Consider the following 57,671-nt stretch of genomic DNA (forward strand, 5'->3'; position numbering starts at 1 on the left):
TAGGCTTTAACTCTAAAACCGTTATTACGGGAGATATTACACAAATTGACTTACCCCGTCATCAAAAGTCAGGTCTTAAACATGCTATCGAAGTATTAAACCAAGTCGAAGATATCAGCTTCAACTTTTTTTATAGCGAGGATGTGGTTAGACATCCAGTGGTTGCAAAAATTGTCAGTGCTTACGACAAGTGGGAACAAGACGAACAACAACGTAAAGCGGAAAAACGCTTAAATGACATAAACGGATCTCAGGAGTAACACGTTATACAACAGCAAAATTGGCGAAATCGATCAAAAATTCGAGATCACAGCGCGGAAACTAATCTATTTTTACGTAGAACATTGATAGCTTTTGCTATTGTTTTCGCGATGGTAGCAGTTTTGCTCGTTACACTTGCTCACCTGCAAATATTCAGTTTTGGTTATTACAATACAAAATCGGATAACAACCGTATCGAAATTATTTCTATTCCCCCTAATAGAGGGATTATCTATGATCGTAACGGAACACAACTAGCAATAAATAATACGATTTATCAGTTAAATATCATTCCCGATAAAATTAGCAATCTTGACGAACAGTTAAACCAGCTAAAAATACTGGTTGATCTGACTGATGAAGATATTGAAAACTTCCAAAAAGAGCGACGTAACTATAAAGCCCATCGCTCAGTACCGTTAAAAGATAATCTAACCGAGGATGAAATTGCAAAGTTCGTCGTTAATCAACACCTTTTCCCTTTTATTAATATAACGGGTAACCGACATCGTTATTACCCTTATGGTAGCGCTCTAACTCATGTTTTAGGTTATGTTTCGAAAATTAACACTCAAGATAAAGTGCACTTAGAAGAAGAAGATAGACTCAGCGATTATGTCGGAACACTCAATATTGGCAAAATAGGTATCGAACGATTTTATGAAGATCTGTTACATGGCACACCTGGCTATGAAGAAGTTGAAGTCAATAACCGAGGTAAAATAGTTCGTCAGTTAAATCATAACCCCCCGCTGGCTGGTGAAGATATCTACTTAACTATTGATCTAAATTTACAGCTTTATATAGAAAAACTACTTAATGGTAGGAAAGCAGCTGTAGTTGCGATCGATCCAAATAACGGTGAGATTTTGGCATTAGTTTCAAGTCCAAGTTACGATCCAAACTTGTTTGTTGGTGGCATTTCATCGGCAAAATACAAGGCACTACTCGAAGATTCGGACAAACCATTATTTAATCGAGCCATGTTAGGAACCTATCCACCGGCATCAACTGTTAAGCCATTTATTGCAATATCAGCACTAAGTGAAGGCATTATTACACCAAAAACAATAGTCCAAGACCCAGGCTATTGGCAACTACCAGGAACAGAAAAGCGCTTTCGTGATTGGTTACGATGGGGGCATGGTAAAGTTGATGTCACAAAAGCGCTTGAGGAGTCTGTCGATACTTATTTCTATCAAGTCGCTTATGATTTAGGGATTGACCGACTCTATTTTTGGATGAGTAAATTTGGCTACGGTGAACGAACGGGTATTGATATATCTACAAATGAAGAAAGTCGCGGGATAATGCCTAATCGGGAATGGAAGAAGCTCCGTCACAAGCAATCTTGGTTACCAGGCGATACTATTCCCGTCGGAATAGGTCAAGGTTACTGGACAGTAACGCCACTACAAATGGCAAAAGCATTAACAATTATGGTTAATAATGGCAGGATTTATACGCCTCATTTATTAAAACAAAAACGAAGCAATATGCCTGACAATGATCCACTATCTTTAACGCCTGAATATATCGTTGAAGACTCTAATTTAGAAACACTTGTCGACAGTAAATACTGGCAAATTGCTAAGGATGGGATGTATCGTGTTATGTTTGGCAGCAGAGGAACCGCGAGAAAAATTTATGCTGGCTCGCCTTATAAAGCAGCAGGGAAATCAGGCACCGCACAAGTATATGGGTTAAAATCAGATGAAGTCTATAATGCAAACAATATTGCAGAACACCTACGTGACCACGCTTTATTCATTGCTTTTGCACCTTATGATAAACCAACAATTGCCCTAGCAATTGTATTAGAAAATGGTGGTAGTGGGAGCTCCAATGGAGGTGCAATGGCTAAACATATTCTAGATTACTATCTACTAGGCGATGAAACTACAAAAATCGAAGAATCAACTTTAGATATGAATCAGGGAGACTGATGATGCAGAGTAAAAAAAAGTCAATTTGGACACGATTACACGTTGACCCTCTGTTTTTGTTTTTTACGTTATTGTTACTTGTTTATAGCGTCTGTATTATTTGGAGTGCTAGCGGACAAGATATCGCGATGACCGAACGGAAAGTGATCCAAATACTGCTAGGGATTGCTACAATGCTCATTCTTGCTCAATTTCCGCCTCGGCTTTATGAAAAATGGGCTCCTTATTTTTATATTATATGTATTATCTTTTTGGTTGTTGTTGATGCCTTCGGCGATTCAAGTAAAGGAGCCCAGCGCTGGCTAAACCTTGGATTTATGCGCTTTCAACCCTCTGAACTGGCTAAAATAGCCGTTCCTCTTATGGTAGCAAAATTTATTAACCAAGAAGGGTGTCCTCCATCACTTAAAACAACCTTACAAACATTAGCAATTATTGCGGTTCCAACCTTACTCGTCGCAATGCAGCCCGATTTAGGTACCGCTATTTTAGTTGCAATGTCAGGTATTTTTATTATTTTTTTAGCGGGTATTAGTTGGAAATTTATTATAGCGGCAACCTTATCAATTGGCGCTTTCATTCCAATTATGTGGTATTTTCTAATGCATGACTATCAACGCGAACGAGTGCTAACATTATTTAATCCAGAGCGAGATCCTTTAGGTAAAGGCTATCATATTTTACAGTCAAAAACAGCTATCGGTTCGGGCGGACTATGGGGCAAAGGTTGGCTTAAGGGAACACAATCTCAATTAGAGTTTATTCCTGAGCGTCATACAGATTTTATTTTTTCAGTGATTGCAGAAGAGTTTGGCTTTGTTGGTGCGATTGTATTACTCGTCCTATTTTTGTGCCTTATTGCTAGAGGGCTCGTCATTGCTTCTCAATCACAAAGTACTTTTGGCCGTGTTCTAATTGGTGGACTAATATTAGTACTGTTTATTTATGTCTTTATTAATATCGGTATGGTTAGTGGCATCTTGCCTGTTGTTGGTGTACCATTACCGTTAATTAGCTATGGAGGCTCTTCCTTAGTTGTACTTATGGCGGGTTTTGGCATTATGATGTCAATCCACACTCATCGCAATATGTTATCTAAAAACATATAGTTTGCTTTATTTATAAATAATCAGGTTTGTTATAATGAAAAAACAGTTATCTTTAAAATTAAAATATTCACTAATTTTACTCGCGTTATCGGTAGGCGCAGCAAATGCCGATATTAATTTCCCTATACCTGATGCGCCAACGCTTGATGCTGAAGCGTATATCTTAATTGATGCCAATTCGGGCGAAATTTTAGCACAACATAATGCAGACACAAGACGAGACCCAGCAAGTTTAACTAAAATGATGACCAGCTATGTGATCGGTGAAGCTATAAAATCAAACCGAATCACTGAAAATGATATTGTCACTGTGAGTAAAGAAGCTTGGGCAACGGGTAATCCCGTTTTAAAAGGCTCATCACTGATGTTTTTAAAACCTGGCGACAAAGTATCAGTCGCAGAGCTAAATAAAGGGATCATCATTCAATCTGGTAATGATGCTTGTATTGCAATGGCTGAACATGTTGCAGGTAGCCAAGAGTCGTTTGTAAGTTTAATGAATAACTACACAGAGCAACTCGGACTAACTAATTCTCATTTTGAAACTGTACATGGCCTAGATGCACCAGGGCAATACACAACGGCAAGAGATATGGCATTTTTGGGTAGAGCACTTATTAAAAACTTACCCGAAGAATATGCTATTTATAAGCAAAAAGAGTTTACGTTTAATAATATCAAACAAAATAATCGAAATGGCTTGTTATGGGATACATCTCTAAACGTTGATGGTATAAAAACCGGTCATACTAATGCGGCAGGTTATAACTTAGTTGGCTCCGCAGTTGAAGGGAATACACGTCTAATTTCTGCCGTTTTAGGTGGTCGAACGTTTAAAGGCAGGGAAGAAGAGAGTAAAAAATTACTAACTTGGGGATTTAGATTCTTTGAAACTGCAACACCATTAAAAGCCAATATACCACTTGTTACGCAAACTATCTGGTATGGCGATAATAATACTATTCAGCTTGGTGCTTTAGATGATATCAATATTACTGTACCGCGTGGGCAAGCTGCAAATCTAAAAATAGCACATAAATTTAATGATGTTTACTTGAGCGCACCAATAGCAAAAGGTGTTGAAGTTGGTAAAATGCAGTTCGTGCTAGATGATAAAATAATAGCAGAAAGACCGCTAGTTACATTACAAAAAGTTGAGGAAACGGGCTTCTTTGGTAGTATTTGGGACTATATTAAACTTAAATTTTACCAATGGTTTTAATGGCTAGTCATAAAATAACCATATCTTGAATCAGACGGCTCTCACTCCGTCTGATTTTTACTCGCTTGATAAAATAATTATTGTCTCCATATAGCAAGTATATATATTTGAAAATTTAAAGAGAAAATTATGCAACCAACTAAGCTAAATGAACTATTGGAATTTCCTTGCTCTTTTACTTACAAAGTAATGGGCGAAGCCAAACCTGAATTAGTTGATAAAATTATAACCGTCATTCAGCATCATGCTCCAGGTGATTATACGCCATCAATTAAGCCAAGTAGCAAAGGAAATTATCATTCGGTTTCGGTTACTATCAATGCAACTCACATAGAGCAAGTTGAAAGCTTATATCGAGATCTAGGCGATATTGATATTGTTAGAATGGTATTATAAAACTATTCATAAGATAAAAAGGAAGGCCAATGTCTTCCTTTTTTCGTTAAAAATGTATTTTACCCGGTGATTATGGTATAAAATCAGTCTTGCAATGACCTTGAGAATACCTACAATATTATTTATTATATGCATCATGATGAACACCAACGGCGGCTCGTCCTGACGGATCATTTAAGTTTTTAAATGACTCATCCCATTCGATGGCTTTTGCGGTTGAACAAGCAACGGATGGCCCTCCCGGTACGCTTTGTGCAGCAGTGTCCAATGGGAAAAGCTCATCAAACATTTCACGATACATGTACGCTTCCTTAGTTGAAGGGGTGTTATAAGGGAAACGGGATTTAGCATTTTGTAATTGCGGGTCAGTGACTTTGTTATCTGCGACTTGTTTTAAGGTATCGATCCAGCTGTAACCCACACCATCAGAGAATTGTTCTTTTTGGCGCCAAACAACCGAAGCAGGAAGATAAGCTGCAAAAGCCTCGCGAACAATCTGCTTTTCCATTTTACCATTAAGTCCACACATTTTATCTTTTGGATTAATACGCATCGCAATATCTAAGAATTTTTTATCTAAGAATGGAACTCGAGCTTCAACTCCCCAAGCTGACATCGCTTTGTTTGCTCTGGCACAATCATACAGATGAAGCGCGGCAAGCTTACGTACGGTTTCTTCATGAAACTCTTTAGCATTAGGTGCTTTATGAAAATAGAGATAACCGCCAAATATCTCATCAGCTCCTTCACCTGAAAGTACCATTTTAATCCCCATCGCTTTAATTTTACGCGCCATTAAGTACATCGGTGTCGAAGCACGGATCGTTGTGACATCATAAGTTTCAATAAAGTAGATAACATCACGAATCGCATCAATTCCCTCTTGAATAGTAAAATTGATTTCATGATGAACGGTACCTAAATGATCCGCTACAGCACGAGCAGCGGCCAGATCGGGTGCGTCTTTTAAGCCAACTGCAAATGAATGTAATTGTGGCCACCATGCTGTGGACTTCTCATGATCTTCAACTCGTCGAGCTGCAAATTTCTTGGTAATTGCCGATATAACTGAAGAATCAAGACCTCCTGATAATAAAACACCATAAGGCACATCTGACATTAAATGGCTTTTAACTGATTCCTCAAGCCCCTCGCGTAGCAAATTTATATCAGTTAAATTATCTTTAACATTGTCATACTCCATCCAGCCTCGTTGGTAATAAGCTTTAATCTTATCTTCAGTGCTAGATAAATAACTTCCTGGCGGAAAGGCTTCTATCGTTTTACAAACCGGAACAAGCGCTTTCATTTCCGAGGCAAAATATAATGTACCATTCTCATCGTGACCGCTATACAATGGAATAATACCAATATGATCACGGCCAATAAAATAGCTATTATTATTGATATCATAAAGAATAAAGGCGAACATGCCTTGCAGTTCATCTAAACAATCCGTACCCTTTTCTTGATAGAGCGCCAAAATCACTTCACAGTCAGATCCTGTTTGAAATTCGTAACGATTTTTATATTGGTTGCGAATTTCTTGGTGGTTATAGATCTCACCATTCACGGCTAAAACTAATGTTTTATCTTTATTATAAAGGGGCTGTGCACCCGTATTAACATCGACAATAGACAGACGCTCATGCACAAGAATTGCTTTATCAGAAGCAAAAATACCAGACCAATCAGGACCACGATGGCGCATTAAACTTGATAGTTCTAACGCTTTGGCCCTTAGTTGTTCGGGGTTTGATTTAATATCAAGAATACCAAGGATCGAACACATGAAGTTTCTCCAATAAATATTATTTAAGCAACACTGTTATATTTCTAATATCTAGATTATGCAAAATGCATACCAAAAATATAGTACAAAAAATTTAAGATCCTTTGATGCACATTTCTGTTCGATTAACGTAAGGAATATATTCTACGGGAATGATATTGTCTATTTTAATAATATGTATGATATAAATTATAAAAAATCAGCGATAACGCTGATTTTTTAATTAATGCACCAAATTAATGCAGTTCGCACATAAAAGAGATCTGCTTGCCTTGCTATTGATCTACTCTAGTCTTTATATAGTCAAGTGCTTGCTCAATCCGAGCTAGCGCTCGTGTTTTCCCAACCGCGTGAATCGTCGCATCAACTGATGGAGATTGCCCTATTCCAGTTACTGCGACGCGAAGTGGCATGCCGACTTTTCCCATACCAACAGCAAGTTCATCGGCTACCGCTTGAATTACTTGATGAATAGTATCTATTTGCCAATCAAAATCGGCAAGAGCACTTAATTTTTGCAGCGCTAATTCTAGCGGTTCTTTAGCAACTAAACGCAAATGTTTTTTCGCTGCATCGGCATCAAACTCAGCGAAATCTTGATAACAGTAGGCACAAGATTCAGCCATTTCTTTTAATGTCTTACTACGCTCCGCATATAATTTAACAATCGTTATTAAATCTGGGCCATTGCTGAGGTCATAACCTTGTTTATTCATATGCCATGATAAATGCTGGGCAACATAGTCAGCATCTAAATGATTAATATAATGATGATTTAACCACAGTAATTTTTCAGTATTAAATGCACTTGCCGAGCGACTTACCGCATCAAGCGTAAAAAGCTCTACCATTTCAGGTCTGGAAAATATTTCCTGATCACCATGAGACCAGCCTAAGCGCACTAAATAATTTAATAAAGCGTCCGGTAAATATCCATCGTTACGATACTGCATAACACCTACGGCACCGTGACGTTTAGATAATTTTTGTCCATCATCACCTAAGATCATCGACACGTGACCATATTGCGGTAAAGGCGCTCCCAACGCTTTTAAGATATTAATCTGACGAGGTGTATTATTGATATGGTCTTCTCCCCGAATAACATGAGTAATTTCCATATCCCAATCATCAACTACAACACAAAAATTATAGGTCGGCGAGCCATCAGTACGGCGAATGATTAAATCATCTAGCTCTTTATTCGCAATCTCAATCTGACCACGAATCAAATCGTTAAATATGACAACACCATCAATCGGGTTAGCAAAACGTACAACGTGTGGCTCATTTTCAGTACGCGATTTTTGTACATTATCACATCGGCAATGACCGTCGTAACGAGCCTTTTCGCCGTTAGCTATTTGCCCTTCTCGCAGTTTTTCAAGCCGTTCTTTAGAGCAGTAACAGCGGTAAGCCGTACCTTTAACCAGCATCTGATCTATCACTTGATTATAGCGGTCAAAACGTTTTGTTTGATAATACGGACCTTCATCCCAAGACAGATCTAACCAGTTCATCCCTGCCATGATGGCATCAATAGCTTCCGGAGTAGAGCGCTCTAAATCAGTATCTTCAATACGTAAAACAAACGTTCCTTGTACATGACGGGCATATAGCCAAGAGTAAAGCGCAGTGCGAGCTCCTCCAACATGTAAATAACCGGTTGGACTTGGCGCAAAACGAGTTTTAATTTTCATAAAATGATTCCTACAGCATAATATCATACCGATTATTTTAGCATGCTAAAGATATTGAGCAATTAAAGTCTATAAACAAAATAGGGAAATGCATATCGCAATTCCCCTATTTAAAAAAGGTATAATTGAATTAATATTCAGCTTTTAATGATTGCAAATGTGGCTTAAGTTCAAACTGCTTTATGGCATAAGAACATACAGGAATGACTTTACGTCCTTCCTCCTTCATGAGTTCAATCACTAAATCAAATAAGCGATCAGCAATCCCTTGACCTCGATAATTAATGTTAACATAAGTATGATCGATCGATGCTTTATCGTTACCAATTCGAGTATAAGTGATTTCACCAATATCCTCCCCCCCATCAGGATTGGGAACATAAAAGCGGTTTTCATCTTCTAAAAATTGCATACTAGCCTCCCTGTAATTAACTAAAGTTCAGGCATTACTTAGTTAATTGTTAAAATAAACGCTTAGCTGTATTATAAAGGTCGAGATCAAACGGGCGCTTCATATTATTCAGTGCATCCATAATATCATGGTGAACCAATTTGCCATTTTGAATACCAATACTACGACCACCTTGCCCTTGAATTAACAATTCCACGGCATAAGCCCCCATTCTTGAACCTAATATACGATCGTAAGGAACAGGAGAGCCACCACGTTGAACATGGCCTAATACTGTAGCCCTTGTTTCATGATGAACGGCAGCCTCAATATCTTTCGCTAATGCATTAACATCTAGCATATGCTCAGCTACAGCAACAATTGCGTGTTTTTTCCCTTTAGCAAAACCTTGTTTAATTTCTTGAATTAAGTCTTCCTTAGTATAAGGAACCTCTGGAATAATCATGAACTCACATCCACCCGCAACGGCAGCATTAAGGGTTAAATCGCCACAACCTCGCCCCATAATTTCGATGACAGAAATACGGTGATGCGAAGAACAAGTATCTCGTAAACGGTCAATGGCTTCAACAGCGGTTTGTAATGCCGTAAAATAGCCAATCGTATAATCAGTACCTCGAATATCGTTATCAATCGTGCCAGGTAGACCGATACAAGGGAATCCTTCCTCACTTAAACGCATCGCGCCCATATAAGAACCATCTCCCCCAATAACGACTAAGGCATCAATACCATTGGCTTTCAAATTTTCAATTGCTTTTGCACGGGTCTCTTTTTCTTTAAAAGCAGGAAAACGGGCTGAGCCTAAAAATGTACCACCTCGAGTAATAATGTCAGATACACTATAACGGTGAAGTTGATCAATTCGGTTCTCATATAGGCCTAAATAACCATCTGCGATACCATATATTTCGAGACCTTCGGTCAATGCTGTCCTCACTACACCACGAATAGCAGCATTCATACCTGGCGCATCCCCGCCACTCGTTAAGACACCGATTTTTTTTATCATACAAAATAACCTCAATTATTAGATTTTTTACTATTATAGAGACTTAACTTCTTGTCCTCAATAGGCGAAAAATGCCAATCACTTAAAACCGTTCTCTCAATTTAGATTTTTCTTTTGCCACAACTGAGATAGGATCTTGATGAATAATGACTTCTGCAGGATGATATTTCTGTGAAATAAGTTTCTCAATTTTATCAGCGATTGCATGAGCTTCGAACAAAGGCATATTATCATCAAGCTCTACATGCAATTGTACAAATGTCATTGGCCCTGATCGGCGAGTTTTTAGATCATGTATTCCATGAACCTCAGAAAAAGACGAGGCAATATCTAAAATATTTGCATTATCTACCTCAGGTAGCGCCTTATCTAATAAATCTTGAACCGCACTAAAAGCAATTTTTACGGCGCTAAATAGAATATAACAGCTAATTAGCAAAGCAAAAATAGCATCAGCATAAATAACACCACACCAGCTTAAGATTAAAGCGATAACAACCGCACCATTCATTAACAGATCGGATGAATAATGTAACATGTCAGCTTTCACAGCTTGACTATCGGTAAGTTTAATAACATGTCGTTGATATAGCACAAGACCCAGTGTCAAAAAAACGGATACTGACGAAATAATAATTCCCAATAAAGGATAATCAATTTGAGCCGGCCGACTTAATAATTTCACACTATTTAATAATAAAAAAGCGACCGACCCAATAATAAAGGCACTTTGCGCTAAAGCAGCTAATGATTCGGCTTTACCATGCCCAAAACGATGATTATCATCCGCAGGCCTTAATGAATAGCGGATTAAAATAAAATTGATACCGGAGGCGAGTAAATCCATAGAAGAATCAAATAATGATGCTAATAAGCTTATCGAACCGGTCATCCACCAAGCAAATAACTTGATTGTAATTAAGATTAAGGCGAAAATAACAGCTAAATAGGTCGCTTTCTTAACTAGTTTTTCATAAGAATAGCTCATATTTTCTCGCTTAACATGATAAAAAACACAGCGTTGATATTAACATAATTCATTTATTTTATTGAGTAATATATAATTTTATTTTCTAACGCAATGCTTTGTATATATAATACCGATAGCAGAAATTAATAAAAATAAAAAATTATCTAGCAAGGGACAAGGATGAATAAAAAATTACTATTAGTTGATGATGATCTTGAAATAACGGCATTACTAAAGGAACTTTTAGAATTAGAATGCTTTACTGTTGAATTAGCCCACAATGGTGCCGATGCACTGGCAAAGTTTAATAATACCTTCGATCTAATATTGCTTGACATTATGATGCCAGATATTAACGGACTAACCGTTCTCACTCAGCTTAGAACCAAATATACCGTACCTATAATTTTACTTACAGCAAAAGATAACGAATTAGATAAAATTATTGGCCTTGAGTTAGGTGCTGATGATTATATTATTAAACCGTTTAATGATAGAGAGCTCATCGCCAGGATTAGAGCAACGTTAAGGCGAAAATACTGGGATATATCACCAACACAAGAAGATGGCAAAACGCCAACGGAATATAGCATTGATGGTTTAAAAGTAAATGTACGTCAACAGTCAGCCTATTTTGAGCATAGATATATAGATCTCACTGGTACAGAATTTCAAATTTTACTAAAGCTACTAGAAAAACCAGGTACAATAATCTCTCGTGATACATTGAGTGAATCCGTACTAGGGAAAGAATTTTTACCTTTTGCTCGCTCGATTGATGTTCATGTCTCTAATTTGCGCAAAAAATTACCTTTACGTAATGCTAAATTACCTTGGATTAAAACACTTCGCTCAAAAGGGTATCTATTTGTTATAGATAATGAGTCAACGTGACTACCCGTTATCAGGTAGAGACTGAACAATGTGGATCTTTGATAAATTAACCTTAAGAATATTTGCAATATTCATTATCACTTTAGCTTTTTTTCTGGCAGTTATTCTAACAATACCTGATTTTGATGCCAGAAATTTAACCTACTTATCAGAAAAGGAAAAATGTTCTGGTGTAGAGTTAGCCAAATCAATTGAGCACGATCTGGCCAAAGTTCCTAAAAGTAGCTTTCGCTGGTGGATGCGCTTTATGGTTGTGATGGATAATTTACAGCCTCAAGGTCAGTTTCTTTATATTGTCACACCAAGTGATCAAATAATTACATCAGATACCAATAATATAGATCTTATTCGTAACTTTAGCGAATTAACAAATAAAGCAGATAATCCAGCGAAAAAAATCTATGGCAGTTATGATGTTATCGGACCGTTTCCGATTAAATACAGTAATGAAGCTTATTACTTGTATATCATGAGAATTTGTAGCGATCCACAATCGCCATTTTTAAACCTTATCTTTGATTATCCCTTTTTATTATTAACTGTCACGATGTTAGCCAGCTCACCATTTTTATTATGGCTAGCATGGAGCCTAGCAAAACCAGCAAGACGCTTAAAAAAAGCGGCTGAACAAGTCGCCAGAGGGAATTTTACTCAATGGCCTGAGCTTGAAAAATTTGGCTCATCTGAGTTTAAAGCAACAGGAGCCAGTTTTAATCATATGTTACGAGAGCTTAAACGCATGCAAGAGATACAACAGCGTTTATTATCAGATATCTCTCATGAGCTAAGAACACCGCTAACTCGCTTACAGCTTGCCGTCGCTTTATCAAAAAGAAAATATGGCGAAACCAAAGAAACTGAGCGCATCGAACTTGAAGGGCAAAAACTCGACATTATGATTGGCGAATTACTTTTATTAGCCAGGCAGCAACAAGCGAACAATGAAAGCCAAATTCCGTGTCAAATTAATAAACTATGTAAACATTTACTTGATAATGCAACGTTTGAAGCAGAACAATTACATAAATCATTTAAACTAATATCTAAACTCCCGGAGCAATCGATTCTATGTTATCCACAAGCATTTTGTAGCGCGCTAGAAAATGTAATTCGTAATGCTTTCCGTTACTGTTGCTATCTTGTCGAAGTTAATTTTCAAATCATAAATAATCAACTAATTATCAGCATTGACGATGATGGGCTTGGGGTGGCTGAAGATGAGTTGAATCAGATTTTTAGACCCTTTTATCGGACGAGTGAAGCGAGAGATCGCGAATCAGGTGGAACGGGTTTAGGACTAGCGATTGTCGCAAATGCGATTAAACAACATAGCGGTAAAGTGTATGCTGAAAAAAGCCACCTTGGCGGACTAAGAATTGTGATAAAATTACCACTTTATAATAAGCAATAAGAGAAATTAGCGTGTTAAACGTTGTACTTTTTGAACCAGAAATTCCAGCAAATACTGGCAATATTATTCGATTATGTGCTAATGCAGGATTTAAATTACACATTATTGAACCAATGGGATTTTTTTGGGATGACAAAAAACTTAGACGAGCAGGTCTTGATTATCACGAATTTGTTAAAACTAAACGCTATCATAATTTTAGCGAATTTTTAGCCAATAATCAGCTGATATTAGCCCAAACGGACCGCCTATACGCAATGACAACTAAAGGTTCAAAGCCGCATAGTGAGGTTAACTATCAAGTAAACGACTACTTACTATTTGGCCCAGAAACCAGAGGACTACCTGCTGAAATACTTGATCCCCTACCGCCAAAACAACGCATTCGCATTCCAATGCTCACCAATAGTCGTAGTATGAATTTATCTAATTCAGTCGCCGTCGCAATTTATGAGTCTTGGCGGCAACTCAATTATCAAGGCGCGAATCTTTAAAAATAAAAAACCGCACGGCTACGGTTTTTTAAACTCAAATTCAGACTTACTTGACGCGCGATACGTATTCACCAGAGCGAGTGTCAACTTTTAGGACTTCACCAATTTGAATAAATAATGGTACACGAACAACTGCTCCGGTTGAGAGTGTTGCGGGTTTGCCACCGGTACCAGCGGTATCACCTTTTAAACCAGGATCGGTTTCAACGACTTCTAACTCAACAAAATTGGGTGGGGTCACTGCGATTGGTTGACCATTCCATAATGTTAAAATACATTCAGCTTGTTCTACTAGCCATTTAGCATTATCACCAACAGCTTTACTATCCGCAGATAACTGCTCGAAGCTAGAGTTATTCATAAAATGCCAAAATTCACCATCGGTATATAAATAAGTTAAATTCATATCCATTACATCGGCAGCATCGACACTTTCACCTGATTTAAAGGTTTTGTCCATTGTCTTACCAGATAGTAATTTTTTAATTTTCACTCGGTTAATCGCTTGGCCTTTGCCTGGTTTATAAAATTCATTTTCAACGATTACGCAAGGCTCTCCATCTTGCATTATTTTAAGACCGGCTTTAAACTCACTAGTACTATAAGATGCCATACAAGCTCCAAAAAATTCTGAATATAAAAAAATGATCCGTATTATACAACAAAATTACTCGCAGCCAAATAAAGAAGAATGGATTTATGATCTTGCTCAAGTGGTAACGAACTTAAATGATTTATTTAGTTACTTGTCTCTTGATCTCCCAGCCACTTCACCGCTGACATTAGCAGCAAAAAAACAATTTCCACTACGCGTACCTAAAAGCTTTATCGACAGAATGGAAAAAGGTAATTTAGCTGACCCTCTTTTGCGTCAGATCTTGTGTGATGAAAAAGAGATGGATATCGTTGATGGCTACAACGTAGATCCATTAGGTGAACAAAATAATCCCCTTCCTGGCTTGCTACATAAATACCATAATCGGGTTTTATTAATCACTAAAACTAACTGCGCAATTAATTGCCGTTACTGCTTTCGGCGCCATTTCCCCTATTCAGATAACCAAGGCAATAAAACAAATTTAAACCAAGCGTTAGATTATATTAGGGATCACCCTGAGCTGAATGAAGTTATTTTATCAGGAGGCGATCCTTTAATGGCAAAGGATCACGAATTAGCATGGCTAATCAATAAGCTGGAAAGTATTCCTCACATTGAGCGATTACGTATTCACAGTCGTTTAGTTGTTATGATCCCCAATAGAGTGACCGACCGATTGTGTGAACTGTTTGAGCAAAGTCGCTTAAATATCATTTTGGTGACTCACATTAACCATCAAAATGAAATTGATCAATCAGTGATCAAGGCGATGCACAAGCTTAAGAGTAAGAATGTTACATTATTCAACCAAAGTGTGCTATTAAAAGGAATTAACGATAATGCCGATACCCTTGCGAATTTGAGTAACAAATTATTTACCGCGGGCATATTACCGTATTATTTACACGTTTTAGATAAGGTACAAGGCGCCGCACATTTTTTTGTTGATGATAAAACGGCTCAATCAATAATGAGAAAGCTTGCAACACAAGTTTCGGGATACTTGGTACCAAAGCTAGCACGCGAAATCAGTGGTGAGAAAAATAAACGATTGCTACCCTATTAAGTGGCATTTATTCATTAATTTTTCAACATCCCACCACAATCCGCCTCTATCAATGACTTTCGATATTAAATTATATCCTGTCATCTTCAAATAAATACACGCGGATACAATTAAATGTAAATCACCCCTTAATCGACGGTTAAATTACGGGTATTCAAATCATACGGTGTTAACTGATAAACATAGTAGTTAAGCCAATTGCTAAATAATAAATAAGCATGACTGCGCCATGTGGCATGAGTAGGCTGTAAAGGATTATCATCAGGAAAATAATTTTGTGGAATATCGGGAGCCAATCCTCCATTTAAGTCACGAAAATACTCATTAGCAAGTGTAAATGAGTCATACTCTGGGTGACCGGTCACAAAAGCCATTCGTTTATCTTTAGTTGCCATTAAATAAGCTCCGGCAATTTTTGACTCAGCTAAAATAACAAGATCCGTTTTGGCTCGAATAATCTCGCTTGGAAAGTCGGCATAACGCGAATGAGGCGCTAAAAAAGAGTCATCAAATCCGCGCGTCAAAATTGCCTTAGGGTCAGTAATGCAGTGCTGATAAACACCAGATAATTTTTGATTACGCGTCAGTTTTGGTAAATCATACAAAATCTTTAACGCAGCTTGCACTGCCCAACAGACAAATAATGTCGATGTAACATGCTCTTTTGCCCATTGGATAATTTCAACTAACTGCGACCAATATACCACATCATCAAATTGAATTTTACCTAGAGGGGCGCCAGTAATGATTAGCCCATCAAAATTTTGTGCTTTGATATTTTCAAAATCACAATAGAAACTATCTAGGTGCTCTATTGGCGTATTTTTTGATTCTCGTTGATCGATACGTAATAACTGAATGTCGACTTGAAGTGCGGAGTTAGATAATAATCTTAGAAACTGATTTTCAGTTTCTATTTTTTTCGGCATTAGGTTTAAAAACAACACTTTTAGAGGTCGAATTTCCTGACTATTAGCTCGGCTAGAGGACATTATGAATACATTTTCATTACGTAATACATCAACAGCAGGCAATGTGTCAGGAATACAAATAGGCATAATAAACTCCTAAGATAATCACTTTATCCACTTATACGTTTAGACGTCTAGAAATCTAAATATACTTTTTTTTAAATAATTTGTCGAGCGATTAATTATGTACTAGCAGGGTTACACGGCAAAAAGAAACATAACAAACTGAGCTTGAATAACTAGTAATTTTTATCTTATTTAAATTCAAATAGTAAGTACAAAAATAAAAAAGACAGCTTCTGATTATAATTTCTAACAAGAAAAAGAGATGGTATTAAAAACAAATTAAAAACAGAAAAGTATTAAGCGTCCCACAATCAATATAACTATTTCTCAGTTCCCTAACGGTATCTATTAGAATGCACGTAGCATTATGTCAATAATGTTACAACTATTTGTTTTATAGAAAAGTTTTTTAATTATAAGAGGTTTTTATGCCTAAACAAAAAAGTTATATTCGTTTTCATGTAGCAATACTAATGCTATTCGCCACGGTAATTAATTATCTAGATAGAACCGTAATGTCAGCCGCAGCACCGATGATTGAAAAGGATTTACATATTTCGCCCGAAGCGATGGGATGGATTATGTCCGCATTTTTTCTAAGTTACGCCTGCTGTCAAATCCCAGCAGGTTTTCTTGCCGATAAATTTGGTCAACGTAAAACATTAGCAGGCTCTGTTACTTGGTGGTCACTTGCTACTGCAGCGACCGCACTCGCAACATCTCCTGCTGGTTTTATCTTCGCGCGTATTTTTATGGGGGTTGGCGAAGCAGCAGCTTATCCATGCAATGGTGGAGTTACGGCAAAATGGTTTCCTGATCGTGAAAGAGGGCGAGTTACTGCATTATTCGATAGTGGTTCGCGCTTTGGGACTGCATTTGCGATGCCATTAGTAGTATGTATTATTTCTCAATGGGGATGGCATGCCGCATTCTTTATCTGTGGTGGATTAGGACTACTTTGGGTGTTGTGGTGGTTGATTGTTTATCATGACCCGGAAAAACATCCTAATATTAGCGCTGCTGAACTTAAATATATTCGTGATGGGCAAGTTAAAAAAGAGGGAATTGATAATATTCAACCGATGAAATGGTATGAATTACTCAAATACCGTAATGTTATCGCAATGTGTATTGGTTTTTTTATGCTTAATTATGCCGTCTATTTCTTTATTACTTGGTTCCCAACCTACTTAATGAAAGAACGAGGGCTTAGTTTGACGGAAATGGGCTTTGTTGCCATGCTTCCACCGTTATGTGGTGTGATCGGGCAATGGATTGGCGGCTGGTTACTCGATTTTGTATATATTAAAACCAATAATCTTAATATTGCTCGAAAAATTAACCTTGTCGGAGGAATGCTTGTAGCGACACTCATTACATTTGCTGGATTGGTTGATTCATTGTCAGTGATGATGGTGTTACTATGTGCCTCTTACGTAGGGTTAGCTTTTGCAGGCTCGGCTATTTGGTGTTTACCTGGTGATATCGCACCAAGGAATATGACATCAGTGCTTGGCGGTATTCAAAATTCTGTTGCAAACTGTGGTGGAATATTAGGGCCAATTGTAACGGGCTATATTGTCGGGGCAACACATTCCTTTATGTATGCGTTGATGGTATCAGGCTCGGCATGTTTGATCGGCGCATTAGTTTACCTATTTATGTTAAAAGATATTAAACCAATTACACCAAATTGAAATAATAAAAAACGTGTAATTTAGCCCGATGAGCCGTGTGATTAAAGCACGGTTCATTTTTTATAATATCAACTATTATGTTCTAATAGGTAACACATAAGACATCTCGCTAAATTTTATATCGGAAATTAATTTATGAGTCGTAGCCAAACATTACGCCACAATACCATTAATCAATTTATTGATTGTATAAATAACCATATTATTGCATTTCCACTCCCTTCAATCTCTATTCTAGCGGATATGTTTAATGTCAGCAGGACGACTATTCGAGCTATCTTAAACTATTTGTTAGAAATTGGTGTATTAGCAAATCAAGACAATCAGTACCAATTAATTCGCAAACCAACTGAAAAAGATAAAATTAACGTTATTTTTGAAAAGCGAGTGGTACAAGATGAAAAATTTGAACAGTACTTTTATAGCTTAATTAATAGCCATAAACTATTACCTGGTGATCAATTTAGTGAAATCGAATTAGCTAAAAAAGCAAATGTTAGTCCAATTGTGGTTAGGGAGTTTTTATTACGTTTCTTACATTACGGTTTAATCAATAATTACCAAAAAGGAAAGTGGCAACTAATCGTTTTCGATCAAGATTATGCTGAAAAACTCTATGAATTTCGTAGTATTTTGGAGATATTTGCGCTACGTTCATTTATGGCACAACCAGACCATCATATCAATTGGACCAAAGCTAAAGAATTACTCCAAAGCCATAAAAGCCTACAACAAAATATCAATAATGATTATACTTTATTTTCAAGCCTTGATCGTGAATTTCATCAACTGATCCTTTCTTCTCGCGATAATCCATTTTTTGTACAATCTTTTGACTTAATTTCGGTTATTTTTCATTTTCATTATCAGTGGGATAATAGTGACCTGAAAGAGCGTAATAGTGTCGCAGTGAGTGAACACATTGCCGTACTTGCCGCAATTTTGCAAAAAAATGAAACTAAAGCCATTGCGGCATTATGTAAGCACCTGAATACAGCCAAAACATCGATGCATGAATCAATTAGTCGAGCGTTAATGATAAAAAACAGATAAAAAACAGAAAAGTTAAATATCCAACACGAAATAAACAAGTAATTCAAAATCGCTAAATTGACTCAGATATAGTGCTCTTTACATGCTTAACTTACAAAAAAAAGAGAAAACGTATCATGAATAAACTACTTAATCGTCAAAATTTTCCTGGTCCGGCTTATCCTGAGAAAGTACTACAATTCGGTGAGGGTAATTTCTTAAGAGCCTTTATTGATTGGATTATTGATAACCTTAATGAAAAAACCGACTTCAATAGCGGAATCACCATTATTCGTCCTATTGATACTCATCAACCAACATTAAATGGGCAAGATGGTTTATATACCACGGTAATTCGCGGCATTAATGAACAAGGTGTCGCGGTTGCTGAGCCTAAAATCATTTATTCTGTTAATCGTGAGATTTCTGTCTATCAAGAATTTAACGAGTATTTAAAGTGTGCAGAAAACCCAGATCTCGAGTTTATCTTTTCAAATACCACTGAAGCTGGCATTACCTTTAGTGATCAAGATAAACTATCTGCTACCCCACCCGCCACATTCCCAGCAAAATTAACAGTCTTGCTTTACCACCGTTTTAAACACTTTAATGGCCAAAAAGAAAAAGGCTTGATTATTATTCCTTGTGAATTAATCGATTATAACGGCGAAAAATTAAAAGAGTATGTCATTAAATATGCCGAATTATGGCGTTTAGATGCAGATTTTGTAAGTTGGTTAAATGATGCCAATACATTCTGTTCAACACTTGTTGACCGTATTGTTACCGGCTACCCAAAAGATGAAGCGGCTAAACTTGAACAAGAACTTGGCTATCAAGATAAATTCCTCGATACAGCAGAATATTTTTACTTGTTTGTTATTCAAGGACCAAATTGGATTAAAGATAAACTTAAACTCAATGAAGTAAATATGAATATCTTGGTCGCTGATGATATTAAGCCTTATAAAGAACGTAAAGTGGGTATCTTAAATGGCGCGCATACCGCGATGGTGCCCGTTGCCTATCTTGCCGGAATTCGCACTGTAGGCGAAGCGATGGCAAACGCTAAAGTTGAAAACTTTATCAAAAATTTATTAAATAAAGAAGTGATCCCAACATTATCATTAGATAAAGATGAGCTAAATCAATTTGCTAGCGACGTATTAAATCGCTTCAAAAATCCGTTTATTAAACACGAATTAATCGCAATCTCATTGAATTCATTAACTAAGTTTAAAACACGTTTGCTGCCTCAATTAGTGACATATAGTCAAAAATTTAATCAACCACCCAAATACATTGCTTTCGCATTATCAGCTTTAATTGCTTTTTACCATGGTGAATATCAAGGTAATAAAATTCCTTTAACGGATGATAAACATCTATTAGATCGTTTTGAAGCATGGCAATACTTGTATAAACGTGATGTTAAACAACTCGTCTCAAATGTATTAGGAATGGCAGATCACTGGGAACAAGATCTGAATGCCATTCCAGAACTTACCGATCTCGTTACTAAAAATCTTCAAGCGATTTTAGCTAATGATATCGAAAGCGTTATTCCACAGGATTAATTATTTAGGAGCAAAAAATTATGTCTAATATGAAGTATGTTGTGATCCCTGAACCAGGAAAAGTTGAAATCAAAGAGATGGAAAAACCGCTGTTACAAAAAGGCGAAGCGATTTTAAAAGTGCTATACGGTGGTATTTGTGGTTCAGATATGGGGACTTATAAAGGGACCTTCCTTTATGCTAGCTATCCACGAATTCCGGGTCATGAATTTTCTGCAGAAGTAGTCGAAGTCGGCGAAAATGAGCTCGGCATCAAAAAAGGTATGGTGGTCACCGCCAATCCTTATTTCAATTGTGGCAAGTGTTATTCATGCCGTCGCGGCTTTGTTAACTGCTGTACCAGCAACCAAACACTTGGTGCGCAACGCGATGGTATTTTTCGCCAATATTACAGCATGCCCGTTGAGCGTATTTATGATGGTAAAGGGTTAGATGCATTAACGCTTTCTATGATAGAGCCATTTTGCATCAGCTACCATTCCGTGCAACGTACAAGCGTCAAAGCAGGTGATAAAGTGTTAGTCGTCGGGGCTGGCCCTATTGGCTTATTTGCCGTAATGGCAGCTAAGCTAAAAGGTGCAGAAGTTTATGTGAGCGATATGATGCACAACCGCTTAGATAAAGCATTAGAAATTGGTGCGTCGGGTGTAATTCGAACAGATAAAGAAGACTTCGCTCAGCGCGTAAAAGACATTACCAATGGTGATGGTTTTGATGTCTGTATTGAATGTGTTGGTTTACCACAAACCTTCCAAAACTGTATTGATGCAGCAGCATTTAGAGGCCGTATTGGATTAGTGGGGGTGGGCAAGCAAAAGCTTGATTTTGCCTTTACTCAAATTCAAACCAAAGAGCTCGATATTTTTGGCTCCCGTAATGCGCTCAAAGCAGATTTCATTGAGCTAATTGATTTAGTAAAAACCGGTAAATGTGATGTTAAAAGTATCATTACCGATGTTTATCAATTAAATGATGCTGAAAAAGCATTTAAAGAGATGGCAACCGATCCCGCGAGTCGATTAAAATCAGTTATTAAAATTGGTTAATCAATGCATAGAGGCAACAGCTTACACCGTTGCCTTTAATGATAAAAATTGGGGCAATAACGCATGAAAAATATCATCAAAATAAACGAAAACGATAATGTCATTATCGCACTCGAAAATATTAACAAAGGTGATACTTTAGTAATTGGTAATATCAACATCAATGTTACCGAGGATATTCCTTCTGGGCACAAGATTGCGATTAAACCAATCGAGCAAAATCAAGATATCATTAAATATGGTTTTCCTATCGGTCATGCCACCGCAGCAATACAGATAGGTCAGCATGTACATATCCATAACGTAAAAACTAATTTAGGCGAACTGAGCGAGTATCAATATCAGCCGACGTCGATTAGAGTGGATAGCCAGTTTTTAGACCGCGGTATTCAGATATATCGTAGAGAAAATGGCGATGTTGGCATTCGCAATGAACTATGGATCGTACCTACTGTCGGCTGCGTGAACGGTATCGCCCAGCAAATAAGTAAAAAATTTATCAGCCAATTAGCAAAACAAGGCGATGATTTTGACAACATTTATGTGCTGACTCATCCTTATGGTTGCTCCCAATTAGGCCAAGACCATCAAAATACCCGCACCATTTTACAAGATATGGTGAAACATCCTAATGCAGGTGGCGTTCTAGTTATCGGGCTTGGCTGCGAAAATAATCAGCTTAATGCATTTCGTGACACACTCGGTGATTATAATCATGACCGCGTTAGTTTTATGACGTTACAAGATGAAACTGATGAGATTAATACAGGCTTAATTCATCTTAATCAGCTCTATCAACAAATGAAAAACGACCTACGCGTACCTGGTAAACTTAGTGAACTAAAATTTGGTTTAGAGTGTGGTGGCTCGGATGGGCTCTCTGGCATTACGGCTAACCCACTATTAGGGCAATTTTCCGATTATGTCATTAGCCATGGTGGCACTAGCGTATTAACCGAAGTGCCCGAAATGTTCGGTGCAGAGACGATTTTAATGTCTCATTGTATTGATAAGTCGACCTTCGATAAAACCGTTACGATGGTTAATGAATTTAAGCGTTATTTTATGGAACATAATCAACCTATTTATGAAAACCCATCGCCAGGTAATAAAGCGGGCGGAATTACAACTCTGGAGGATAAATCGCTTGGCTGCACACAAAAAGCGGGAAATAGCCAAGTTGTTGATGTGCTGGCATACGGTCAGCGTTTAACCAAACCAGGGCTCAATTTACTGTCAGCTCCAGGCAATGATGCCGTTGCGACGAGTGCCTTAATTGCCGCTGGTTGCCATATGGTTTTATTCTCAACGGGACGAGGTACACCTTATGGTGGCTTTGTACCTACGGTAAAACTCGCAACCAATACGACACTCGCCCAGAAAAAGCCAACTTGGATCGATTTTAATGCTGGGCAATTAGTAAATGGTGTTTGTATGCACGAGCTATTAAAGCAATTTATCGATCTTATTGTCGATATTGCCAATGGCAAACCGAGTTGTAATGAAAGAAATGAGTTTAAAGAACTAGCTATTTTTAAGAATGGTGTAACCGAATAACATTACTTTGATTATAGCGATTAAACGGGGACGCAGTAGTCCCCTATTTTTTATACGCAAAAAATAAGCGACAGCCAATCTAGCGACATACTAGACATAGTAACTTACCATTAGTTAATGGTTCATTACCGACGATAGTGGTGTCAGCGCACCCACCATCAATTAGTGTCAATAAATAGCAGAGAGATTTAAAAATAATTTAGGCAGTGGTCAGCATTAATAACATGCTCTAAATCGTAAATAAAGCCACTAAATCTTGAAAACAATTTGTTAATTGGCATCTTGATAAAAGATTAGCTAGATATAGTTAAAATCTTATAATATCATAGCGAACCTATAACACATTCTTTTTTATAAAGAATATGTTACTTAATTAGCAAAGTAGGTCATAAACTAATTCCTTCCATGTACGGGTGATTGGTAGAACCTTTATGAGTATAGCTAGGTTCTAGTACCAACTGTGTTGACAACCTTTACCGGCAAGGAGTTATTTAAAAGTAATATGTGGTTTTTAAGATTTAAGCAGACCGTCTGTTTTTTGTTACTTGCTTGGTTTGCGTCTATTATAATTCAGTTATTAGGTCGTGCGTTTCTTTTATTTATTTTCGCTCATGAGCAAATAGCTAATGTAGCAAAGCAGGATATTGCTAATCTATTTTTAATGGGTTTAAAGTATGATATTCGTGTTGCTAGTATCGCTTTTGGCACGTTATTACTGTTTTCTTTATTTATCGCATTTTCACAGAAACTGTTTGCTTTTTGGTTAAAATATTTAGTTATTTTCTCAACAGTACTCGTCTTAATTATATCCACTGTTACGTTGGTTAATATTAGTTATTTTAAAACTTATGGCCGACATATCGATGTATTTATCTTCGGATTAATTGATGATGATACTATCGCTATTTTGCAAACAATTTGGCAAGATTATCCGGTCATTACTGGAGCCGTTTTATTACTTATCGTATATTTGATATTTTTCTATTTTAATAAACGTTGGCTATCTTTTGTTTTAAGAAAAGTAACCAAAAAAGTTAGCGTTTGGTTTGAAATCCCAACCTTATTTATTGTGTTATTAATAACTTTTATCGGGAGCCGTGGTTCTCTAGATACATTTCCGTTAAGAAAGTCAGACGCACAAGTCTCAAGTAATAATACTATCAATATGTTTGTACCAAATGGCTTGATGGCGTTAAGTTGGGCCTATTCTGATTATAAAATAGAAAGTCGTTCCACTCCTATTTCGCCTAAAATCAATAAACGAGCTTTATTAAATTTTTTTGGTAATGAAAAGGATAATTCAGTAGATATTTTTGTAGAAAAAACGTTACCGAATAATATTGTTGAACAAAAGCACCCTAACGTTGTATTGGCTGTTATGGAGAGCATGGGAACCCACTTATTTAAATTCGACAATAAAGATAGGGATTTATTAGGAGCACTCAGACCTCATTTACAGCAAGATTTTGTTTTCTGGAATTTTATTTCTGAAGGTGATGGGACGCTTGACTCACTAAGCCGTTTTTTTGTTCGAAGTCCTATAAGCAAAATAACCCAATCATCCGCGCAATTTAGTACTTTCAAAAGTAATATGTTCCAACCATTTTTAGACAATGGCTATAAAATAGTATTTATTACCGCAGGAAATGGGGCATGGCGTAATTTAAACCAATTTTTACCACATTTAGGTGTAACTGAGTTTGTAGAACAAGCCACATTAAAAAATATGTACCCTGATGCTAAAATAGGTACTTGGGGCGTTCCTGATGAATATATGTTTAAATATGCTCTTCAACGTTTAGAAAAAGCGGAAAAAGATAATGAACATGTGATGATTATGATGCTGTCTATTACTAATCACCCTCCCTATAAAATACCTGATTCGAGTATATATCAAGATTATATTCTTTCTGATCAAGAAAAAATGCCCTTAAAAAATTTTGGTTCCGAGCAAGACGTGATAACCATGCTCAATACATTTCGTTATTCAAATGATCAGCTAGGCCAATTTATAACAAATGTGAAAAACAGTAATGCTTCTTCTCATACTATTATCAGTTTTACTGGTGATCACAATCTTCGAGGCCTTAACTATTCCGATCCTAGGGATACCGCGCTAAGTCATGCGGTACCATTTTATCTTTATGTCCCTAATGAATACGGGAAAACTAGCTTTTATGATAAAAATCGAGTAGGCAGCCATAAAGATATTTTACCTACGTTGTACCAACTGTCTCTTTCTGAAACAAACTATTATCGAACGGGCTGTGATTTATTAAAACAAGATCTAGAAATGACGTGGTGTAATGTTGGCTATAATCCGAATGTATATATCAATAGTGAAGGCGCTTATATTGTTCAATCAAAAGAATTTAGACCATGGGCCGATCGCGCTACTTTCGATTTAAAATTAGATAAACCTATTGTTTTAAGTAATGAACAATTACATGAAAAAACTCGTTGGAATAGCTTTACCGATTTATTATATTGGCAAATTATTGAGCAAATTAATCACACAGATTAAGTATTACTATTTAATTTATAAAAGTCGAGAGTAAGACTATTGAGGTCATGCGACAACCTAAAAGATTAGCCAATAATCTGAATAATATTCGAATAGGTGTAAAACTGATAATCTTTTATAACAAATGACTACCAGTTTTATCATCGCCAAGATAGCTAGAGTTAGAAACGCAATTGAGCACCGAACATTAAGGCAAGATTGCGATAATGATGGTCGCCCCTTTGGTGACCTACATTTACCCAAATATTGGCATCTCTATATAACATGCTTTCAATGCCCGCTTTGATTTCAGCAATATTACGTGAGCCAGATTGGTACACGCGGTCGCTATCCATTTTGATAGAAAACGGTTTACTGTTATATAACCAGTTCGTTTCCACAAAGATCTGACCACCAAAATCAGCTGTAGTTTTATTCGAATCAAGAATCGCACGTAATCCAAGCCGGGTTTGTAAATTATCACCATCACCCGTTACTTTGGAGCCATTAGATTCGGTATGCTCGTCAGCATCAATGCCCATCCACATCATTTGCCCTTGAGGTTGCAACCATAAGTTATAATAGTCAGTCGCTTTTGCTAAAAAAGTATAACCACTTTCAAGTGATGCATTGATGCCACTTAAATCATACTTTTCAGTATTTAGACTTTGACCATTAACCGATCCGTCTAAATCATTCCACATAATCCAGCTATCAACGTATGTCCCCGTTTTAGTTACATCATTTTGGTACCATGTACCATAAAGACCGATACTATAACCATCGATTTTACCGGATGAACGATTTCCTTTAAGGTTTGCATCTACATCATTGGTACTACGCCCATATCCGCCCATCACGCCTAAATGGAAGCGGTTCTTACCATTTGATGACCACACCGCGATATCACCGCCTAATTGAGTAACCGTCCAGTCGTTCTTAACATTAAGTTGGTTACCCGCACCAAATTTATTATGTCGATATTGATAACGTAACCACATGCTGGTTGTTTTACACTCTCCGGTTGCAAAATCAATATAAGATGTTTCGCCTTGGCGATCAGGCAAGCGAAGATTAAACATGCTATTAGCAGCAACAAGGTTAGCTAAGTAAGAACCTGCTTCTGGCCGTAATACCTCTTTCGTGGCGCTAGACGTTAAATACCAATTATTTACTGTCGCAGCATCAGCGCCTCGAACTAAGGAATAATCATAAGCGCCTGAAACAATGCGACCAGCTTGTACAAAGTTACCATCTGAATTGCCGTTAACATTAATAATTTCAATACCATTAATGGTTTTAGCTCCTAGTCCTCCCAAATTATTGACTTGCACATAAGTATTACCTGACGAATCACCATTAATAATTAACTTATCAATAGGGGAATTATCACTGCCAAGCTGGCCATTCATAATAATAAGCCCATCATTACCAGTATAGTTACCATTAACTGTTAAGGTATGTGGGCTCACTGAATTAGAAATAAATTGAACCGTAGAATGATCATTGCTCAAATTAGTTAAATTTGAACTCTGATCAAATTGCCAAATCGAATTATCACTTAACGCCATATTGGCAATTGCGGAACTAGCAGTGTGTACTTTACCAATAACCGTTGAGCCACTATCAACCAATACGTTTACCGTAGTGACACCTTGATCCCACTTTGGAGCAACGGTTCCCGTATAATCTTGAACATTCATTAAGCCCTGTTTGCCTTGCAGCAAACTATTATTACTTAATTTAACGTCTAACTCACCGCCCGCTGCTGCAATCCCATAACCTTGTTCGGATATGATGCTTGATTTTTGCAGGTCAACTGTTGAACCACTACGAATATTATTATTTTCCGCCGTGCCCATTAGCATATAAATGCCCCCAGCATCTAAACCTTTGCTGCGGATAGAACCATCATTTAATGATATATTCCCTGCATATTGAACAACCGCTCCGTGCGCGCCTTCACCTTGTGTTTCGACACTTGTTGCATTAAATAAGCCCGTATTACCGTAAAGATAACTACAAACCCCAATAGCATTAATACCTTTAGTGGCTACTTTACTGGTATTTAGATAAACATCCGCGCTGCCACGTGACCATATACCATAAGCCTTATCACCATAAGTATTAATGGTTCCATTTTGAAAGTTGACCTCATTAGAGCTATAGTTAGCTACAATGCCTATACTCTGTGCTCCATCGGTAATAATATGCGAGTTATTCCAATCAGAGATCGCACCACGATTACCACCAGAACCGGTTGCAGTCAGCTGTTCGCTATAAATCCCATAAGCCTGATCTCCCGCAGTATGTACGGTTACATTGTTAATGTACGCCTTAGTTTGAATAGGAGCTGAACCGTTATAGTTAGCACCACCAAGCTCAACGCCGTGTCCATTATTGCTGGAAGTAAAAACTGTTCCATTAGACAGCTTAAGCTGCGCTCCCATGATAGCTGAAACACCATACCTGCCAGCAGTAATATCAAAGTTATCAATATAGGCGGTGTTGATCACATTATTTTTTGAGACACTACCGTTTAAACTTACACCATCACGACCTGAATTAATTTTAATAACCGTTTTAATGCCCGCTAAATCAACCAAAGTAGATCCGGTGCTCGATAAGCCATCACTATTTGAAGTAATGGTTAAATCGCTACCGATAAAATTGGACCGCTCTCCCGTTGCCGTTGAATCGTGCCCGCTCCCCTGTATATCAATGCCTTTGCAATTGGCGGTAGTACAACGAATAGTCGTATTTTCTGCCGTCACTTTCGCGCCAAAAAGAACAAAAAGCGAACCGTCAATCGAACTATTTGTAATGGTTGCTTCTGTCCCGTTTGTTTCAACCCGAATATCGTTAAGATTATAGTTATCAAATAGATGACCCGGTTGTTTATCGTTGATATAAAGCGCTTCGCCTTGCGCAGCAAACGCACTAATTGATGTTATTGTAGCTAATAATAAACGACTGGTTAATGATTGTTTTAAATGTGAGGAAATGTGCACTTGTATGTACCTTCTTAAAATAAAATTATTATGAGTATTGATTTTATTATTATCAGCAATAAGCGCTGATTTTATACATGGTATAGTTAATTTTGACCTAAATCAATGACGATTTTTGCAGATAAAAACAATAAAAAGCACATTAAAAAAAATATATTATTTTTCAAGCGCAAATCTGCTTGATTTGGCATTTTACTAATATTTAATCACTTAAATTTAAGAGTTAAATGCAAATATTAACGTCAAGCAAAAATGATCTGACCTTATTTTAGTGAAGATAGTTTTAATATGGTAAAGGAGAAAGAAATGAAAAATTAATAGTTTAGGAGACGAAAAATAGGCAAAAAATAACCCAGATTAACTGGGCTATTTGCAACGATAAATTATAATGTAAATTACATGTTTGTTGTGAATGTACGCGCAATCACATCACGTTGTTGTTCAGCTGTTAATGAGTTAAAACGAACAGCATAGCCAGACACTCGAATAGTCAATTGTGGGTAATTTTCTGGATGTTTAACCGCATCTTCTAATGTTTCACGACGTAGCACATTAACATTTAAATGCTGACCACCTTCAACTTTTACTGTTGGCGCTACATCTAGTGGGATTTCACGATACTCGAACTGGCCAAGCTCTTTTGTTGATACAACTTGATCTTCTTCATATACTGATTTAGCCGCTACGCAACGAGCTTCGTTGGTACTATCATCCAATAACCAAAAAGAATTTAGAAGAGCGCTATTATCTGCTTTAGTAATTTGAATACCTGTAATCATTTTAAATCCTCCTAATGAGCTAAATGCCCTAAATTTGTTATGGTTAATATACCACTTCTTAAATTTGATTTAAATCAAAAAAACCTATTAATCTAATAATTATTATCTTTTGCTCTCGCTTTTATTTTAATTAATTCTTAATATTATTAGTCCTCCATGATAACGGCTATGTTTATTATTGTTTTTAGGTATAATTAAGAGTAAGACGCATCGCATAAATTATCATTACAACAAAATGTAGGCAGCTTATGGTTGAACAATTAACTTGGCATGATGTTATTGGCATCGAAAAAGAAAAAGACTATTTTAAACAAATTTTGCAGTATGTAGCCAATGAACGTAATAGTGGTAAAACTATTTATCCCCCGCAACAAGATGTATTTAATGCATTTCGATTTACTGCTTTTGCAGATATTAAAGTCGTTATCTTAGGGCAAGATCCCTACCATGGACCAAACCAGGCTCATGGTCTTTCTTTCTCTGTTTTACCTGGTATTAATCCCCCGCCTTCTTTAAAAAATATGTATAAAGAACTGGCTACGGATATTGTGGGTTTTGAGATCCCCAAACATGGTTACTTAGCATCTTGGGCTAAACAAGGTGTGCTGCTATTAAATAATGTGCTGACGGTACAAGACGGGCTGGCTCATTCACATGCTAAAATTGGTTGGGAAAAATTCACAGATCACGTTATTGACGTAATTAATCAAAACTTAACCGGGGTTGTATTTTTACTATGGGGATCACCAGCACAAAAAAAGGGACAGTTTATTGATCGACAAAAGCACCATGTTTTAACTGCCGTGCACCCTTCGCCGCTATCAGCTCATCGAGGTTTTTTGGGTTGTAAACATTTTTCCCAAGCTAATGAATTAATAAAGCAACAAGGTAAAACACCAATTGATTGGCAACCAAGGTTACCATAAGGCAATAAAATGAATAAAAAACATCGCCCTGGGTTGATTGAAATAGCAAATCTTGCTGGTGTAAGCAAAATGACAGTAAGTCGATTTTTACGAGATAGCAAGTTAGTATCTAAATCTTTGCAAGAAAAGATAGCGGCAGTGATTGACGATCTAGGCTATATTCCAAATAAAGCCCCAGATATGCTGTCTAATGCAAAAAGCCATGCAATTGGTGTCGTTTTACCATCTTTGACAAATCAGGTTTTTGCTGATGTATTAAAAGGTATTGAAATGATAACTGATGCTCGAGGTTACCAAACAATGATAACTCATACGGGCTATAATGCGGATAAAGAAGAGATGCGTTTACGTTCATTACTTTCTTATAATGTTGATGGTGTCATTTTGACTGAGCGCTCCCATAATTCCGCGACATTAAAAATGCTGGCAATTGCAGGAATTCCAGTTGTTGAGATTATGGATAGCATTTCGCCTTGCATTGATATGGCAGTCGGCTTTAATAATTTTGCTGCGACAAAAAACATGATTAAACGTATGATTGCAAAAGGTCGTAAGCATATTTTTTATTTTAGTGCTAGACAAGATTATCGAAGTATTATTCGCCAAAAAGCCTATGAAGAAGCGATGCTAGAGGCTAATTTATACCCTCATACTCTAGCAACCAAAGAGGCGTCATCTTACACTCTAGGTGCTAAATTATTACATAATGCGCTAAATGAGCACCCGAACATTGATGGTGTTTTTAGTACCAATGATGATTTAGCATTGGGTGTTTTATTTGAATGCCAACGCTTAGCTATTGAAGTACCAAAACAGATCGCCATAGTCGGTTTTCATGGACATGCAATTGGCCAAGCTATTTCACCAAAGCTTGCCTCAATACAAACTCCTAGAATAGAAATGGGCAAAACGGCCGCGGAACTATTATTAGCCCGCATAGATGGTAAGGAAGTCGCGAATAAAGTAATAGATCTCCCAGTAAAATATCTAGATGGCGAAAGCCTTTAATTCATTATTTAATAAGAATATTAACTCTTTTCATTCTCCTCCCTATAAAATTAAAATATGATAAAGATCACAAATTTCATTTTTCTAAGTTGAATTTGATGTAATAACATGCAAACTGTTACCCGTAACAGTTCAATATATCAAGGACCTATTAATGAAAGATAATAACAAATACGTATTTGTCTTAATGGGGGTTTCTGGATCTGGAAAATCAACTATCGCAAAGCAACTCGCTTACGATTTCGATATTACCTATTTAGATGGTGACTTTTTACACCCAAAAGCAAATATTCTAAAAATGCGTACTGGCACTCCTCTTAATGATGCAGATCGCGAGCCTTGGCTAAACCGTATTAGCGATGCGATTTTCGCAATGAGTAATATAAATTCGACTTCTCTTATTGTTTGCTCTGCTTTGAAACAGAAATATCGCAATATGATCCGTGGTGATAACGATAATGTTTACTTTATTTATCTAAAAGGCCAATTTGACACCATCGAACTAAGATTAAAACAGCGTCAAGGACATTACCAAAAAGTGAGCATGCTGCAATCACAATTTGATGTACTGGAAGAACCCACAATGGACGAAAAAAATATTTTTATTGTGAATATTGATCAACCATTAGCCAAAGTACTCAAAGAAACTAAATCGATTATTGATTATGTTTGTATAAATTGAGAGGTCATACATGAATCCTACTATACAATTGGTAACCCAAAGAATTATCGAGCGTTCCAACGTAACAAGAAAAGCATACTTAGAGAAAATCGAGCGAGCGATGTCAAAAAAAGTTGCCCGCGCTAGTTTACCTTGCAGTAACTTGGCGCATGGTTTTGCTGCTTGCTGTAATTTGGACAAAGATGATCTTAAAAATATTTTAAAAAGTAACATCGGTATTATCAGCTCATATAATGATATGTTATCCGCTCACCGCCCTTATGAATTCTATCCTGAGCAAATTAAAAAAGAGTTGCGTGATGTTGGTGCCGTGGGGCAAATGGCTGGGGGGGTGCCTGCAATGTGTGATGGCGTCACTCAGGGCGAGCCAGGTATGGAAATATCACTCATGAGCCGAGATATTATTTCAATGTCAGTTGCCATCGCTCTTTCACATAATATGTTTGATGGTGCACTATATTTAGGCATTTGCGATAAAATCGTACCAGGCTTATTTATCGGTGCGATGGCTTTTGGTCATTTACCCGCGATTTTTATTCCCGCAGGCCCGATGCCGTCAGGGTTACCAAATAAAGAAAAAGTTAAAATTCGCCAACTTTACTCTGAAGGCAAAGCGACTCGCGAGGATCTATTAGAATCAGAATCCGCATCATATCACACGAGTGGAACGTGTACTTTTTATGGCACTGCTAACAGTAATCAAATGGTGATTGAATTAATGGGATTACATTTACCTGGCGCGGCATTTGTTCACCCAGAAACGACCCTAAGATTTGAATTAACTAATGCAGCAGCAAGGCAAATTACTCGTTTAACTGAGCAATCGGGTAATTATATGCCGATCGGTAAAATGGTTGACGAATGCGTCATTGTTAACGGCTTAGTGGCATTACTTGCAACAGGAGGCTCAACAAATTTAACGATGCATTTAGTTGCAATGGCAAAAGCAGGGGGAATTATTATTAATTGGAGCGACATTTCTGAATTGTCTGAAGTCGTTCCATTGCTGTGTAAAATTTACCCTAATGGCCCTGCAGATATAAATTACTTTCAAGCGGCTGGTGGTACATCGGTTTTAGTTAGAGAACTGCTAGCGGGCGGCTTATTACATGAAGATGTTGAAACTGTGATTGGCCGAGGGTTGAGACGTTATACTCAAGAGCCGATTCTAGAGAATGGCAAATTGATTTATAGAGAAGGGCCACTCAAATCATTAGATGATAAGGTGATTGCATCATTTGATAAACCATTTAATTCTCATGGTGGCTTAAAAGTGATGTCTGGTAACTTAGGTCGTGCAGTAATGAAAACGTCAGCGATCGAATCTGCTCATCAAATTATTGAGGCGCCAGCAGTTGTGTTTAATAACCAGTATGATCTTGATGCTGACTTTAAAGCAGGTAAGTTAGATAAAAATTGTGTTGTCGTCGTTCGTTATCAAGGACCAAAAGCAATTGGAATGCCAGAGTTACATAAATTAATTACACCACTAGGTGTATTACAAGATCGTGGTTATCAAGTCGCATTGTTAACCGACGGGCGATTATCAGGCGCATCAGGTAAGGTTCCAGCAGCTATTCATGTAACACCTGAAGCGTATACTGGGGGGCTACTTAATAAAGTGCAAAACGGTGATATGATTCGTATGAATGGGCAAACGGGTGAAATGACATTATTAGTGGACGAAAAAGTACTAGCAGCCCGGATCCCTATTGAATTAGATCTAACCGCTTCTTATCATGGTTTTGGTCGAGAGCTATTTTCTGTTATTCGTGAAAATTTAACGTCCGCAGAAAAAGGTGCAGTAAGTTTTTAAATTTACATCACCGAGATACGTTACAAAAATAATCAAATAGAGTAAAAGGCGGTTTTTGACCGCCTCTATATTATTGGTAATTATTTGGTTGGTCGCATCGCTGGGAATAAGATAACATCACGAATAGTATGACTATTAGTAAATAGCATAACTGTACGGTCGATACCAATACCAAGGCCAGCGGTCGGTGGTAAACCATGTTCGAGTGCCGTAACATAATCTTCATCATAAAACATGGCTTCATCATCGCCAGAATCTTTTTGCTTAACTTGATCAGCAAAACGCTCTGCTTGATCCTCTGCATCATTTAATTCAGAGAAACCGTTACCGATCTCACGTCCACCGATGAAAAATTCAAAGCGATCGGTCACAAATGGATTTTCATCATTGCGCCTTGCAAGTGGTGAAACTTCCGCTGGATACTCAGTAATAAATGTTGGTTGAATTAGATTAACTTCAACAACTTCTTCAAAAATTTCGGTAACAACTCGCCCTAATCCCCACCCTTTTTCAATTTCAATACCAATTGCAGCGGCAATAGCGCATGCTTTATTAAAATCATCTAAATCAGCAATATTAGTTTGCGGTCGGTAGTGGCAAATTGATTCACGCATGGTCATTTTAATAAATGGCTTACCAAAATCAAACGTATGTTCGCCATACTGCACCACAGCAGAGCCAGTAGTAATAATGGCTAAGCGGCGAAATAATGATTCTGTAAGTAAAATTAGGTCCTTATAATCAGCATAAGCCATATAGAGTTCCATCATCGTAAACTCTGGATTATGCCGCGGTGAAACACCTTCATTGCGAAAATTACGATTAATCTCATACACTCTTTCAAAACCGCCAACAACCAGCCGTTTTAGATAGAGCTCCGGCGCAATACGCAAATACATATCTAAATCGAGCGCATTATGATGTGTGATGAATGGTTTAGCTGCTGCACCACCAGGAATGACTTGCATCATTGGCGTTTCAACTTCCATAAAGTGTTTTTCTGCCATGAACTGGCGGATTTCAGCTACAATTTGTGAACGCACTCTAAAAGTGTTACGTGAGCCATCATTTGTGATCAAATCTAAATAACGTTGACGATAACGTGTTTCCTGATCAGCAAGACCGTGAAATTTATCAGGCAGGGGCCTTAATGCCTTGGTGAGTAAGCGAATTTCCTCACAATGAATAGAAAGTTCACCGGTTTTAGTTTTAAACAAATACCCTTTAGCTGCAATAATATCGCCTAAATCCCATTTTTTAAACTGTTCATTGTAGACCCCTTCAGCTAGCTCATCACGCGTGACATAGAGCTGTATTTGTCCACCGACATCTTGCAAGGAAACAAAGGAAGCTTTTCCCATAATTCGACGCATCATCATTCGGCCAGCAACCGCAACATAAATTTTCGCTTCAGCTAGTTCTTCATTTGTCTTCTCACCATACTGCGCATGCAAATCACTCGAAATCGCATCGCGGCGGAAATCGTTTGGAAAAGCAATACCTTGCTCTCTAATATGGGCCAATTTTTCACGACGATTTTTTAGCTCGTTATTTAGCTCTTCTAAGCTAGTATTAATTGATTCTGGTTGCTGTGTTGACATGGTTTTACCTTATAACTCGTTATAAGCCTGCTTTTAGGCTCTCTTCAATAAATTGATCTAAATCACCATCAAGGACGGCTTGTGTATTACGCGTTTCAACGCCAGTACGTAGATCTTTTATGCGTGAATCATCTAAAACATAAGATCGGATCTGGCTACCCCAACCAATATCTGATTTATTCTCTTCCATTTGCTGCTTTTCTGCATTTTTTTTATGCATCTCTAGTTCATATAATTTAGCTTTTAACTGCTTCATTGCCTGATCTTTATTGCTATGCTGAGAACGATTATTTTGGCACTGAGTAACAATCCCCGTTGGGACATGAGTAATACGTACTGCCGATTCGGTTTTATTAACGTGCTGCCCTCCCGCTCCAGACGCTCGATATACATCAATGCGTAAATCGGCAGGATTAATCTCAATATCAATATCATCATCAACTTCTGGATAGATAAATACAGAAGCAAAAGAAGTATGCCTACGATTTCCTGAATCAAAAGGACTTTTACGGACTAGACGATGGACTCCCGTTTCGGTTCTTAGCCAGCCAAATGCATAATCACCTGCGATTTTAATAGTGGCAGATTTGATACCAGCAACATCACCATCGGAGACTTCCATTACCTCTGTAGCGAATCCTTTTGATTCAGCCCAGCGCAGATACATTCGCAATAGCATTTCAGCCCAGTCTTGGGCTTCTGTTCCTCCAGAACCCGATTGAATATCCAAATAACAATCTGCACTATCGTATTCACCAGAAAACATACGACGAAATTCAAGCTTATCCAATTTTTTTTCTAGCTGAGCTAATTCAAAGTTAGTTTCATCAAAGGTATCTTGATCTTCAGCTTCAATCGCGAGTTCGAATAAACCTTCAACATCGTCCATGCCTTGAACAAGTGAATTGATAGTATCAATAATTTCTTCTAGTGCTACGCGTTCTTTTCCGAGTGATTGAGCTTTTTCTGGATTAGACCATACGTCCGCCTGCTCGAGTTCACCGTTAACTTCCTCAAGACGCTCTTTCTTCGCCTCATAGTCAAAGGTACCCCCGAATAATCGAAGTACGCTCATTAATTTCAATAATTTTATTTTTAGTAGGATTAATTTCAAACATAAATGTTATCGTTACCTTTCATTTTTAGTCATAATTGATTTTATATACTGTAGGCGAACCCAAGTGAAAAATATAAAATTTTGGTAATAATTAACTATTTTAGCGGATTTAAAGCATAGAATATAGAGCTACTAACAAAAATCGTTATATCATTGCCTCATAATCATGCGTATAAGCAGGATTTTATTATCGATACGATTTAAACCTGTTCGTAAGAATGATTCTAATAATCTGAAAGAGGACTAAAAAAGGGCTCAATTTAGAGCCCTTTTTATCACGATGAATATATCAAAATGAATACTATTTATTTTTACATAGCAAAGGATAAATAATTCCAGCTAATATTGCACCAATAATAGGGCCAATCCAGAAAATCCATAGCTGATCTAATGCCCAGCCTTGAACAAAGACTGCTTGGCTGGTCGCTCTGGCAGGATTTACCGAAGTATTTGTTACGGGAATGCTAATTAAATGAATAAGCGTCAAACCTAAGCCTATCGCTATTGGCGCAAAACCAACAGGTGCTTTACCATGTGTAGAACCCATGATGATCATTAAAAAAGCAAATGTCATTACGATTTCACAAATAAAACCCGCAATAAAACTATACTTAGCAGGAGAATGTGCTCCGACCCCATTCGCGGCAAAACCATCGGACAATGAAAAACCTACTTTGCCACTTGCGATAAAATATAGCACTGTAGCTGCGATAATACCGCCAATAACTTGAGCAATAATATAAGGCATAACATCTTTTAGTGGAAAACGCCGTCCCACAGATAAACCTATCGTCACGGCAGGATTAAGATGACAGCCCGAAATATGACCAATCGCGTAAGCCATCGTTAATACGGTTAAGCCAAATGCCAAAGCTACACCCGCAAAACCAATTTCAGATCCAGCCAATACTGCACTTCCACACCCACCCAAAACTAACCAAAACGTGCCAAATGTTTCAGCTAAGCATCTTATTTTTAGAGAATACATAACAATCCTTTAACGATTTAAAATAATACTTAATTTTATTTTTTATCTTAAAAAAATAAATGAGAATAATATGACTCATTTATATTGATAAAAAATAAGCGTCCATTATTTATCACTTTTATTTTTAATCGTCAATTTCAGTACCCAGAAATTACATAAACCATATAAATGATAAGCAATTTTTTTACAAAAGAATGCCGTCCAAATAAAATATGGCTATTTGAAAATATGATTAAGATGGTCTGCTAGATGAGTATGTGGTAAACAGAAAACCAATATGAAAAACTCAATAATAGTAACGTAGATAGTACTATAAAAATTAAAATAAAAAAGGCGCTATCAATCAAAATAGCGCCTTTCAATCATTGGTTAAACCTAATTATTTTGCTGCAGCATATAACTGAGCGACTTTATCCCAGTTAACGATATTCCAAAATGCACTGATATAATCGACACGGCGATTTTGGTATTTTAAGTAATAAGCATGCTCCCAAACATCAAGCGTTAAAATTGGGGTACCACAAACACCTGCAAATTTTTCACCCATAATTGGGGTATCTTGGTTTGGCGTTGAAACAACGGCTAATTTACCATTTTGAACAACTAGCCATGCCCAACCAGAACCAAATCGAGTTGTAGCCGCGGCTGCAAATTTTTCTTTAAATGCATCTATAGAGCCAAAATCTTTTTCGATTGCAACTTTTAAATCACCTTTTAATTCCGTACCTACTTTCAACAGTTCCCAAAATAAAGTGTGATTAACATGACCACCTGCATTGTTTTTAATTGCAGCTAATTTTTCTGTAGGAACTTTGTCTAAGTGTTTTAGTAAATCTTCTGCTGATAACGCTTGCAGATCTGCCGCCAAAGATTCAACCGCAGCATTAGCATTATTTACATAAGTTTGGTGGTGTTTATCGTGATGCAAATGCATAGTTTCTGAATCAATGTAAGGCTCTAAAGCATCATATGCATAAGGTAAAGGGGGGAGAGAGTAAGCCATAGTAGTGCTCCTTTTAATCATTATAGAAAATAATAGTAAATTCTAGTTTAATCTTTTAAGTATACCCACTTTGTCGGTTATCTCAATCTATTATTTTTATAGTCCATATCTATTTTTGGAACATATCATTCAAGCTATTAAAAATTTATTTTTCTGATTTATATTAATTATTTCTAAAATTAATTTATCCGTGGCTACCGCATTAAGCAAATTTGGGGCAAATCATGAGTGGGATGATTTTGAATGGTAAGATCAGCTTTATACCATTTAGCTAATGAACTTTTAGTTAATACCTCATCAGGTTTACCTTGTTCGACTAATTTACCTTTATGTACTAAAAAAATACGATCTGCATAAAGCGCCGCTAAATTGAGATCATGCAAAATGCAACAGACGCTAAACGGTTCGTTACGAGTAATTTGATGTAATAAACGTAACATTTGCTGTTGATGGTAAAGATCAAGTGCAGACGTCGGCTCATCTAAAAAAAGTAATCGAGGCGTTGGTTTCGGCTGCCACAACTGCGCTAGTACCCGAGCAAGTTGAATACGTTGTTGCTCACCACCAGATAATAAACGATAATCTTTATGACAAATACTTTGGCTCTGCGTTTTTTTAATAACGTCGTCTATCGCTTGATTAAAGTATTGCTTACCATAAGGGGCTCGGCCCATCGCAATAACATCTTTGGCACTAAATGGAAACGTGATATTACAGCTTTGTCGCATAACAGTTCGAACTTTGGCTAACGCTTGTTTATGCCAATCAATCAATCGCCTACCAAGTAAATAACATTCTCCCTGATTTGGCGTTAAATAACCAGTAAGTAAACGTAATAGCGTTGATTTTCCTGCACCATTAGGGCCAATCACTACTGCTAATTCACCTTGATTAATATTTAATGAAACATTATCAATTAATCGATGAGGTCCAATTTGATAACTTAAGTTTTTAGCATCTAACATATCGCGCCACTTTTTTTACGTAAAATTAACCAGAGAAAATAAGGGCCACCAATTAAGCTTGTAAATAAACCAACAGGTATTTCATTCGGAGAAACTAATGTTCTTGCTAATGTATCAGCAATTAATAATAAACTGCCACCAGCCAAAACTGTCGCGGGAACCAAATAGCGGTGGTCTGCGCCAATTTTAAGCCGTAACATATGAGGCACCGCCAGCCCAACAAAAGCAATAATACCACTCACCGCAACCGCTGTGCCAATAAGTAACGCGCTGAGTAATATTAACTTGCGCTTAGTTTTTTGTACATTTAATCCCAAGTAATGGGCATCTTCATCCCCAAGTTGCAAAAGGTTTAGTGATTTGCTCATAAAAACCACCACTATAGATGCTGGCAGGATCAATGTTGAGGCAATAATGACTGATTGCCATTGACCTTTACCTAAATGCCCCATTGTCCATAATGAAAGCTGCCTTAACTGCTGATCATCACTAATATAGCTCAACAAGCCAATTAATGAAGCCGTTAATGCATTGATCGCAACGCCAGCAAGTAATAACAGTGTTGCAGAACCATGCCTTGTATGACTTAAACTATAAATAATCAGACATATTACAAGCCCACCAATAAATGCCGCAACCATTTGGCTATAAACCGATAAAAATGAAGGAAGTGGGATTGGAAGCATAATGATAATGCCGACGCAAAGTGCGGCCCCGCTACTGATACCTAATAATCCTGCATCAGCAAGCGGGTTACGGAAAACGCCTTGCATAACAACCCCAGAAGTGGCTAACGCTATACCAACAATAACTGCTAATAATACTCTTGGAAGGCGAATATTAAACCAAATATCCCATAAAGGATCATCAAAAGGTAATACGAGTAGTGTTTTAAATGAGAGCGATAACGCCCCCAAGTTAATAGAAATAAGCGCCGAACTTATTAATAATACCGCTAAGCCAATTATAATATACTGCTTTTTTTTAAGTAAGCTTTGAGTTTTCATCAAAAGAAACTAACCTTGCTTGCTGCTACGTTCGACTACCAAATCAGGATCAATTATTGAATACTCATCACAAGTTAATTCAGTTTGATTACTAAATTCTATTATTATTTTGGCCAAATCACTGCGCGCAACATAACCATGCACTTCTTGCTTTTGGTAAAATTTAGCATTATGCGTTGACTCGCTATCAACTAATCCACCAGGTCGCAAAATTATATATTGCATCGAACTCGTTTTTAACCAAACCTCAGCCAGAGTTTTTTCTCTTACTGCGAAACCAAAGGCTTTTTTGGCGCGTTCAGATAATGTTAACCAACTATCACCACAGCCAAGCGATGTAACTAAAATTAATCGGTTAATCCCTACTTTTTCCGCTTGGTTGATAATATTTATTTGCGCTTGATAATTAGCACCAACACCACCTAATGTGGATATAATGGTCGCGTCTTTACCTGCAATGACGCAAGCTTGTTCAACTAAAATTGCATCATTTGCATCACCAATTAATGTTTTTATTCCCAACGTGTTGAGTTTGTCAGAATTGTCTTGAGTACGCACAACAGCAATACATTTATCACCGCGAGCAAGTGCTTGCTTTGCGACTTCCCAACCCGTTCCTCGACTAGCACCAAATATTAATAGCGTTCTCATATAATTCCTTATTTAGTGAGCTGAACTAATTTTCGATAAGAGTCAAGTTGCTCTGCCTGTAATTGACGGTGACTATCTCGGCCAACAAAAATTTTAAACATAGCTTGGCCTGTGGTATTTAAAAAAATGATAGACGCCGTATCCATTCCCATGAATTTCCGCTCAACCAACGCAATATGCTGACAATTTTCGGCTTTTATATGCCCACTAAGTCCTGATTTTTCTCTTAAATTGAAATATCCATGGCGATGAAAACCACTTGGTAGTTCACCTTGGTATTCAAAAATGATGTCGGGTGAATTAATTAATAAAGTGACAGAACCCCATTTAACAACCTCATCCCATACTTGGTCAAAATAACTGCTGGCAAGAATATGTTTTTGAGGCATTGCATTAATTACATCGAGCAGAGAAACTTGGTATTCTTGGGCAATTTTTTCTAATGTTCCGTCAGGCTCGGTTGCCATTAATTCGGTTAAATTCGGCTGTGCCATAAGTATTATCCTTGTTGTTATGTTGGTTTTAATATCACTTTTCAATATTATTTAGTTTTATATGTTCTACTGCTGAGTTTTCTGGTCTTTTAATACTATTGGAACCACCATTTGGGTTTTTAGTTGCCATACTTTCTATCTGTCTTTTAGCTAGTTCAGGTTCATTAAGCACCATCAATAATTTTTGTAATGCAAACAGTAAATTGCTCGCCCAAAAACGACCCGATGTGGTCAAGCGTAAAATAAGATGATCACTCATTAGCAGACCGACTTGATGCCATTGTTTGATCAACGGTAATAATTGATTAGCATGTATTGTTAACGCATTTAAATCCACTCGGCCTGCCTCGATGCCTCCTTGTAGCCGATGTAACCACCCTAGCTGAGAACCTGGTTGTAACATCATCATTAGTGGTTTTTGCTGCTTATTTAGCTGTTGATAATAGCGTTCTAAATTACGGTCAATCATAAATGATTGACCATTTAAATTACCACCAGCACAAGAACCAAAAGCTAAATAATCTGCGCCTTGTTTAATTAGCAAATTATATAAATTACGTTCACGAGTTGTTTTACCAAAATGACTATTACTTAATTGGTTCCAACCAAGTTGCGCTAAATATTCAACACCGGTTCGATAAAACTCGGCTTTCTCCTGAGCATCAGCAACGACCACCCGTCCATTTTCTACGCCTTTAAATAAAGGTGTTGTCGGTAGTAAATTGAGCGCATAAAGATCGACACCATCTAGAGGCAAATCACCGATAATAGCTAAATCTTTTGACCATGTTTGTAGTGTTTGCTTTGGTAAACCAAAAATTAAATCGCAGACTACCGCGGCCTTATCCCTCATAGCAAGATCGGTTAAAAATTTAATCGCTTGCTGCTTATCAGAAGTGCGACCTAACCGTTTACGAATATTGGTATTAAAGGTTTGAATACCGATAGAGAAACGGTTCGCTCCAGCCTCAAGACATGCATCAATTTTTTCATCATCAAAATTTAAAATTCGCCCTTCAATCGTAATTTCACAATCCGGTGCTAAAGGGTAGTTCCGTCTAATTGTGGTAATAATTTGATGTAATTCGTCCGCACTTAATGCTGTCGGTGTACCGCCACCAAAGTAAACAGCATGAATGGGTGCAGACTGTGATAAGGCGCTATTTGCATCCATTAATAGCTCTTCAATCAGATATTGGGTATAGCGCTTTGTATCATGTTGATGCAAGGGATTTTGATAAAATCCACAGAATAAACAATGCGTTGCACAAAAAGGAATATGAATATACATTAAACGCTTCGATTTAGGCATCACTTGTTGCTGTAAATCTTGCCACGTTTGTTGTAGTAATGATTTGTCAATAGGGGTAGAGCCTCTAAAAGGCATAACAGCCCAGCGATCTTTAAAGGGAACATTACCCGCTTGAGCATAAAATGGCGTCATGTCTAACGTCATACAATCTCTCTTTATTATTTTAATGAGAATGATAATCATTTATTAAACAATAATTATTCTCATTTAGCAATAAATAATGCTAAATTTTCATAAAATATAATCATTTGATTTAATTTAATAAAAAATAAATTAACTAAATAGATTTACAAATTAAATGATAATAATTATCATTTCGAATTAAAAATAACAATAATATGGTGTAATTATGAGAAAAAAATTGACTAAGACCTGCCTCGTATCATCACTTACATTTGCCTTAATTAATATCGCTTATGCAGGTACAACCACAAATAAAATAGAACCAAATAAACAAGAGACTATTATTGTAACTGCTGCCCGTAGCGAACAATCAATTTGGGATAGCTCTGTTTCTGTCTCCGCAATAAATAGCGAAGACATTCAAAAAAATAATGGTGATTCAATTGTTGAAACTCTTCGTGATATTCCCGGGGTAGAAATTTCGGACAACTCTTTAGCAGGGCGAAAACAGATTATAATACGCGGGGAATCATCATCTCGAGTTTTAATTCTTATAGATGGACAAGAAGTTTCATACCACCGTTCTGGCCATGGTTCTGGCGCAGGGATTTTAATTGATATGGAATCGGTTGAGCGAGTAGAGTTAATTAAAGGACCTTATTCTGTATTATATGGTTCACAAGCGATAGGCGGTGTGGTGAATTTTATTACTCGTAAAGGTAGTGATAATAATCTGCCATTTAATGGTCACGTCAAATTCATCTATGATGGTGCAACCAATGGGCGCACGGAAATGGGCTCGCTTTATGGGACAGTTGATAATATTTTCAATTATCGCATCAGCGGCACCTATTCAGAGCAAGGGGCAAGGAAAACCCCTGAAGGTCGCTTAGAGCATACCAATTTTGATAATGATAGTATCAGTTCGTGGTTTGGGCTCAATTTAGATAAACATAAAATTGGCTTATCCTTAGATCGTTATAAGCTCAATACGGAGTCATATGCGTCTAAAGCAGACCTAAAGGATATGAATGATTTCCTCGTTAGCATTCCTAAATTACAACGTGAAAAAGCTGGTTTATTTTATGATTATGAGATAGATGGCTCACTCATTAAAAATTTACATATTGATGGTTACTACCAAACGCTTAAAAGAACATTTATCAATAGAATCGATATGTCTGGCCCTGACATGTTTACCAATACTCAAACCAATGATAAACAAAAAACGACTGGCATCAATCTACAAGTCGATCTCATTCCAACTGAACAAATAAAATTAATTCTGGGTGCGCAATATTTAATTGATTCCGTAGATCAAATCTCAAATAAACAATTAGATATGTATTACAAACCGAGTGTAGCATCACCGCTACCACTCTTCGACTATACAAAATTGACAGCAGGAAGCAATAGCTGGCAGCAAAAACATTTTTCATTATTTGCGCAAAATGATTGGAAAATTACCGATAATTGGAATTGGAATATTGGTTTACGCCAATATTGGGTTAGATCTGAATTAAAAAATGGCGAGCAAAATGTATCTTGTATTAATCGCCCATCAACTGCGCCCTGCGCACCATCAAGTACCATTGATAAACCAAGTAAAGATAGTGATGATACCTTAGTTGCTTCAACTGGGGCTACCTATAGCGGTTTTGATGATATTATTTTACGAGCCTCTTTTGCGCAAGGTTACGTTTATCCAACGCTAACTCACCTATATGCAGTAACTAATGCCCATACTCAAGAGATATACGGTAATCCTAATTTAAAAGCAGAAAAATCAAATAACATTGAAATTGGTATGCGCTTTAACCAGAGCGATTGGTTAGTTGATAGTGCACTATATTACGCTGCTGCAAAAAATTATATTGACCAGATGGAGTGTAATGGGGCTGCAATTTGTAATGGACTCAGTAATAACGGCAGTACAACGCGGACTTATTATTATAATGCGAATAAAGCCAAAACCTACGGTTTAGAATTTTCAATTGATTATTTAGGTTGGGATATAACACCTTACTTAAGAGGTAATATTTTACGACGTCAGCTACAAACAAACACTTATAAAACATTTGATAGTGGTAACCCCACTTTTAGTGGCTCATTTGGCGTCAAACACACCGCTTATTTTAACCATCTTGACCTTGATTCAGACCTATTTATGCGAGTTGCAACGGATGCAACCAAAAAAAGTGATACGGAAACTTACTATTATGGCGGTTGGTCTACATTAAACTTATCTATGGTGGTGTCATTTGGTCTTCAACGACAATATCAACTTGGCTTAGATCTGAATAATATTTTAAATAAAAAATACACAACTGTTTATGAAACAGTTCCAGCAGCGAAATTTAATGCGGTGATTGCTGCCAGCATCAAATTCTAATCAGGAGGAACTATGATAAAAATAACCAACGCTTGCCATCTTTTCTGGTTTTTTCTCACTGCGGTTATATTAACGACTATTGCCCCATTGAGCTATGCAAAAGAACGAATTGTTACCGCTGGTGGGTCGATAACAGAGATAATTTATGCTTTAGACGCAAACGACGAATTAGTAGGGGTCGATATGACGAGTACCTATCCTCAAGAAGTTAAATCACTACCTCAAATTGGCTATTGGAAACAACTCAGTATTGAAGGTATTTTATCTCTTAAACCCTCTCTATTTATTGCTTGGCAAGATTCAGAGCCAGAACTTATTTTTGAGCAACTCAAGAATGCTCACGTCGCTACATTACGTTTACAACGGGTTCCCAATAACCTACCTTTACTATTGGCAAATATTAAACGCGTGGCTAATGCGATTAATCGAAAAAGCCAAGGTGAACAACTTATTACACTGATTTCATCGCAAGTACAATCCGTTGAAAAACTTATCCAAAATCAAGCTAAAAAACCAAAAGTATTATTTTTATTTAGCATTTCAGGTACGACACAAGTATCAGGAAAAAATACCGTTGCTGATAGTGTGATAACGCTTGCGGGTGGAGAAAATATTGCGACTCATGATTTTTATAAAAACTACAGCACTGAGGCGATTATTACAGCGAATCCAGATATCCTATTAGTTACTAGCCAATCACTTGATGCTATTGGCGGTAAAAAAAATCTATCACAATTTCCGGGTATTATTCACACTAATGCTTGGAAAAATAATCGAATAGTGAGTATCGATCAAGCGCTCATTCTGGGCATGGGACCACGCATTGGTGAAGCGGTAAGTAGCTTATATAACGGATTTTATCGTTCACCGAATAAAGAAGATTAAAACGCGATCATAATAGGTATTATTGATTATTTTTAGTTTCTGCCAGTACAATATGTACTGGCAGAGCGCCATAAAAAAAGTTTTTAGATTAATAGCAAATTTCATAACATGGTTTATAAGCGGTTCCGCCGGGTAATTTCATGCGGTGTTGCACGACAAAACTACGTAATAGTTCATCAAGTTGCTTCATTATTTGCGGGTCGCCTTGTAGTTTATAAGGACCATGTAGTTCTATCTGTTTCATACCCGATTCTTTAACATTACCTGCTACAATACCAGAAAAAGCTCTGCGTAAATCTGCTGCAAGCTGTTCAACTGGTTGTTCTTTATGTAAATTTAGAGATGCCATATTTTCATGGGTTGGCTCAAAAGGGTGTTGTAATTCTTGCGTGATTTTTAGTGTCCAATTAAATCCATATGCATCACCACTAGTTAAACGAGAGGATTTAACTTGTTTTACACCGTTCTTCATAATCCGTGCAACTTCTTCTGGATTATCAATAATAATTTGATAAAGTTTAGTCGCTTCTTCGCCTAACGTATTATGTATGAACAGATCAATCGCATCAAAATAATCCTTGCACTCTTTTGGGCCGGTTAAAATAAGTGGTAATGCCTGATTTTCATTAGCAGGATCCAATAATATGCCAAGAATATAAAGTAGCTCTTCTGCCGTTCCTGGCCCACCTGGAAAAATAATAATGCCATGAGCCATACGAACAAACGCTTCTAAACGTTTTTCAATATCGGGCATAATGATAAGTTCGTTCACTAATGCATTAGGCGGTTCGGCGGCAATAATCGATGGCTCAGTCATACCAATAAAACGACTCTCTTTATAGCGCTGCTGAGCATGCCCAACCGCAGCACCTTTCATTGGTGCTTCCATGATACCAGGACCGCAACCAGTACAAATATTTAGCTCACGTAAACCTAACTGCATACCGACTTGCCGTGAATAATAATATTCAGCTTCATTAATTGAGTGCCCACCCCAGCAAACAACTAAATTAGGATCTTCTCCAACATGTAATGCATTTGCATTACGTAAAATAGCAAAAACAAGATTGGTAAGATAAAAAGAGAGATCTTGCTTGTCTAGAGTAGGGGCGAGTATTCCTTTAATTGCGGCTACTTGGCTATTAACAAATAAAATATCACGCAGTACTGCAAAAAGATTTGCTTGAATAGAACGAATAATCTTACCGTCGACAAAAGCGCTTTTGGGAGGATTAACTAACTCGAGTTTTACGCCACGCTCTTTGCTGATGACGTTAATTTCATACGATAAATATTTATCGAGCAACTCTTTCGTATTATCGGTTTTACTTCCTGCATTAAGCGTTGCCAATGAGCAATTTCTAAATATTTGATAAAGTTCGCTATTAGCCGAACGTTTTAACATATCTACTTCAATTTGCGCGAGCAGATCCATCGATCCTAATGGACTAATATGGGTAATCACATTGACCTCTCTTTGCTACTTAAGCTAGTTATTGTTACGATTATTCTATACAATACTAAATTATAAACGCTGTCTTTAGATTCGCACTGTTAGCTATTATAAAAATAGCCTTACTCAAGAATAGCCAATTTATTACTAAAACTAAAGCCATTATTTGATAAATATACAAATGAATAAAACTCAATCAAATTGCCTTATATTGTTTACAGAGCATTACATTGATATATGGCAAAATACGACCAAACATGCACCTATAAGTAGTGAATTATATGGAGTGCCATCGCCGTGTATTATCGATACGATAGATTTAGCCGTGTTATGGCTACCTATTCGGCCAAGCCCTCATTCATTAGCGATCGCTGAAGAAGTGGCTAATATTCGCATTCATGATAGTGCCCACCTTTTTTATGGCACACAATATGCTGGTGACATGCAAGCACAGTGGCATGATTTGTCTTTATCGCTTATTCAAGTATGGAGTGATGATGACTTTTCCAGACTAGAGCAAAATATTATTGCCCACCTAATGATGCAAAAAAAATTAAAACGTCGCCCGACAATTTTTATCGCAACAACAAATGATGAAGCTGAAATTATTGCAATAGATAATAAAACCGGAAACATTATTTTAGAAAAACTCATTACAAATGAAACTAAAGTTTTAGCCAGTGATCTAGACACGTTTCTAAGCAACCTCACACCTATTGCTCAATAGCTTTTATAAAGCGTATAATAGTGAATTCGATTTTTAAAAATTGGTGAGACCATGTTTGAAAATTTAATAGCAGCACCCGCTGACCCTATTTTAGGGCTGGCAGAGATATTCAATACTGATGAGCGAATTAATAAAATTAACCTCAGTGTTGGGATCTATAAAGATGAACATATGCTCACGCCAGTTCTTGCTTGTGTAAAAAGCGCTGAAGCACAATTATTAGAAAATGAACACACTAAAGCTTACCTTCCTATCGAGGGGTTAGCTAAATTTAATTTACTAACACAACAATTAATTTTAGGCGAAAATAGCCAATTAATTAGTGATGGAAGAGTAAAAACAGCTCAGGCACCTGGAGGTACCGGTGCATTAAGGATTATGGCCGATTTTTTAGCCCGCCGCACAAAAATCAAACGAGTCTGGGTTAGCAACCCGACATGGCCAAATCATCAGAGCGTTTTTCAAACAGCAGGACTCGAAGTAAGAGAGTATCGTTATTATAATGCACAAACTCATGAGTTGGATTTTGATTCGTTAATCGAAGATTTAAGCAATATTTCAGCAGGCGACGCGGTGCTTTTTCATGGCTGTTGTCATAACCCAACGGGGATCGACCCAACGCCAGAGCAGTGGAAGATCATTTCTGACTTAGCATTGCAGAGAGGTTGGTTACCTGTTTTTGATTTAGCTTACCAAGGCTTTGGTCAAGGTTTAGATGAAGACGTAATTGGAGTGCGTTTATTCGCTGAAAATGTACCAGAGCTATTAATTGCAAGTTCTTATTCAAAAAATTTTGGCTTATATAATGAGCGAGTAGGCGCGCTTACTTTAGTTGCAGAAAATGCAGATATTACAGAACGAGCATTTAGCCAAGTTAGAACAATTATTCGAGCAAATTATTCTAACCCGCCATCGCATGGCGCAAATATTGTCGCGAAGATACTGAGTGATCCCGAAATGAAAGACGAATGGATCGGCGAGCTGACAACAATGCGTCAAAGAATACATCGTATGAGGCAGCTATTTGTTAAAACGCTGCAAGAAAAAGGTGCAAAACATGACTTTAGCTTTATTGTTAAGCAAAATGGGATGTTCTCATTTAGTGGTTTAACTGAATCACAAGTCCTGACATTAAGAAATGATTATGGTATCTATATTGTTAACTCTGGCCGATTGAATGTCGCAGGTATGACGCTTGATAATATGTCGCTATTATGTGAATCAATTGTAAAAGTTCTATCTTAACTATCAATAGCTTTCGCTCTATTTGCAGTTTAATGTGCAAATAGAGCTATTCAAAACATTTTAATATGTTTAATAAATAATCAATAGCATATCATATTAAATAAAGTATAATTCATCAAAAATTATTAATTAGTAATTAATCAAACAGGATTTTTATGAAGCAAGATCGCTCGGTTATCGATCAATCACTTTTTTCACTTAGCTGGCCTATTTTTATTGATATTTTCTTGCATTTAGCAACTTTATTTATCAATACCTATATGATTAGTCATGTATCGATGTCGATGGTCGCCGCCACTACGGTCGGTAACCAATTTTTTGATATCTTTATTCCGATCTTTAATTTTATCGGCATTGGTTGCAGCGTAGTTGTTGCTCAGTATCTAGGGGCTGGTACGCAAGATCTTGCTCGTAAAGCAATCCACTTATCGATTTCATTTAATTTAGTATTGGGCGCATTATGTTATATATTTATTTCCTTATTGGGCTATCAAGTATTAATTTGGATGAATACGCCTAGCGCAATTTTGGATATGAGCTATGACTATTTTCATATATTAGGTATTTGCTTAATGTTTGAAGCGGTGGCAATCATTATGGCATCTTGCTTAAGAGTATATGGGCATTCAAAAGTAGCCATGTATGTATCACTTATTATGAATGTAATCACGATCATTGGTAACGTTATTGTCCTTTATGGTTTTTGGGGAGTCCCACAAATGGGACTTGTCGGAGTGGCCTGGTCGACGGTAATGGGTCGCGTAGTCGGTGTTACGCTATTATTTTGTTTGTTATTTTATGGATTACGCATTAAAGCAGAACTCTCTTTATTTTTTCATTGGAACAAAAATATTCTTAAACAAATTTTTAAAATTGGCTTACCTTCTGCCGGCGAAAACTTATCTTGGTCTGGACAAATTTTAGTTATGACCGCTTTTATTGGCCTTATGGGTGAAACAGCGCTTGCCGCTCAAGCCATATTTTTCCAAATATCGTATTTCATGATGTTATTTGCCCTGTCAATCGGCGTCGGTAATGAAATCATGGTTGGTCACTATGTCGGTGCAAAACGATTTGATGATGCCTATAAACGAACGTTTAAAAGTTTAAAGCTAGGCATGATAGTGACAGCATTTGTCGTGATAACTTTCTTTTTACTTAGGAAGCCTTTAGTAACTTCATTTACCGATGATTGGAATGTTATTAATACCATTTTACCTATTTTTATTTTATCGATTTTCCTAGAGCCGGGCCGTACGCAAAATATCGTTATGGTGAATGCACTAAGAGCAACAGGAGATGCGAAATTTCCACTCTATACAGCTTTGGTTTGTATGTGGGGGATCGCAATTCCTATCGGCTATTTCCTTGGTATTAAAATGGAAATGGGATTGATGGGGATTTGGATTGGATTTGCCTGTGATGAATGGGTTCGCGGCTTGATCAATGCATGGCGTTGGAAATCACGGAAATGGGAAACAAAACGCTTAGAAATAGAACAGCTATAAAAAATAATTTCAATTTATTTAGATGAGCATAAGCGAGGTATTCGCCTCGCAACAACCTTATCATCAATCGCTAAACAATAACCAATAACCATTAGCCACTGCTAATATCGCAAATTTTAATATTGTCTTAATATTTATATTGTACAATAACTATATAGCTAAAAAACAACAATCGGCAGCCATAATGAGAATACTTCTAATAGAAGACGATACTTTAATCGGCGATGGTATACAAATTGGTCTAAAAAAATTAGGTTTTACTCTTGATTGGTTTATAGATGGTCAAGAAGGTGAAAATGCTCTGTCTTTAGCACCTTATGATGCTGTTATACTTGATTTAACCTTACCCAAAAAAGATGGCTTAGCTATTTTAAAAAATTGGCGCCAATCAGGTCTTACAACTCCTGTATTAATTTTAACTGCTCGTGATGCTATTGAGCAGCGAGTAACGGGCTTGCAATCAGGAGCCGATGACTATGTTTGTAAACCTTTTGCCTTATCCGAATTATCAGCAAGAATACAAGCCTTAATTCGTCGCAATCACCTTAAAGTTGTTCCAGAGTTAACGTTCGAAGATATTAGTTATAATCCTGAAAGCCAAGAAGTCAAAAAAGCAGGGCAGTTAATCATATTAACAAGCAAAGAAACGCGGCTGCTTGAGCTATTCTTATTAAATACCAATAAAGTATTATCGAGAGAACTCATACAAGAAAAGCTATATAGCTGGTCTGACGATGTAGCCAGTAATACTGTTGACGTCTATATCCATAATCTGCGTAAAAAACTCGGTAATAATGTAATTAAAACAATTTATGGTGCAGGTTATGCCCTGAGCAAAGAGTAGGTATATAACCATATGAAACCATATAGCTTACGTTTACGATTAATCTTTTTTATTAGTAGCCTTTTGTTGTTAGCATGCTCAATCACCACGAGTATCTCTTACTTTGAACTTAAAAATTCATTGAAACAAGTCTTTGATAGCCAACAGTTACTTTTCGCTAAACGATTAGCAACCCTTGGTTTCCACGGTAATATGATGTTCAATCCTACGCACTCGAAAACACCACGAATAAATGGTAATGAGTTGGATTCATTAGACTACGATGATGATGCTCTGGCTTTTGCAATTTTTAATCGTCAAGGAGAAATGATTGTAGATGACGGTGAGAATGGTAAAAAATTCCATTTTTATGGTGGCTTTTTCCCTTCAAAAAGAAATAGAGCAATGACCAGTGAGCAAGGAAAATGGCGCATATTATGGTTATTAAGTAATGACAACCGTTCAATAATTGCGGTAGGGCAAAAACTAGATTATCAGCAAGATATTCTTGCCGAACTTGTTTATAAGCAAATGCTCCCATGGCTAAGCACATTTATTGTCATCATTTTATTTGTCGCGATACTAATTGGACGAAGTTTTTCGCCAATTAAAATATTAGCCAATCGAATTGCAAGTCGTAAGCCAGATGAAGATAGTGCGATTGATATCAATGGAGTAGCTAAAGAAATAAGCCCTTTTATCTTAGCATTAAACAAGCTATTTGCCCGTATTTCGTCAATGATCACTCATGAACGACAATTTATTTCGGATGCCGCCCATGAATTAAGAACACCATTAGCCGCTTTGCGAGTGCAAACTGAAGTAGCCCAATTATCAGATGATGATAAAGTAAGCCGTGAGCGAGCGCTTAATAATTTAATTATCGGTATTGATCGAACATCTCACCTAGTTGATCAACTGCTAACCCTATCACGCTTAGATTCTTTAGAAATTCAAGATGAACAACAAAATCTACCTTGGCGAGGACTAATTAATCAGGTTGTTGAAGAGCTAAAACCATTCGCTCAACAAAAAAATATTAAAATACTGATTAATGAACAATGTACGAATCAAAAAATAGTCGGACAGCCATTATTATTATCAATTCTAGTTCGCAATCTAATTAATAATTCAATACGCTATATTCCAGATCATTCACAAATCATGATTACGATTAAGCAAAATGCCATTATATTTGAAGACACTGGAGCAGGAGTTGATAATGCGGTATTAGCTCGTTTAGGTGAACGTTTTTTCCGCCCTGCGGGGCAAAAAGAGAAAGGGAGCGGACTCGGTTTATCTATCGTTAAAAAAATTGCTGAATTACATAAAATACAAGTAAAATTCGACAACCAGAAACAAGGAGGATTTATTGTAACCCTCCGTTATTAATTATTACGTTTCAGGAAAAAAGTGGCAGGCAAATAGATAGATCCATAAGCTTAGTGCCAACAAAATAGAAAGGAAAACCGCTGCTGAGCCATAATCCTTAGCCCGCCCAGATAGCTCATGGTGCTCAGTACCAATACGATCAACAACACACTCTATCGCGCTATTAATCAATTCGACAATCATAACAAAACCGACTGAGCCAAGCAGTAAGATACGTTCATAAATTGAAAAATCGACAAACATCACAATAACATAAGCAATAATGAGCAAGAAAAATTCTTGCCGAAATGCTACCTCATTGAGAAAAGCGGATCTCAATCCTTGAATCGAGTACTTGCCTGCATTAATAACTCTGCGAATACCGTTGACCTTCATTGCATTACCTATAATTACCTTACATAACCATAATTCATTAAACGTTGAAAACGTCTTTCTAATAATGCAGGACGATCCATATTTTCTAACTCATCGAGGTCATTAATAAGTTGTTTCTTTAATGCAGTAGACATCATCGCATAGTTTCGATGTGCTCCTCCTAACGGTTCGCTAATAATAGAGTCAATAAGATTTAATTTTAATAATTTATCGGCCGTCATATTCATCGCTTCCGCTGCTAACGAAGCTTTATCGGCACTTTTCCATAAAATAGAAGCACAACCTTCTGGTGAAATAACAGAATAAGTACTGTATTGTAGCATATTCACCTTGTCACCAACGCCTAAAGCAAGCGCTCCACCAGAACCACCTTCACCAATAACGGTACAAATGATAGGTACATTTAATTTAGACATTTCACGTAGATTATGCGCTATAGCCTCTGACTGTCCACGCTCTTCAGCACCAATACCAGGATAAGCGCCAGGTGTATCAATAAAGGTAATAATTGGTAAGTGAAAACGCTCAGCCAATTGCATTAACCTTAAGGCTTTTCGATAGCCTTCGGGAGCGGGCATACCAAAATTACGGTAAATTTTATTTTTTGTTTCTCGACCCTTTTGATGACCGATCACCACAACAGGCCGATCACTAATACGAGCAATTCCACCGACAATCGCTTTATCGTCAGCATAAGTTCTATCGCCATGGAGCTCATCAAAATCAGTAAAAATTTCTTTAATATAGTCAAGCGTATATGGTCTATTTGGATGGCGAGCTAATTGCGCAACCTGCCAAGGTGTTAGATTTGAAAATATTTTTTTGGTTAATTCTTTGCTTTTTTTATTAAGCAGCTTAATCTCGTCATCAAGATTAATATCGAGTTTAACCTCTTGTGAATCCATATTCTTTAGTGAGTCAATTTTAGCTTCTAACTCAGCGATAGGTTTCTCAAAATCTAAGAAAGTATTCATAACTATTCAACTTTTGCCTCTATAGGAATCTTGTCAACAACAAGATTCATCTATCATTCAATGATTATTTAACAATTTACAACAACGAGTTAGTTTAAAAATTTAATTTACATAATAACAAACTAAACTTGTATAGTAATTCACTAATTTTACTATGTATTTGGGATAAAGCACTACAAATTTCCAACTTTATCGACACTTAATCAAACTCAAGCTCAACGCGATCGTTGCCTAATAGGCTTTTCAAGCTAATTAATAACTCATCATTAGGTGTAACTCGCCAAGTCATACCAAATTCAATTTTTGCTCGAGCTTCGTCCGTTTGATAATAAATATTCACAGGCACGCTACTATTGCGGTATGGTTCAAATGCCTTTTGTAGCTGTTGTAAAAATGGACGATTAACCTCTGCCTCTTGCAATGATATACTCAGTCCTTTTACATACTTTTCTCTTGCTTGACTTAAATCGATAATATCGCGGCCAGATACTTTAAAACCACCATTAAAATCATCGACACTAACTTGCCCTGAAACTATCAAGATTTTATCTTCGACCATTAAATGCTCGAACCGTTCTAATGACTCACCAAAAAGCATCACATCGATGCGACCAGAGCGATCATCTAAAGTAAATAAACCAATTCGGTTGCCTTTTTTAGTCAAACGAATTCGTGCCGAAACGACTAACCCCGCAAAGGTTGCTATTTTCCCCCAGCCTGTTGGATTTGCTTCGCTAATACGCGTACCGTTGGTATATCTAGCGAGTTCTTTTAAATATTGTGTGACGGGATGACCCGTCAAATATAATCCCAGTGCTTCTCGTTCACCATCAAGAATTAGCTGTTCAGGTAATTCTGGTACATTACCATAAGCATATTCGACTTGCTCAGGCTCTTGTGCTAATACACCAAACATATCTTCTTGGCCAATATTTCTCGCTTTAGTATGTTGCTCTGCTGCTTGTATCGCATCATTAATACTATGTAAAATAGCCGCTCGATGTGGGCCAAGTTTATCAAACGCACCAGCCATTGTTAGTTTTTCTAATACTCGGCGATTTAATTTTTTAATATCGGTTTTGGCGCATAACTCAAAAATATTTTTAAAATATCCATTTTTACCCTGCTCATTGCGTGCTTCTACAATTGCTTCAATTGGCCCTTCTCCTACGCCCTTAATCGCACCGATTCCATACACAATTTCACCTTTCTCATTAACATGAAAATGGTATAAGCCACTGTTAATGTCTGGTGGATTAACTTTAATCCCCATACGTAAGCATTCGTCAACTAGACCGACTATTTTATCAGTATTATCCATATCGGCAGTCATTACCGCAGCCATAAATTCGGCTGGAAAATGGGTTTTTAGCCATAATGTTTGATAGGAAACTAAAGCATAAGCGGCAGAGTGAGATTTATTAAAACCGTAACCTGCAAATTTTTCAACAAGGTCGAAAATTTTCATCGACAGTTCACCATCAACGCCTGATTGCTCAGCCCCTTCTTTGAAAACAGAGCGCTGTTTTGCCATCTCTTCTGGCTGCTTTTTACCCATCGCACGACGCAATAAATCTGCCCCACCTAATGTATAGCCAGCCAGCGTTTGAGCTATTTGCATGACTTGTTCTTGGTAAAGAATAATACCGTAAGTGGGTTCTAAAATAGGTTTAAGCGACTCGTGCTGGTATTGACTGTCTGGGTAGGAGACTTCTTCACGACCATGTTTTCGGTCAATAAAATTATCCACCATACCTGATTGTAGAGGACCGGGCCTAAATAATGCGACTAAAGCAATCATATCTTCAAAGCAGTCTGGTTTTAACCGCCGAACAAGATCTTTCATTCCTCTAGATTCTAATTGGAATACAGCTGTCGTTTCCGCCTTGAGCAACAATTCAAATGCTAAAGGATCATCAAGAGGGATATGATTAATATCAATTGCCTCTTTTCCTTCATTTTTTATGCGTGAATTAATCATACCGAGTGCCCAATCGATAATGGTTAATGTCCTTAATCCTAAAAAGTCAAATTTAACCAGGCCGGCATACTCAACATCATTTTTGTCAAACTGAGTAACAGGATGATGGCCTTCCGAATCACAATAAATCGGTGAAAAATCGGTGATTTTTGTTGGTGAAATAACGACCCCACCAGCATGTTTACCCGCATTACGCGTAACACCCTCTAACTGGCGAGCAATATCAATTAGGCCTTTAACATCTTCGTTATTATCGTAAAGTTCTTGTAATTGCGGCTCAATTTCAAATGCTTTAGCAAGCGTCATTCCAGGGTCAAGTGGAATTAATTTAGAGATACGATCAACAAATCCATAAGGATGACCGAGCACGCGCCCCACATCACGAATCACTGCTTTTGCCGCCATAGTACCAAAAGTAATAATCTGTGATACCGCATCTCGGCCATACATCTCCGCAACATGATCAATGACTAAATCTCGTTTATCCATACAAAAATCAACGTCAAAATCAGGCATAGATACACGCTCAGGATTTAAAAACCGTTCAAAAAGTAAATCAAACGCTAATGGATCAAGATCGGTAATACTTAACGCGTAGGCAACAAGAGAGCCCGCGCCGGATCCTCGCCCAGGCCCTACGGGAACAGCATTATCTTTTGACCATTGAATAAACTCCATCACAATTAAAAAATAACCAGGAA

Annotated in this window: 48 protein-coding genes (2 of these 48 running past the window's edge); 26 read left to right on the top strand and 22 right to left on the bottom strand. The window is 37.1% G+C overall.

What is annotated here, in order from left to right:
• The 5 genes from RHO12_08050 to ybeD form a co-directional block, all read left to right on the top strand.
• Positions 1-260: the 3' portion of a PhoH family protein gene (locus RHO12_08050; protein WVD65334.1), read on the top strand. The gene continues 787 nt to the left of window position 1, outside the view; 260 of the gene's 1,047 nt are visible here — the last part of the coding sequence; its start codon lies beyond the left edge, outside the window; its stop codon occupies positions 258-260.
• Between the two features lie 111 nt (positions 261-371).
• Positions 372-2,207: a penicillin-binding protein 2 gene (gene mrdA, locus RHO12_08055; protein WVD65335.1), complete on the top strand. Its 1,836-nt coding sequence runs from the start codon at positions 372-374 to the stop codon at positions 2,205-2,207.
• Entirely contained in the window at positions 2,207-3,316 is a 1,110-nt protein-coding gene (gene mrdB, locus RHO12_08060; protein WVD65336.1) for a peptidoglycan glycosyltransferase MrdB, read from the top strand. The genes mrdA and mrdB overlap by 1 nt, the downstream gene beginning before the upstream one ends.
• A gap of 34 nt (positions 3,317-3,350) precedes the next feature.
• A complete protein-coding gene (locus RHO12_08065) occupies positions 3,351-4,538 on the top strand; it encodes a serine hydrolase (GenBank protein ID WVD65337.1) in 1,188 nt (395 codons plus the stop codon).
• 129 nt (positions 4,539-4,667) lie between these two features.
• Positions 4,668-4,934 (top strand): DUF493 family protein YbeD, encoded by a 267-nt coding sequence (gene ybeD / locus RHO12_08070; protein ID WVD65338.1) that lies wholly within the window; start codon positions 4,668-4,670, stop codon positions 4,932-4,934.
• Positions 4,935-5,052: 118 nt separating this feature from the next.
• Here ybeD and asnB read toward each other — a convergent pair whose 3' ends face one another.
• The 5 genes from asnB to RHO12_08095 all read right to left on the bottom strand — a co-directional run bounded on the left by asnB (position 5,053) and on the right by RHO12_08095 (position 10,838).
• Entirely contained in the window at positions 5,053-6,726 is a 1,674-nt protein-coding gene (asnB, locus tag RHO12_08075; protein WVD65339.1) for an asparagine synthase B, read from the bottom strand.
• 275 nt (positions 6,727-7,001) lie between these two features.
• A complete protein-coding gene (gltX, locus tag RHO12_08080; GenBank protein ID WVD65340.1) occupies positions 7,002-8,426 on the bottom strand; it encodes a glutamate--tRNA ligase in 1,425 nt (474 codons plus the stop codon).
• A 130-nt stretch (positions 8,427-8,556) separates the two neighbouring features.
• Entirely contained in the window at positions 8,557-8,838 is a 282-nt protein-coding gene (locus tag RHO12_08085) for a GNAT family N-acetyltransferase (GenBank protein ID WVD65341.1), read from the bottom strand.
• Positions 8,839-8,887: 49 nt separating this feature from the next.
• The gene (pfkA, locus tag RHO12_08090; protein WVD65342.1) at positions 8,888-9,850 is read right to left on the bottom strand and encodes a 6-phosphofructokinase; all 963 of its coding nucleotides are present in this window, start codon (positions 9,848-9,850) and stop codon (positions 8,888-8,890) included.
• A gap of 82 nt (positions 9,851-9,932) precedes the next feature.
• Positions 9,933-10,838 (bottom strand): cation diffusion facilitator family transporter, encoded by a 906-nt coding sequence (locus RHO12_08095; protein ID WVD65343.1) that lies wholly within the window; start codon positions 10,836-10,838, stop codon positions 9,933-9,935.
• A gap of 162 nt (positions 10,839-11,000) precedes the next feature.
• Between RHO12_08095 and RHO12_08100 the strand changes: the two genes are divergently transcribed.
• The 3 genes from RHO12_08100 to trmL are packed head-to-tail and all read left to right on the top strand — an operon-like array spanning position 11,001 to position 13,619.
• Positions 11,001-11,714 carry a response regulator gene (locus RHO12_08100; protein ID WVD65344.1) on the top strand — a complete coding sequence of 238 codons (714 nt, stop codon included), beginning with the start codon at positions 11,001-11,003 and terminating at the stop codon, positions 11,712-11,714.
• Positions 11,715-11,748: 34 nt separating this feature from the next.
• A complete protein-coding gene (cpxA, locus tag RHO12_08105; GenBank protein WVD67388.1) occupies positions 11,749-13,125 on the top strand; it encodes an envelope stress sensor histidine kinase CpxA in 1,377 nt (458 codons plus the stop codon).
• Positions 13,126-13,136: 11 nt separating this feature from the next.
• Positions 13,137-13,619: a tRNA (uridine(34)/cytosine(34)/5-carboxymethylaminomethyluridine(34)-2'-O)-methyltransferase TrmL gene (trmL, locus tag RHO12_08110; GenBank protein WVD65345.1), complete on the top strand. Its 483-nt coding sequence runs from the start codon at positions 13,137-13,139 to the stop codon at positions 13,617-13,619.
• A gap of 46 nt (positions 13,620-13,665) precedes the next feature.
• Here trmL and efp read toward each other — a convergent pair whose 3' ends face one another.
• Positions 13,666-14,232 (bottom strand): elongation factor P, encoded by a 567-nt coding sequence (efp, locus tag RHO12_08115; GenBank protein ID WVD65346.1) that lies wholly within the window; start codon positions 14,230-14,232, stop codon positions 13,666-13,668.
• Positions 14,233-14,263: 31 nt separating this feature from the next.
• On the opposite strand from efp, the gene epmB reads away from it, so the two are divergent.
• Positions 14,264-15,283, top strand: a complete 1,020-nt coding sequence (gene epmB, locus RHO12_08120) for an EF-P beta-lysylation protein EpmB (GenBank protein WVD65347.1) — start codon at positions 14,264-14,266, stop codon at positions 15,281-15,283.
• Positions 15,284-15,411: 128 nt separating this feature from the next.
• Here epmB and metA read toward each other — a convergent pair whose 3' ends face one another.
• Complete coding sequence (gene metA, locus RHO12_08125; GenBank protein WVD65348.1) at positions 15,412-16,341, bottom strand: homoserine O-succinyltransferase; 930 nt, start codon at positions 16,339-16,341, stop codon at positions 15,412-15,414.
• Between the two features lie 407 nt (positions 16,342-16,748).
• Here metA and RHO12_08130 point away from each other — a divergent pair, with 407 nt between their 5' ends.
• The 6 genes from RHO12_08130 (at position 16,749) to RHO12_08155 (ending at position 25,753) form a co-directional block, all read left to right on the top strand.
• On the top strand, positions 16,749-18,017 hold the full coding sequence (locus tag RHO12_08130; protein ID WVD65349.1) for an MFS transporter: 1,269 nt from the start codon (positions 16,749-16,751) through the stop codon (positions 18,015-18,017).
• Between the two features lie 135 nt (positions 18,018-18,152).
• On the top strand, positions 18,153-19,070 hold the full coding sequence (locus RHO12_08135; protein WVD65350.1) for a GntR family transcriptional regulator: 918 nt from the start codon (positions 18,153-18,155) through the stop codon (positions 19,068-19,070).
• Positions 19,071-19,186: 116 nt separating this feature from the next.
• Positions 19,187-20,626, top strand: a complete 1,440-nt coding sequence (locus RHO12_08140; GenBank protein WVD65351.1) for a tagaturonate reductase — start codon at positions 19,187-19,189, stop codon at positions 20,624-20,626.
• A gap of 20 nt (positions 20,627-20,646) precedes the next feature.
• Positions 20,647-21,672 (top strand): zinc-binding alcohol dehydrogenase family protein, encoded by a 1,026-nt coding sequence (locus RHO12_08145; GenBank protein WVD65352.1) that lies wholly within the window; start codon positions 20,647-20,649, stop codon positions 21,670-21,672.
• Between the two features lie 63 nt (positions 21,673-21,735).
• A complete protein-coding gene (locus RHO12_08150; GenBank protein ID WVD65353.1) occupies positions 21,736-23,229 on the top strand; it encodes an altronate dehydratase family protein in 1,494 nt (497 codons plus the stop codon).
• Positions 23,230-23,731: 502 nt separating this feature from the next.
• The gene (locus RHO12_08155) at positions 23,732-25,753 is read left to right on the top strand and encodes a sulfatase-like hydrolase/transferase (protein WVD65354.1); all 2,022 of its coding nucleotides are present in this window, start codon (positions 23,732-23,734) and stop codon (positions 25,751-25,753) included.
• A gap of 161 nt (positions 25,754-25,914) precedes the next feature.
• Here the strand turns inward: RHO12_08155 and RHO12_08160 are convergent, their stop codons facing one another.
• Together RHO12_08160 and grcA are read right to left on the bottom strand one after the other, a co-directional pair.
• A complete protein-coding gene (locus tag RHO12_08160) occupies positions 25,915-28,743 on the bottom strand; it encodes an autotransporter outer membrane beta-barrel domain-containing protein (protein ID WVD65355.1) in 2,829 nt (942 codons plus the stop codon).
• Positions 28,744-29,138: 395 nt separating this feature from the next.
• On the bottom strand, positions 29,139-29,522 hold the full coding sequence (grcA, locus tag RHO12_08165; protein ID WVD65356.1) for an autonomous glycyl radical cofactor GrcA: 384 nt from the start codon (positions 29,520-29,522) through the stop codon (positions 29,139-29,141).
• Positions 29,523-29,770: 248 nt separating this feature from the next.
• Between grcA and ung the strand changes: the two genes are divergently transcribed.
• From ung to edd, 4 genes are all read left to right on the top strand, one after another.
• On the top strand, positions 29,771-30,448 hold the full coding sequence (gene ung, locus RHO12_08170; protein WVD65357.1) for a uracil-DNA glycosylase: 678 nt from the start codon (positions 29,771-29,773) through the stop codon (positions 30,446-30,448).
• Between the two features lie 9 nt (positions 30,449-30,457).
• The gene (gene gntR / locus RHO12_08175; GenBank protein WVD65358.1) at positions 30,458-31,456 is read left to right on the top strand and encodes a gluconate operon transcriptional repressor GntR; all 999 of its coding nucleotides are present in this window, start codon (positions 30,458-30,460) and stop codon (positions 31,454-31,456) included.
• A 154-nt stretch (positions 31,457-31,610) separates the two neighbouring features.
• Complete coding sequence (locus tag RHO12_08180) at positions 31,611-32,138, top strand: gluconokinase, GntK/IdnK-type (protein WVD65359.1); 528 nt, start codon at positions 31,611-31,613, stop codon at positions 32,136-32,138.
• 10 nt (positions 32,139-32,148) lie between these two features.
• Positions 32,149-33,954 carry a phosphogluconate dehydratase gene (gene edd / locus RHO12_08185; protein WVD65360.1) on the top strand — a complete coding sequence of 602 codons (1,806 nt, stop codon included), beginning with the start codon at positions 32,149-32,151 and terminating at the stop codon, positions 33,952-33,954.
• 80 nt (positions 33,955-34,034) lie between these two features.
• Here edd and lysS read toward each other — a convergent pair whose 3' ends face one another.
• The 9 genes from lysS to hutW all read right to left on the bottom strand — a co-directional run bounded on the left by lysS (position 34,035) and on the right by hutW (position 43,236).
• Complete coding sequence (gene lysS / locus RHO12_08190; GenBank protein WVD65361.1) at positions 34,035-35,555, bottom strand: lysine--tRNA ligase; 1,521 nt, start codon at positions 35,553-35,555, stop codon at positions 34,035-34,037.
• A 19-nt stretch (positions 35,556-35,574) separates the two neighbouring features.
• Positions 35,575-36,630, bottom strand: coding sequence for a peptide chain release factor 2 (prfB, locus tag RHO12_08195; protein ID WVD65362.1), 1,056 nt, complete (start codon positions 36,628-36,630; stop codon positions 35,575-35,577).
• Between the two features lie 343 nt (positions 36,631-36,973).
• Positions 36,974-37,660, bottom strand: coding sequence for an aquaporin Z (aqpZ, locus tag RHO12_08200; protein WVD65363.1), 687 nt, complete (start codon positions 37,658-37,660; stop codon positions 36,974-36,976).
• Positions 37,661-38,039: 379 nt separating this feature from the next.
• The gene (locus RHO12_08205) at positions 38,040-38,663 is read right to left on the bottom strand and encodes a Fe-Mn family superoxide dismutase (GenBank protein ID WVD65364.1); all 624 of its coding nucleotides are present in this window, start codon (positions 38,661-38,663) and stop codon (positions 38,040-38,042) included.
• 194 nt (positions 38,664-38,857) lie between these two features.
• Entirely contained in the window at positions 38,858-39,628 is a 771-nt protein-coding gene (locus RHO12_08210; GenBank protein ID WVD65365.1) for a heme ABC transporter ATP-binding protein, read from the bottom strand.
• The gene (locus RHO12_08215) at positions 39,622-40,635 is read right to left on the bottom strand and encodes an iron ABC transporter permease (GenBank protein ID WVD65366.1); all 1,014 of its coding nucleotides are present in this window, start codon (positions 40,633-40,635) and stop codon (positions 39,622-39,624) included. Before RHO12_08215 ends, RHO12_08210 begins: the two co-directional genes overlap by 7 nt.
• Positions 40,636-40,644: 9 nt before the next feature.
• Positions 40,645-41,286 carry an NAD(P)H-binding protein gene (locus RHO12_08220; protein WVD65367.1) on the bottom strand — a complete coding sequence of 214 codons (642 nt, stop codon included), beginning with the start codon at positions 41,284-41,286 and terminating at the stop codon, positions 40,645-40,647.
• A gap of 8 nt (positions 41,287-41,294) precedes the next feature.
• Positions 41,295-41,780, bottom strand: a complete 486-nt coding sequence (gene hutX, locus RHO12_08225; protein ID WVD65368.1) for a heme utilization cystosolic carrier protein HutX — start codon at positions 41,778-41,780, stop codon at positions 41,295-41,297.
• A 34-nt stretch (positions 41,781-41,814) separates the two neighbouring features.
• Positions 41,815-43,236, bottom strand: a complete 1,422-nt coding sequence (hutW, locus tag RHO12_08230; protein WVD65369.1) for a heme anaerobic degradation radical SAM methyltransferase ChuW/HutW — start codon at positions 43,234-43,236, stop codon at positions 41,815-41,817.
• A gap of 205 nt (positions 43,237-43,441) precedes the next feature.
• On the opposite strand from hutW, the gene RHO12_08235 reads away from it, so the two are divergent.
• Positions 43,442-45,607: a TonB-dependent receptor gene (locus tag RHO12_08235; GenBank protein ID WVD65370.1), complete on the top strand. Its 2,166-nt coding sequence runs from the start codon at positions 43,442-43,444 to the stop codon at positions 45,605-45,607.
• A 12-nt stretch (positions 45,608-45,619) separates the two neighbouring features.
• A complete protein-coding gene (locus tag RHO12_08240) occupies positions 45,620-46,492 on the top strand; it encodes a hemin ABC transporter substrate-binding protein (protein ID WVD65371.1) in 873 nt (290 codons plus the stop codon).
• Between the two features lie 88 nt (positions 46,493-46,580).
• Here the strand turns inward: RHO12_08240 and ppnN are convergent, their stop codons facing one another.
• Positions 46,581-47,957 carry a nucleotide 5'-monophosphate nucleosidase PpnN gene (gene ppnN / locus RHO12_08245; GenBank protein ID WVD65372.1) on the bottom strand — a complete coding sequence of 459 codons (1,377 nt, stop codon included), beginning with the start codon at positions 47,955-47,957 and terminating at the stop codon, positions 46,581-46,583.
• 169 nt (positions 47,958-48,126) lie between these two features.
• Here ppnN and syd point away from each other — a divergent pair, with 169 nt between their 5' ends.
• The 5 genes from syd to qseC all read left to right on the top strand — a co-directional run bounded on the left by syd (position 48,127) and on the right by qseC (position 53,640).
• Positions 48,127-48,672, top strand: coding sequence for a SecY-interacting protein (gene syd, locus RHO12_08250; protein ID WVD65373.1), 546 nt, complete (start codon positions 48,127-48,129; stop codon positions 48,670-48,672).
• A 51-nt stretch (positions 48,673-48,723) separates the two neighbouring features.
• Complete coding sequence (locus RHO12_08255; protein WVD65374.1) at positions 48,724-49,917, top strand: amino acid aminotransferase; 1,194 nt, start codon at positions 48,724-48,726, stop codon at positions 49,915-49,917.
• A gap of 155 nt (positions 49,918-50,072) precedes the next feature.
• Positions 50,073-51,425, top strand: a complete 1,353-nt coding sequence (locus RHO12_08260) for an MATE family efflux transporter (protein WVD65375.1) — start codon at positions 50,073-50,075, stop codon at positions 51,423-51,425.
• Positions 51,426-51,609: 184 nt separating this feature from the next.
• Positions 51,610-52,269 (top strand): response regulator, encoded by a 660-nt coding sequence (locus RHO12_08265; protein ID WVD65376.1) that lies wholly within the window; start codon positions 51,610-51,612, stop codon positions 52,267-52,269.
• Between the two features lie 12 nt (positions 52,270-52,281).
• The gene (gene qseC, locus RHO12_08270; protein WVD65377.1) at positions 52,282-53,640 is read left to right on the top strand and encodes a quorum sensing histidine kinase QseC; all 1,359 of its coding nucleotides are present in this window, start codon (positions 52,282-52,284) and stop codon (positions 53,638-53,640) included.
• A 3-nt stretch (positions 53,641-53,643) separates the two neighbouring features.
• Here qseC and RHO12_08275 read toward each other — a convergent pair whose 3' ends face one another.
• The 3 genes from RHO12_08275 to dnaE form a co-directional block, all read right to left on the bottom strand.
• On the bottom strand, positions 53,644-54,015 hold the full coding sequence (locus RHO12_08275; protein WVD65378.1) for a diacylglycerol kinase: 372 nt from the start codon (positions 54,013-54,015) through the stop codon (positions 53,644-53,646).
• A 14-nt stretch (positions 54,016-54,029) separates the two neighbouring features.
• Positions 54,030-54,989: an acetyl-CoA carboxylase carboxyl transferase subunit alpha gene (accA, locus tag RHO12_08280; protein ID WVD65379.1), complete on the bottom strand. Its 960-nt coding sequence runs from the start codon at positions 54,987-54,989 to the stop codon at positions 54,030-54,032.
• Positions 54,990-55,188: 199 nt separating this feature from the next.
• Positions 55,189-57,671 carry the 3' portion of a DNA polymerase III subunit alpha gene (dnaE, locus tag RHO12_08285; protein ID WVD65380.1) on the bottom strand. It continues 955 nt past the right edge of the window, so 2,483 of the gene's 3,438 nt are visible here — the last part of the coding sequence; its start codon lies off the right edge, out of view; it ends in the stop codon at positions 55,189-55,191.

Source organism: Orbaceae bacterium lpD02 (assembly GCA_036251875.1).
In the GTDB taxonomy this organism is placed as follows: domain Bacteria; phylum Pseudomonadota; class Gammaproteobacteria; order Enterobacterales; family Orbaceae; genus Orbus; species Orbus sturtevantii.

Bases quoted from the DNA above. Each gene is read 5' to 3' on its own strand.
- RHO12_08255 (WVD65374.1), top strand. From the start codon at position 48,724: ATGTTTGAAAATTTAATAGCAGCACCCGCTGACCCTATTTTAGGGCTG.
- RHO12_08130 (WVD65349.1), top strand. From the start codon at position 16,749: ATGCCTAAACAAAAAAGTTATATTCGTTTTCATGTAGCAATACTAATG.
- RHO12_08235 (WVD65370.1), top strand. From the start codon at position 43,442: ATGAGAAAAAAATTGACTAAGACCTGCCTCGTATCATCACTTACATTT.
- pfkA (WVD65342.1), bottom strand. From the start codon at position 9,850: ATGATAAAAAAAATCGGTGTCTTAACGAGTGGCGGGGATGCGCCAGGT.
- RHO12_08260 (WVD65375.1), top strand. From the start codon at position 50,073: ATGAAGCAAGATCGCTCGGTTATCGATCAATCACTTTTTTCACTTAGC.
- edd (WVD65360.1), top strand. From the start codon at position 32,149: ATGAATCCTACTATACAATTGGTAACCCAAAGAATTATCGAGCGTTCC.
- RHO12_08265 (WVD65376.1), top strand. From the start codon at position 51,610: ATGAGAATACTTCTAATAGAAGACGATACTTTAATCGGCGATGGTATA.
- RHO12_08205 (WVD65364.1), bottom strand. From the start codon at position 38,663: ATGGCTTACTCTCTCCCCCCTTTACCTTATGCATATGATGCTTTAGAG.
- RHO12_08180 (WVD65359.1), top strand. From the start codon at position 31,611: ATGAAAGATAATAACAAATACGTATTTGTCTTAATGGGGGTTTCTGGA.
- RHO12_08210 (WVD65365.1), bottom strand. From the start codon at position 39,628: ATGTTAGATGCTAAAAACTTAAGTTATCAAATTGGACCTCATCGATTA.
- RHO12_08065 (WVD65337.1), top strand. From the start codon at position 3,351: ATGAAAAAACAGTTATCTTTAAAATTAAAATATTCACTAATTTTACTC.
- epmB (WVD65347.1), top strand. From the start codon at position 14,264: ATGATCCGTATTATACAACAAAATTACTCGCAGCCAAATAAAGAAGAA.
- accA (WVD65379.1), bottom strand. From the start codon at position 54,989: ATGAATACTTTCTTAGATTTTGAGAAACCTATCGCTGAGTTAGAAGCT.
- gntR (WVD65358.1), top strand. From the start codon at position 30,458: ATGAATAAAAAACATCGCCCTGGGTTGATTGAAATAGCAAATCTTGCT.
- RHO12_08135 (WVD65350.1), top strand. From the start codon at position 18,153: ATGAGTCGTAGCCAAACATTACGCCACAATACCATTAATCAATTTATT.
- asnB (WVD65339.1), bottom strand. From the start codon at position 6,726: ATGTGTTCGATCCTTGGTATTCTTGATATTAAATCAAACCCCGAACAA.
- RHO12_08215 (WVD65366.1), bottom strand. From the start codon at position 40,635: ATGAAAACTCAAAGCTTACTTAAAAAAAAGCAGTATATTATAATTGGC.
- RHO12_08240 (WVD65371.1), top strand. From the start codon at position 45,620: ATGATAAAAATAACCAACGCTTGCCATCTTTTCTGGTTTTTTCTCACT.
- RHO12_08155 (WVD65354.1), top strand. From the start codon at position 23,732: ATGTGGTTTTTAAGATTTAAGCAGACCGTCTGTTTTTTGTTACTTGCT.
- mrdA (WVD65335.1), top strand. From the start codon at position 372: ATGGTAGCAGTTTTGCTCGTTACACTTGCTCACCTGCAAATATTCAGT.
- RHO12_08145 (WVD65352.1), top strand. From the start codon at position 20,647: ATGTCTAATATGAAGTATGTTGTGATCCCTGAACCAGGAAAAGTTGAA.
- qseC (WVD65377.1), top strand. From the start codon at position 52,282: ATGAAACCATATAGCTTACGTTTACGATTAATCTTTTTTATTAGTAGC.
- RHO12_08100 (WVD65344.1), top strand. From the start codon at position 11,001: ATGAATAAAAAATTACTATTAGTTGATGATGATCTTGAAATAACGGCA.
- RHO12_08275 (WVD65378.1), bottom strand. From the start codon at position 54,015: ATGAAGGTCAACGGTATTCGCAGAGTTATTAATGCAGGCAAGTACTCG.
- RHO12_08085 (WVD65341.1), bottom strand. From the start codon at position 8,838: ATGCAATTTTTAGAAGATGAAAACCGCTTTTATGTTCCCAATCCTGAT.
- prfB (WVD65362.1), bottom strand. From the start codon at position 36,630: ATGAGCGTACTTCGATTATTCGGGGGTACCTTTGACTATGAGGCGAAG.
- gltX (WVD65340.1), bottom strand. From the start codon at position 8,426: ATGAAAATTAAAACTCGTTTTGCGCCAAGTCCAACCGGTTATTTACAT.
- grcA (WVD65356.1), bottom strand. From the start codon at position 29,522: ATGATTACAGGTATTCAAATTACTAAAGCAGATAATAGCGCTCTTCTA.
- mrdB (WVD65336.1), top strand. From the start codon at position 2,207: ATGATGCAGAGTAAAAAAAAGTCAATTTGGACACGATTACACGTTGAC.
- aqpZ (WVD65363.1), bottom strand. From the start codon at position 37,660: ATGTATTCTCTAAAAATAAGATGCTTAGCTGAAACATTTGGCACGTTT.
- RHO12_08220 (WVD65367.1), bottom strand. From the start codon at position 41,286: ATGAGAACGCTATTAATATTTGGTGCTAGTCGAGGAACGGGTTGGGAA.
- RHO12_08150 (WVD65353.1), top strand. From the start codon at position 21,736: ATGAAAAATATCATCAAAATAAACGAAAACGATAATGTCATTATCGCA.
- RHO12_08095 (WVD65343.1), bottom strand. From the start codon at position 10,838: ATGAGCTATTCTTATGAAAAACTAGTTAAGAAAGCGACCTATTTAGCT.
- ung (WVD65357.1), top strand. From the start codon at position 29,771: ATGGTTGAACAATTAACTTGGCATGATGTTATTGGCATCGAAAAAGAA.
- hutW (WVD65369.1), bottom strand. From the start codon at position 43,236: ATGACGTTAGACATGACGCCATTTTATGCTCAAGCGGGTAATGTTCCC.
- hutX (WVD65368.1), bottom strand. From the start codon at position 41,780: ATGGCACAGCCGAATTTAACCGAATTAATGGCAACCGAGCCTGACGGA.
- efp (WVD65346.1), bottom strand. From the start codon at position 14,232: ATGGCATCTTATAGTACTAGTGAGTTTAAAGCCGGTCTTAAAATAATG.
- syd (WVD65373.1), top strand. From the start codon at position 48,127: ATGAATAAAACTCAATCAAATTGCCTTATATTGTTTACAGAGCATTAC.
- metA (WVD65348.1), bottom strand. From the start codon at position 16,341: ATGCCTATTTGTATTCCTGACACATTGCCTGCTGTTGATGTATTACGT.
- lysS (WVD65361.1), bottom strand. From the start codon at position 35,555: ATGTCAACACAGCAACCAGAATCAATTAATACTAGCTTAGAAGAGCTA.
- ybeD (WVD65338.1), top strand. From the start codon at position 4,668: ATGCAACCAACTAAGCTAAATGAACTATTGGAATTTCCTTGCTCTTTT.
- RHO12_08140 (WVD65351.1), top strand. From the start codon at position 19,187: ATGAATAAACTACTTAATCGTCAAAATTTTCCTGGTCCGGCTTATCCT.